The sequence below is a fragment of the Massilia pseudoviolaceinigra genome (assembly GCF_030846505.1).
GTDB lineage: Bacteria > Pseudomonadota > Gammaproteobacteria > Burkholderiales > Burkholderiaceae_D > Telluria_A > Telluria_A violaceinigra.
Window position 1 is genome coordinate 1 of the sequence record NZ_JAVCWL010000048.1, and the last position, 47,956, is coordinate 47,956.

Genomic DNA, 47,956 nt, shown 5'->3' on the forward strand with positions numbered 1-47,956 from the left:
TGACGGCGGGACGGGAACCTGCTATTACGGCGCCAGCGCCAGCAGCACCTGCCCTTTCAGGGCCTTGATCAGCGACGTCTCATCCGGCGGCACGCCCTCCGGCGCGAGCTCGGCGCGGTCGGCATAGAACAATCCCACCTGCACCTTGCTCACCACCAGCGGCAGCACGATGAAGCTTTTGGCGTCCGGCAGCAAAGCCCGGTGCCAGGCCGGCAGCAAATCGCGGATCTTGGGGCTGGTGGCGTCAGCGATCATCAGGTCGGCATCGTTTTCCATGGCCAGGTGAAACAGGTCGCGCGCCGCCCCCATCGGGAAGGCAAAACCGGCCTGGCGCCGCGCATGGTCTTCGCCGAACGCCAGGCGCGCCCGGTACTGGCCGCTGCGCGCATCCTTCAGGCACACCGTGGCGAAGCGAAAACCCATGCTCTTGTACAAGGTTTCCAGCACGGCCAGGATGACATCGTTGACCTTGGCGTCGCCCGCGGCGCGCATCTGCGTCACATCCTGCACCCCGGCCAGCAGCTGCTCGCGCGCATCGTGCGGCTTGCCGCTCGGATGGGTCCCGCCCGCCGCGCCCCCGCCGGCGTCCATGGTGGCCAGCAGCAGCACATTCGGCAGCCCGCCGCTGTCGAGCGTTTCCTCGTCGCGCGGCTGCGGCTCCATGTTCATGCTGCGCAGCAGCGCCGTCATCTCGGTCTGGACCGTCTCGAACAATTCCTTCATCTGGTCGGCGGTCAGGTTCAGCGCCACGCCGTAGCGCAGCTGCAGCGCCTGGAACTCCTTGCTCTCGGCCGGACTGGCCGAGCGTCCCAGCAGACGCGAGACTTCCATCGCGAACGACGCCACCTGGCGCATCCACTCGCCGCGGTTGATCGCCACCTTCTGCGCCCCCGCCTGCAGCGGACTGAGCGAGCGAACGATGACATCCGGAATCTTCCACTCCGCCATCACCGCCTGCGACAGGGCGTCGTAGCTCGCCCCCAGGATCATTTGCGAGGCCTGGCCCACGCTGTGGGTGCCGCCCTTGACCAGCGCGTTGATCTCGCGGTAGCGGTCATGCTCGTGCGAGGCCACCAGCAGCGGCCCCAGGTTCTTGAACAGGGCCCCGATCGACGCTTCCTCGGCGCCCTGGTAAAAGCTGTGGCGCGCCATTTCGCGCCCCACCAGGCTGGCGCACAGGGCCGCTTCGAGCTCGATCCGCACGCTGGTGGCGTGGGCGCTGTTCGACAGGGCGTCGACCAGCAGCATGGCCAGCGCCGTGGTGCGCACATTGTCGAAGCCGAGCAGCGAGATGGCGCGCGAGATCGTGGTCACCGTGGTGCCGGACTTGGTGCGGTAGGTCGGCGTGTTCGACAGGCGCAGGATGCGCTGGGTCAGGGCCACGTCCGACAACACGTAATAAGCCAGGTCGTGCGTGCCCTCGTCGTCGGAGGAAGCCATCTCGACCACGCGCGCCACCGAGGCGCCCAGGGCAAACATGTCTTCGTCGCCGCACACCTTGTGGATCAGGGCGGCGCGCACGCGCCGGGTGTCGCCATCGGCGTAGGAGGGAGAGGCGGAAGGAGGAGAAGCGCTGGACATGGATGAGGGGCAGAGGTGGCGAAAATCAGGCGGGCGCGCCGGCTTTCCTGCGCACGCCCTTGTCGTATTTGGTCAGGATCTGCTGATGCAGGCCGGCCAGGGCCGGCAATTTCGGATTGACCGGGTCGAGCCGGCGCACATTGTCGATCAGCCCCAGCGCATTCTGGGCCAGCAGCTCGTCCCAGCCGACGTTTTCCAGGCACTTGAGCACGGCGACGGCGGCATTGAACACCACTTGCGGGTTGTCCGGCAGCTTGCCGACCGCCTCGACCATCAGCTCGACCGAACCGCGGTAGTCGCCCTCGTTGGCCTTGGCCGCGCCGGCCGCCACCAGGTCGACCACGGCCTGGCGGCTCTCGTGCGCCACGCTCAAGGCCAGGTCGGTGCGCCCGGCCTGTTCGAACACCGCCATCGCCTTGGCCATCACGGCGCCATTGGCGGCGTTGCGCATCACATCGCTCATGACTTCGGCCGCGCCCTGCTCCATATTGTTTTGCAAACAATTGCGGGCCAGCTCCATCTTGACCTCGGGCGAGAGCCCGCTGGTGATGCGGCAACCTTCCAGCGCCGCCGTGAGCGACTCTTCCAGGCGCGCATCGTTGCCGGTGTACTCATGCACCATGGCGGACGAAATGGCGCTGCACACGGCCGTGTTCTTCTGCCCGCCCATCGACTTGTCGAGGTCGCGGATCACGGCCGCCGCCTGCACCGGATCGCCCTTCTTCACCAAGGTCTGGACCAGCTTGAGGTGGTCTTCCGGGTCGCGGAAGGTCGAATACTTGGCCTTGCTCACCACTTGCTTGAGCACTTTCTCGGCGGTCTCGGTGTCGCCTGTTTCCAGCGCCACCTCGCCCAGCTTGCGCAAGCGCCGCACCGCATGCGGCGACACCGCCACCGCATCGCTCAGGACCGCCTGCGACTGGTCCAGTTCGCCCACGGCGGCATGCGTGCGCGCCAGCCAGTCGTAGGCATCGACGAATTTCTTGTTGCTGTCGACCAGCGAGGTCAGGATCTCCTTGGCCTCGTCGAAGCGCTCGCGCATGAACAGGGTCTTGGCCAGGCCCAGCCGGGCCCAGGCGATCGCCTTGGCATCGTACAGTTGCTGGTAGATCGGCTCGGCCAGCTCCGGCTCGCCCAGGAACATATGCAGCTCGGCGCGCAGGCGCAGGAAATCGACCGCGTAGCGCGGGTGCAGGCGCATGCCCTCGGCGCAGGCATCGATCGCCTCGCGCTGGTTGCCCGAATCCATGAGTTGATAGACCGGCATGAACACATTGCGCTTGTCGAGCGCGCGCCCGATGCGCTCGAGCAGCAGGTCGGCGGTAAACGGCTTGAGGATGTAATCGGTGGGCGCCAGTTCGGCCGCGCTGACCACCTTGCTGTAATTGCCTTCGGCGGTGACCATGATGAACATGGTCGACATGGTCATCAGCTTATGGTGGCGCAAGTCTTCCAGCAATTGCTGGCCATCCTGGCCGCCGTCGAGGTCGTACTCGCACAGCACCACATCGAACGATTTGAGGCCCAGGTGCTTGATGGCGGCATTCGAACTGCCCGCATGGTCGATCCTGGTCAGCCCGCACAGGGTCAGCATGTTGTGGATGCTCGCGCGCATGCCCGCATGCGGCTCGACAATCAACGCGGTCAGTCCCTCAAGTTCGTTCATCTCTTGTTTTCCGATCAGCCTGTGGCGGGCAGAGTTCCGCGACGTACGTCGGCACGCTGGGTCTCAGTATATTACGGCAGAGGAACGAAATAGTTGAATTCAGCCGTGCGGAACGGCGAAGCCGATGCGGGAATGCCACACCGGCCCCCTTCCGCGCGCCGGCTCAATCGTCGTCGGCGTCGACCGGTTCAGGCGGGCTGGTCCGGATGATGTCGAGCAGCGCCGTCACCACCTCGGGGTCGAACTGGGTCCCGCTGCGCTCGGCGATATAGCTCACCACATCGGGATACGGCCACGGTTCCTTGTACGGGCGCCGGTGCAGCAGCGCATCGAACACGTCGACCACCGCCACGATGCGCGCGGCCAGCGGAATGGCGCGTCCTTGCAGGCCCTCGGGATAGCCGGCGCCGTCGAAATGCTCGTGGTGGGCGCCGGCGATCTGGGCGCCGTAGGTCAGGTAGCTGACCCCGTCGACCATGCTGGCGGCGCGCTCCAGGATCGAGCGGCCGATTTCGGCATGGCTCTGCATCACGCGCCGCTCCTCGGGCGTGTGCGCGGCCGGCTTGAGCAAGACCTGGTCGGGCGTGGACACCTTGCCCACGTCATGCAGGATGCTGGCCAGGCCGATCATTTCCAGCAGTTGCGGGCTCAGGCCCGGATCGTCCACCCCGCCCTGCTTCATGCGCTGCGCGATGCGCGACGACAGGTCCTGCACGCGCCGCACGTGGCCGCCGGTGCCGTGGTCGCGGAACTCGGCCAGGTCGGCCAGCGCCACCACGGTCGCTTCCTGCGCCTTGCGCAGCTGGCCGAACATGTACAGATTGTCGAAAGCGGCCGCGATGCGTTGGCAAAACACTTCCAGCAAGTCGCGCTGGATCGGCGCCAGCGGCCACGGCGGCGTGACCGAAATGCACAGCTGGCGCTCTTCCTGGGTGTGGATGTACAACACATTGACCGGATGCTCGAACTGGCTCTGCTTTTCGCGGAACGCCTTGACAATCGCCGGCATCAAAGGATGATCGGGCGGCAGCGCTTCGCTGTCGGCCAGGGAGGTATAGCTGCCGGTGGCGGCCACCACGGTCGGCCCGCCGGTCACGGCCGACATCACGCACAGCACGCCGTCGGCGCCCACGTCGAGGATCGCACTGACCTGGTTGAGCACGCCCGAGGCGAATTCGCGCAGCGAATGGATCTGGTACAGATTGGTGGCGCCGGCCAGGATCTTGCCCAGGCCGATGCGGCTGCGTTCGAGCATCATCAGGCTCTCGTAGGCGCGCAGCGCCGAGATCACGGTGGTGAACAGCTTTTGCGTGGTCAGCTCGGTCTTGGCCTTGTAATCGTTGATGTCGTATTCGATGATCACGCGCTGCTCGGGCGCCTGGCCCGGCTGGCCGGTGCGCAGCACCACGCGCACGATCTGGTTGTTCAATTCCTCGCGGATGCGGCGCGCCAGGATCAGGCCGGCGTCATCGGTTTCCATGACCACGTCGAGCAGCACCAGAGCGATGTCGGTCGTGTCGCGCAGGATGCGGTAGCCCTCGGCCCCGCTGTAGGCGGAAAACAGTTCGAGTTCGCGGCCCTTGAAGGCCACGTTGCGCAGCGCCAGCCGGGTGACGGCGTGCACGTCGACGTCGTCGTCGACGATCAGCACGCGCCACAGGCGCTGGTCGATCGCCGCGGCACTGGCGGTCGCGCCGCTCTCGTCGTCTTCGTCGAGCAGCCAGTTATCGTCCGATGCATCTGTGGGGTCGGTCATACAGGCTCCATAAGTGCCCCTGCCAACGGGGCGTCATACGTGATGCAATCAAAACAGCGCTTTCCTGCCCGACCGTAACTTTAAGCAAACAGTGCGACTGTGACATCGGTACCACCCGCTTTTTACCAATCAAATTATAAACAATGTTTTGTCTCAGGCGAGCACCGCTGCATTCATATTTTGCGGGCTGGCAACAGCACCGCTCGTCATTTGGCGCGCCATCTGCTACTCTTTGACAGCACAGGCGTCCGCCGCGGCGCTACTTTGACAGGGAGACACCATGCAAGTTCCTTCTTCGACTGTAGCCGGTGGCGGGCCATCCGGCAAGGATATCGCGGGCCACGAGTTTCTTGCGTTCACGCTCGGCTCGGAAGAATACGGGATCGACATCCTCAAGGTACAGGAAATCCGGGGCTATGAGGCGGTGACGCGAATTGCCAACGCACCAGAATTCATCAAGGGCGTGATCAACCTGCGCGGCATCATCATTCCCGTGGTCGACATGCGCATCAAGTTCAATCTCGGCACGCCCGTGTACGACCAGTTCACCGTGGTCATCATCCTCAATATTTCCGGGCGCGTGATGGGCATGGTGGTCGACAGCGTGAGCGACGTGACCACCTTGACCCCAGAGCAAGTCAAGCCGGCACCGGAAATGGGCACCGCGTTCGGCAGCGACTACCTGATCGGGCTGGGCACGATCGACGAGCGCATGCTGATCCTGGTCGATATCGACAAACTGATGTCGTCGAGCGACATGGGGCTGATCGAATCCTTGGCGACCTGACGGCCAGGAAATCTAGATTGGCCCGTGAACGTCTGGTGGGAGCGACCTCATTGCCCTTGCTTCGTGAATTTCATGCGCTGCCAAAACTTGATCAGAGGGGGCTAACGATGAACTCGAACAGCGAAGCCCTAGTATCATAATCATCCAGATTCCAGGGATTAGTAAGATTCCTGTACACATCGTCTGGCGATGTCATCAAATCAATGCGATCTTGCTCGGATATCGCTGCCAACCGATGCGTAAGGGTGGAAATATTTTTGACAGAGAGATTTCTGCTCTTCCAATATAGATCATGCAAATTCGACTCAGACAAGTGACCGTTCTCTCTCAGTTTCTGCAACTTCACGAGGATGCTGGTTAGCTCATAACTGATCTTCCTGTAGTCAACCAACAGGCTCCGCAATTCCAGCCGCCCCCATTCGGCAGGGGGCCGTGGAAAACTGGCAACATAATCGTCCAAGGTCGCTGCGAGAGAATGCAAGGCCTGTTCTGGCGTGGCGCCGGATTTTTGGACACCGCCGATTTGCTCGCCCGAATCGAGTCGCTCTACGGTCGCCCTGGCGAAATGAAAATTCGCCTGGACCTCCCGGACGTGCAGTACGATCCGGTGAAACCCATCACTCCACCCATCGTGATACTTGCCAATTTCCCATTTCGTTATGAGCATGCGTTGCAGTTCCAGACGTTCGAGTGGTGTTGTAAATAGGAGAATGGGGCGCGGTTCCACCGTCGCCGGCTTCAGGTTCCGTGCGGGTCGAAGTAGGCGGCCCAAGTGGTGGCCAAGGGTTGCAGTTTGGCAGCAGCCCCGAACAGCGCCAGCGCCTGCCCGCGCGTGCCGGTATTGAACACCGCCACCGCCAGGTTGAAAGTGGTGTGGCGATCAAGCGATCCCCGCGCCAGCGCTTCGCGCAGCACGGTTTCGGCCTCGCGGTACAGCGCGCGGTCGCACAGCAGCGCGCCGAGGCAGGTCAGTACTTGCGGATCATGTGGATGGCTGGCGCGGGCGTGCTCGAGCAGCGCCTGAGCGGCGGCAATGTTGCTGTCCCAGTGCTCCAGTCGCTGCCAAGCCTGATCGATCAGTTGCCGCGCTTCGATGATTTGGTTCACGATATGTCACCTTGGAAGTTGCTCGTGTGGCGGTGAACGGTCGGGATGCTCAGGCATCCAGCGTGGCGCTTGCAATCGTATGTCATTTGCGGATAATTCATCCGGTAGCAGTCACGCAAAATATGGCGTACATCATGGATATCATCGACCACACGACGCTTGCCGGCTTGGCGGGGTCGGGGGTGGTAAGCAGCGCGCGCGTAGTCGGGCAAGCGGATGGCTGGCGCATACTCGTGATGCACGGCCAGTCCGAACAAGCGCTTTCTGATCCGCCCGGCGGGCGGGTACGCATTTTTCCCAAGCTCGATACGTTGGCCGCCTACCTCAAAGATATCGGGATCGTGCATTTCGATGTGGATGCCGTCAACTTTGGTCCTGCCATGATCGCCGACACCATGCGTGCGGCACTCCCTTCCGCGACGAAGGACTCGCATTCCACCGCCTATGTCGACTGGCTCAAGGCAGAGGTGCAGGAAGCGATTGACGATACCAGCCCCAGCGTCCCCCATGACGAGGCGATGCGTCAGATCCGCGCCACAGTGAAGCTCTCGTAAGGGGAGCATATGCATGCGATCCACTGAAAAAAACAGGCGATCAAAGATTTGATCAAAATAGGCCAGTTCATCTCCAAGGACAGTCCGGCGAATGCGGGCAAAATGATCGACCTTATCGAGAGCAAGGTTCTGCCCCTCGCCACCCATCCACGTATCGGCCGCCGGGCCACAAACGCGGCACTTACGAATTGGTCGCCCACGAACACTACCTCATTATTTACCGCGTGCTATCCACGAAGGTCGAAGTCTTGCGGATCAAGCACACAGCACAGCAGTGGCACGCCGGGTGAGGGCGCCAACTCTCTCACGGAAATCTCTGATTTTTTGGGTAGAACACAGCCGTCCCAGCCGCCTTTTGTACGGATCGGATAGCTGGCCGGCGTCTTAGCGAACGCGCGCCAGTTCCTCCAGCTCGGCCGCCCGTGCCGCGCGCGCGCTGACAGCGCATTCATGGGCGGCCAGGCGCGCCGCCGTGCCGCCATCGGGATCGTCATGAAACCCGCAGTTCGCCTCGGTGTATTTCAGCCACAGCCGCTGGACTTCCTGGAGCTCTTTTTCGCGCGCGCCTTGCTGACGCGCCATCAGCGCCCGGTACGCCACATTGAGGCGCTTGTCTTCCAGTGCGTACTGGGCCGACATGCACTCCTGCATATCAACATTGCTGACCGCTTTGCCCATGCAGCGCTCGTACTGCTTGCCGCGCACGGTACCCGGCGCGGCTGCGGTAGCGGTGGAAACGGCGCCGGCGGCCAGCGCCAGCAACATCATCGTTCGTAATACGGTCATGGGGGAAATCCAGGCAAGTCCGGGCGCACCCGGGATGAAAAAAATCCGGTTCAACCCGGATCAAGAGGAAGAGAACGCGCCGCGGCGGCCTGCTTGCGCCGCCCCACGCATTCGGCCTGGCTGCCGCCCACGTCGATATTCTGGTAGCGCACTTCGTACTTGCCGGCCGCCAGGCGGTCGGCCACGAACGTGTCGCGCGCCAGCACGTACACATGGCGCACGTTCGAGCGCCGTTCGAGATCGAAAATCTTGACCAGCACCGGCGAGCCGTTGCGCGTGTTGTCGATGCTGATCTGGGTTTCCGGCCCCTGGTTCCCGATCGGGAACCCGTCCACATAGCCCGACTGCGCCGGCCACGGCTCGCCGTTGGGGGCGATCAGCGAATGCAGTTCGGTCTCGCAGTCGGCCACCCGCGCCGGCACCACCAGTTCGGTCACGCCCAGCGTGCGGATATCGGGCGGGCGCTGGCCGGCGTCAGCCACGTGCGGCTTGGCCACCGCCCAGCTGTCGACGCGCGCGTCGGGCTGCGGCCCGGCGTGCGCCAACGCCCCCGTGCGCGGCGTTCCCAGCGCCGACGCCAGCGCCACCGGCACCGGCATGGCGCGCTCCTGGTCCATGAACAAGGCGCCGGCCGCGCATCCGAGGCCGAAACACAGCATCAGCCCGAACCACCAGCGCGGGTCGCGCACGGCCCGGTACGGCGCCACCACCTCGACCGGCGCCGCATCCCACGCCGCCGCTTCATGGCGCGGCTTGTCGCGGCCGTCCTCGGTACGGGTACTTTCCAGCCATTCGATTTCCCATTCCTCGGCCGCGATCCACTCGTCGTGCTCCTTGCGCCGCACCGGGTCGGACAGGGTGCCATAGGCGCTGTTGAGGATCGCCATGATGCGTGCGGCCTTCTCGTCGCCGGGATTCTTATCAGGATGGTATTTCTGGCTCAAGGCCTTGTAGGCGGCACGAATGACTTCCTGCGGCGCCAGGCGCGCCACTTTCAGGTTGTCATAATGTGTGTGGATCTTGGCCATTGTCGTCGGGTCGGGGAAGCGTGCAGTCGTCCATGATAGCCGATGTCGTCACGCCGGCAAGGCCGCCCGGCGTAACACCTTCATCGTCATTGTAGCGGCAAGGCAAGTTGCCAGATGCTCTACAGGCGGTGGCTGCGGTCGGCCCGCGCCAGCGCCTCGGGCAGGGCCACGCCGCGTCCCACCACCAGCACCTTGAACAGTTCGCCCATTTCGGCCGGGGAAACCAGTTTTTGCAGGGCCTTGGACTGCGGCAGGTAGCGCATCGGATCGGACGGGTCGTGCCGCAGCAGCAGTTCGCCGATGCCGGCGCCGAGCAGGAACGAGGCCTGGTTCATGTAGGCCAGCACGTCCAGCCCGGCATCCTGGGCGGCCAGCGCCATGGCGGTGAAGTCGACGTGGGCGGTGATGTCCTGCAAACCGGGCAGGTAAAACGGCTCGGGATGGGCGTGGTGGCGGTAGTGGCACATCAGGGTGCCGCCGATGCGCTGGTCGAGATAGAACTCGTGCGCCGGAAAACCGTAGTCGAGCAGGATGGCGGCGCCCTTGCCGGCGCCGAACATGCGCGCCAGCGACCCCATGAAACCGCAGGCCACGGGATGGACTTCGGTCAGGTAGCCGTCCTGCAGCAAGTCGGCGTCGGGAATCTGGCGCGCGATCTGGGCCGCCAGCGCGGCGTCGGGCAGGCGCGGCAGCCAGGCGAACTCGCCCTCCTCCACCGTCACCGTCAGTTCGCGCCACAGACCCGCATCCTTGCGCACCAGCGCCACCGGCATGGCGTCGAGCACTTCGTTGGCCAGCACCACGCCGTCGAAGGCGGCCGGGAAGTCGTCCAGCCAGCGCACCTGCGGGAAGTCTTTTAGCGCTTCCTGCTGGCGCGCGCGCAGTTCGCCCGACAATTCCATGATCGCGTAGCTCGCCACCGGCACGCCGTCGGCCGCCAGCGCGGTAAGGACGTCGCGCGCCAGCTTGCCGGTGCCGGCGCCGAATTCCAGGATCGCCGGCGCGCTTTGCGCCATGAGCGGCGCGGCTACCTGCGCCAGCGCGGCCCCGAACAGGGAACTGATTTCGGGCGCGGTGACAAAGTCGCCGGCGGCGCCCAGCTTGGCGGCGCCGCCGGTGTAGTAGCCCAGCCCTGGCGCGTACAGGGCCAGTTCCATGAAACGGGCAAAGGAAATCGCGCCGTCATGCCGCGCGATCTCGGCGGCGATCAGGTTTTGCAGGGCGTGGGACGCGGCCAGCGCGTCGCTATCGGGGACAGGAAGGGACATCCCGGCATTGTAGCGACAACGGCAAGGATCAACAATTACGTCAACTATCGCGCCCACTAGCGCGTCAGCCGGCGCCCCCGGCCCCGGACGCGTTGGGCAGCACCAGCGTGGCGCAAAAGCCGCCACCCTCGGCGTTCTGCAGCAGCAGCTGGCCGCCGTGGGCCTGGGCGATGCCGCGCGCGATGCCCAGTCCCAGCCCCATGCCGCTGCTGTTTTGCTTGCGCCCATGTTCGAGGCGTACATACGGCTCGAACAACTGGGCCAGGGCGTCTTCCGGCACGCCGGGCCCGTGGTCGCGCACGGCGATGCGGATGCTCGAACCGACCGCGCGCACCGCGATCTGGGCCCGTTCGCCGTAGTGCAGCGCATTTTCGAGCAGGTTGCCGATGGCGCGCTTGAGCGCCAGCGGCTTGGCCGTCACCGACAGGCCGGTGGGGGCGAACGAGACTTCGTGCCCGGCCAGCTGGGCGCCGCGCACCATGCGCGCCAAAAACGCGTCGAGCCGGATTTCGGTCGGGGTTTCGTGGATGTCGCTGTCTTTCACGCACTGGAGCGCGCCCTTGACCATCATTTCCAGCTCGTCGATATCTTCATGGAATTCGGCGCGCAAGGTGTCGTCGTCGAGCAGTTCGGCGCGCAGCTTGAGGCGCATGATGGGCGTGCGCAGGTCGTGCGAGATCGATACGAACAGGCGTTCGCGGTCGTCGATGTAGCGCCCGATGCGCTCGCGCATGGCCCCGAAGGCGCGCGCGGTGTTGACGAATTCGCGGCTGCCGGTCTCCGGCAGGGCCGGCATGCGCTCGCCGTTGCCGAACGCGGTGGCCGCTTCCGACAGCGCCGCCAGCGGGCGCGTGGTCCAGCGCACCACGGGAATCGACAGCATCACCACCGCCAGCAGCGACAGCGCGTGCAGCAGCAGGTGGTCGCGCGTAAACAGCTTGCCGCTGTCGAGAAAATAGGGACTGGGCATCAGGGTGGCCAGATACAGCCAGTGGCCCGGTTCCATTTCCACCTGCATCAGCAGCACCGGAGCCGGCTTGGCCAGCACGATCTGGCGCACCCGGCTCTCAGGCAGAGCCGACAGGCGGGTGCCGTCGTCGGCCACCACCAGGTGCTCGGGCCACACGAAAGCGACGCGCACGTTGCGGTTGTTGGGCAGGTCGGCGTGCAGGGTGGACTGGACGGTGGCCAGCGCGATATCGGCCAGCGGCTGCGGCCCGATGCTTTCGGCCGGCACCGCGGCGCGGTTCAGGCTGACGAAAAAGCGGGTGCCGCCCATTTCGCCGAACTGCTGGATGATCAAGGGCCGGTAATTCGGCGGCAAACTGAGGAAAAAGCGCACCGCGCTGGCGGCGCTGTGGCCGAGCTGCTGGGCGGCGTTGGCGACCTCGACCTGGGACTCGGCGCGGCGCTGGCTGGCCCAGATGTAGTTGCCGGCCAGCTGGGTCAGCATCACGCCGGCCACCATCAGCAGGGTCAGCCGTCCGAGCAGCGACTGCGGCAGGCAGCGCGCCCAGCCGCGCGGACGTTTATTCATGGCTGCTGATGACGCTGGCGGCAAACACGTAGCCGGCGCCGCGCACGGTCTTGATCAGCCACGGCTGCTTGCCGCAATCGTTGAAACGCAGGCGCAAACGGCTGATCTGCACATCGAGGAAGCGGTCGAACGGCCCGGCGTCGCGCCCGCGCGTGGCTTCGCACAGCACGCTGCGGTCGAGGATTTCGCCGGCGTGGTCGATGAAATACTTGAGCAGCTGGAAATCGAGCCCCGACAGCGGCACCGGCGTGCCGATGTGGTCGACCACGCTGCGCTCGACGGTGTCGATGGTAAAGCCGCCGAAACGGTGGTAACGCGGCGGCGCCGCCGCTTCCATGCCGGTGCGGCGGTGGATCGCCTTGATGCGCGCCAGCAACTCGCGCGGGCTGTGCGGCTTGGAAATATAGTCGTCGGCCCCGAGTTCCAGCCCGACCACGCGGTCGGCTTCGTCGGAACTGGCGGTGAGCATGATGATCGGCACATTCGAGCGGCGCCGCACCGCCTGGCACAGGGCAAAGCCATCGGTGTCGGGCAGCATGACGTCGAGAATCACCAACGACAGGGTGTCCACGCTGCGGTTGAATTCCGTGAAGAAGGACGCGCCGTTGTGGGCCAGGGTGACCGAATACTGGTTCTTTTCCAGGTAAGTCTTGAGCAGGGTCCTGATCTTCTGGTCATCGTCGACGATGAGGATGTTTCGCATTATGTGTAGCTTACCTGTCTTGCGGGCGGCGGCCGATCACGCCCAGACGGCGTTGGGTATCGGCGACGCTGACGCGTTCGTTAAGAAAAAAGCGGTGCAGCTCGGCCACCATGGCGTCGCGTGCCGTTTCGTCGGTGGCCATGCGGTGCACCATGCTCGGCACCTGCCCGGCCGGGGACGTGGCGAACAAGGTCCAGGAAGCGCGCGCGCAGGCATCCATGGCGGCCAGGTCGGGCGCGCGCAGCACCGGCACCGAGCCCTTGACGCGGCTGTAATCGCGCTGCACGGCCGGCTGCATGACCATGGCCGCCAGCGTTTCCTGCGAGGCGCGCTGGGCCGGGCGCTCGGCCAGCATGCTGAGCATGTCGACGTTATACAGGTGAAAGGCGGCCGTGCCGGGCACGGCGCCGCAGCCGATATCGCGGTCGCTGTGCAATCCCAGCGCGTTGAGCTCGCCCTTGGCCCAGTCGCCCATGACCAGCATGCCGGCGCTGCCGTCGGCCACCTGGCGCACTTCCTCCGCCCAGCTCAGTTCGCGCACGGGCGTACCCATCCACTTTTTAAGGCCGCGCAGGCGCGTCAAGGCGCGGCCCAGGCGCGGATCGGCGAACGCGGCCGGCTCGCGCTGCTGGAACAGCTGGCGGAAATACGCCGCCCCGCCCTCGGCCAGCACCAGCGTCTCGAACAAGGTGGCGACCTGCCACGGTTCGCTGCTTTGCGCCAGCGGCGTCACGCCGGCGCGCGCCAGCACGGCGGCGGCGCGTTCGAAATCGGGCCAGGTGACCGGCGCATTCAAGCCGTGGCGGGCGAACAGGGCGCGGTTGTGAAACAGGATATTGATGCGGTGAATGCCGAGCGGGGCCGCCACCACATGCTGGCCGGGGCGGATCAGGGCCGCAATACCGGGCAACAACTGGCGCTCCCAGTCGCCGCGCGCGGCCACCTGGTCCAGGTCGGCCAGCAAACCGAGCCGGGCCCAGTCGCGGATCACGATCCCATTGAGCTGGGCGACTTCCGGCGCATCCTTGGCCAGCACCCGGCTACGCAGGACGATGCCGGCGCCGATGCCCGAGCCGCCCGGCACCATGGCGTCGCGCCACTGCACGTGCTGCTGGCCCAGGCGCTCGGCCAGCAGGTCGACCGCGCGCCGTTCGCTGGCCGACTGCCACCAGTGCAGCACCTGCAGCGACTCGGTCACGGGCCTGGCCTCGGCCCTGGCCTTGGCATCCGCCCTGGCGTGCGCCCTTGCTGGAACCGGCAGCGCCAGCACAGCGAGCGCCAGCGCGGCCAGCAAGCGCCTGCCGCGCGCGCCTGTCTCCCGGGGCACTTTGCCCGTTGTCGCTTTCGCCACTATCACGCCCTCCTGTTTGCGGGACAGTGTATAACGAAAAAACTGCACAAAAAATGTAATTTTACTACAGCCATTTGCAAAGTTATTTTGCGAATTGTTTCGTTTTGTTGCAGGCGGCGCCGTCCGGATTAACCGGCGTTTTCGGCGCCACGGCAGAGTGAGCAAACGTGAATTCCTGCGCACCGCGATTGTAAAGATATGTTGCAAGCTCAACAGCACGAAAACGACGCTTTCCTTACAAATCAAGCACTTGGAATGTTACAAGGGCCGATTGTTCGCCAATCGCACTTTTTTGCGAGCCGATGCTACTGTCGCCCACGTTGTCGCTTGAACACGCTTTAAGGTGGCCGGGATGTCGACGCAACAGTGCCACAAGCGTGCTGATCAAGGTAGCGCCACCTCGCCCCGCTACTTTACATACTAATAAGGAGACTAAATGAAACGCATTACTTTGAGTACTTTAGCAACCGCCTTGCTGCTCGCCTTCGCCAGCAGCGCCGCCGTCGCCGGGGACCATGAGACCGAGGGCTTCCACGGTTACCTGCGCGCTGGCGTCGGCTCGTCGAACGCCGGCGGTTCGCAAAGCTGCTACGGCCTGGGCGGCATCACCATGTCTTACCGCCTCGGCAACGAGTGCGACAGCTTCACCGAATTCGGCTACACCCACGCCCTGGCCAAGGCCAGCAACGGCGCCACCTTCGTCGGCACCTTCTGGGTCGACGCTTACAAGAACGGCTCGGACTTCGGCGACGCCAAACTGGCCGTTTCGAAAGCCTATGTCGAAGCGAAAAACCTGCCGTTCATGAACGGCGGCATTATCTGGGCCGGTAAGCGTCACTACTACCGTCCTGATATCCACATGCTGGACATGCAGTACATCAACATGAACGGCACCGGCGGCGGCGTCGACGGCTACCCGATGGGTCCCGGCAAGATCAGCTACGCCTTGTTCAAGGACAACGACGACAACGTCTACTCCACCGACCCGCTGACCGGCGTGCGCACCCTGCGCAGCACCAATTCCGCACTGCGCCAGAACATCGTGTACGAAGGCTTGCCGGTCAATCCGAACGGCACCCTGGACATCGCTGTCAGCCTGATCCATGCCCAGGACGACAACAAGAACGTCAAGACCCACGACGGCTACCAGGTCTCGCTGTTCCACCGCCAGGCCAAGATCCTCGGCGGCGGCAACACCTTCGGCGTGCAATACGGCGTCGGCCCTGGCACCGGCATCAACGGTCCTTGCTGCGCCCGTATCGGCCCTTCCGGCAGCACCCTGCTCGATTCGGACGTCACCCGCGTGCGCGTGTTCAACGATATCGTGATCCAGCCGACGCGCGACTTCAGCATGGAATTCGTGGCCCTGTACCAGCGCGACAAGTCGGACCTGGGCGGCAGCAGCACCTGGACCACCGTCGGCGCGCGCCCTGTGTACGCCCTGGCCGAAAACTTCAAGATGCAAGCGGAAGTGGGCGTAACGCGCCTGAAAGACAAGCTCAATCCTTCCGCCCAGCGCCTGACCAAGCTGACCATCGCCCCGACCATCAGCCTGGGCCGCGACTACTACGCGCGTCCGGAACTGCGCGCTTTTGTAAGCTACGGCAAATGGAACGACGCCGCCAAAGGCGCCGTGAATGCCTTCAACAACGGCGGCCCGGTGTATGGCGACAAGACCAGCGGCACGTCGTACGGCGTCCACCTGGAAGCTTGGTGGTAACAGCAGGAAATCCCGCAGCAATGGTGCGCGGCTGACGCCGCGCACCGAGATCGACGCAGTCAAACTCGCAGTCAAATCAAAAAATCGTTGGAGACGAACCAGATGAAAATCAAACAACTCAAGTTCTTCCTGGCCGCGGCCAGCCTGGCCACCCTGGCCGGCGTGGCGCAAGCCGCACCGCAAGTCGAAGTGCTGCACTACTGGACTTCCGGCGGCGAAGCCAAATCGATTGCCGAACTGAAAAAAATGATGGAAGCGAAAGGCGTGGTCTGGAAAGACTTTGCGGTCGCTGGCGGCGCTGGCGAAAACGCCACCACCGCCCTGAAAGCGCGCGTGATCGCCAGCAGCCCGCCGACCGCGGCCCAGATCAAGGGCCCGGCGATCCAGGAATGGGGCAATGAAGGCGTGCTGGCCAACATCGACAGCGCGGCCACGGCCGGCAAATGGGACAGCCTTCTGCCGCCGGTCATCTCCAACGTGATGAAATACAAGGGCCACTACGTCGCTGCGCCGGTCAATGTGCACCGCGTCAACTGGCTGTGGATCAACCCTGCGGTACTGACCAAGGCCGGCGCCAAGACCCCGACCAACTTCGACGAATTCTTCGCCGCGGCCGACAAGATCAAGAAAGCCGGCCTGGTGGCGATCGCCCACGGCGGCCAGCCATGGCAGGACACCACCATCTTTGAAACGGTGGTGCTGGGCATCGGCGGCGCCGACTTCTACAACAAGTCGCTGGTCAAGCTCGACCAGGCCAGCCTGACCAGCCCGACCATGATCAAGTCGTTCGAAACGCTGGCGAAAATCAAGACCTACATCGACAAGGATGCCGCCGGCCGCGACTGGAACCTGGCAACCGCGATGGTCATCAACGGCAAGGCCGGCATGCAGTTCATGGGCGACTGGGCCAAGGGCGAATTCACCGCCGCCGGCAAGGTCGCGGGCAAGGACTTCCTGTGCGTCGCCGCGCCTGGCACCGAGAAATCGTTCACCTTCAACATCGATTCGCTGGCCATGTTCACGGTCAAGAATCCGGAAGAGCAGAAAGCCCAGCTGACGTTGGCGTCGGCCGTGATGAGCCCGGAATTCCAGGAAGTGTTCAACCTGAACAAGGGTTCGATCCCGGCGCGCGCCAACATTGCCCGCACCAAGTTCGACAGCTGCGCCACCAAGTCGATGGATGACATGGCCACCAGCAACAAGGGCAACGCCCTGCTGCCAAGCCTGGCGCACGGCATGGCACTCGACTCGGCCAAGGCCGGCGCGATCCAGGACGTGGTGGCCAAGTTCATGAACTCCACCATGACAGCGCAGGCAGCAGTTCAAGCCCTGGCCAAGGCAGCAAAGACGCAGTAAGCCTCTCGTAGCACCCCCGCGCGCGGCTCACGGCCGCGCGCGCACCCGTCAGCCCGGCCCGCCGCATTGGCGCCGGCCTGCATCCGTCTTTTGGAGATCTATTCATGTCCGCTTCCTCCCTGACTTCCAGTCCGGGGCCGCAGGCGCGCACGCGCGCCCCCGCGGTTCCCGGCCGCTGGGCCGCCCGCGTCGACGCCTGGATGGCGCGCCTGGTGCTGGCGCCCACCATCCTGATGTCGCTGGTGTTCGTGTACGGCTTCATCGTGCTCACCGCCTTCCTGTCGCTGACCGAATCGCGCATGATGCCGCGCTTCGAGTACGCCGGCTTCGGCCAGTACACCGCCCTGTTCGGCCTGGATCGCTGGTGGACCGCGGCGGCCAACCTGGGCATCTTCGGCGGCCTGTTCATCTTGCTGTGCCTGGCCATCGGCCTGTCGATCGCCATTCTGCTCGACCAGCGCATCCGCGCCGAAGGCGCCCTGCGCGCGATCTACCTGTACCCGATGGCGCTGTCGTTCATCGTGACCGGCGCGGCGTGGAAGTGGATTCTCAATCCCGGCCTCGGGCTGGAAAAAATGCTGCACGACTGGGGTTTCGTCAACGCCCGCCTCGACTGGCTGGTCGACTCCGAGATGTCGATCTACACGGTCGTCATCGCCGGCGTCTGGCAGTCGTCGGGGTTTGTGATGGCGCTGTTCCTGGCCGGTTTGCGCGGCGTGGATGACGCCATCATCAAGGCCGCCATGGTCGATGGCGCCAGCCTGCCCACGATCTACCTGCGCATCGTCATTCCCGCGCTGCGGCCGGTGTTCTTCAGCGTGCTGCTGGTGCTGTCGCACATCGCCATCAAGAGCTTCGATCTGGTCATGGCGCTGACCGCCGGCGGACCGGGCACCTCGTCCGACGTGCCGGCCATTTTCATGTACCAGTTCTCGTTCACGCGCGGCCAGCTGGGCCTGGGCGCGGCGTCGGCCATGATGATGCTGGCCACCGTGCTGGCGGTACTGGTGCCACTCATGTACCTCGAAACCAAAGGAGCACGCCATGGGCGCTGACCAGAACCAGCTCACTGCCGGGCGGATCTTCATCTACGTGCTGCTGGCGCTCGTAGCGCTGTACTACCTGGCGCCGCTGTACGTGATGCTCACCACCTCGTTCAAGTCGCTCGAGCAGATCCGCACCGGTACCATCCTCGACCTGCCGCTGGCTCCGACCACCGAAGCCTGGACGCGTGCCTGGAGCGGCGCCTGCACCGGCGTGCGCTGCGAGGGCCTAGCGCCCTACTTCTGGAATTCGGTCAGCATGACGATACCGGCGGTGCTCATTTCGAGCCTGATCGGCTCCCTGAACGGCTACGTGCTGGCGCACTGGCGCTTTCGCGGCTCGAACGTGGTGTTTACGGCCCTGATGGTGGGCTGCTTCATCCCGTTCCAGGTAGTGATCCTGCCGATGGCGCGCCTGCTCGGCATGGCCGGCCTGGCCAACACCACCACCGGCCTGATCATCGTGCACATCATCTACGGGGTGGCGTTTACCACGCTGTTCTTCCGTAACTACTACGTCACCGTGCCGGAAGAACTGGTGAACGCGGCGCGCATCGACGGCGCCGGCTTTTTCACCATCTACCGCCGCGTGATCTTTCCGCTGTCGCTGCCGATCTTCATGGTCTGCTTCATCTGGCAGTTCACCCAGATCTGGAACGACTTCCTGTTCGGCGTGGTGTTCGGCGGCGCCGATGCGCAGCCTGTCACGGTGGCGCTCAATAACCTGGTCAACACCTCGACCGGCGTCACCGAATACAACGTCAACATGGCCGCCGCCATCATCGCCGCGTTGCCGACCCTGGGACTGTACCTGGTGGCTGGCAAATACTTCGTGCGCGGGCTGACCGCAGGCGCGGTCAAGGGCTGATTTCAACTAATTCAAGGCAGGAGAACCACAACGATGGCCAGTTTATCGATTCGCAATGTGCGCAAGGTGTACCCGAACGGCGCTGAAATCTTAAAAGGCATTAACCTCGAGATCGAGGATGGCCAGTTCCTGATCCTGGTCGGCGGTTCCGGCTGCGGCAAGTCGACCTTGCTGAACATGATCGCCGGCCTGGAAACGGTGTCCGAGGGCGAGATCCTGATCGGCGACCGCGTCGTCAACGACGTGCCGCCCAAGTCGCGCGACATCGCCATGGTGTTCCAGTCGTACGCGCTGTATCCGACCATGACGGTGCGCGAGAATATCTCGTTCGGGCTGGGCATCCGCAAGGTGCCCAAGGCGGAACAGGAAAAGATCGTGGCGCGCGTGGCCGAAACGCTGCAGATGACCCACCTGCTCGACCGCAAGCCCGCCTTGCTGTCGGGCGGCCAGCGCCAGCGCGTGGCCATGGGCCGTGCCATCGCGCGCGATCCGTCGCTTTTCCTGTTCGACGAACCGCTGTCGAACCTGGACGCCAAGCTGCGCGTGGAAATGCGCGCCGAGATCAAACTGATGCACCAGCGCCTGGGCACCACCATCGTCTACGTCACCCACGACCAGATCGAGGCGATGACCCTGGGCGACAAGATCGCCGTCATGCGCGACGGCGTGGTGCAGCAGTACGGCAGCCCGCAAGAGATCTACGACCGCCCGGACAACCTGTACGTGGCCGGTTTCATCGGCTCGCCGTCGATGAATTTCTTGAAAGGCAAACTGGTGCAGCACAACGGCGGCACCGCCTTCACGCTCGACGTCGATGGCGATATCGCCCTGCTGCCGCTGCCGGCCGGCGGCAAGGAATATGGTGCCTGGCACGGGCGCGAAGTCATTCTCGGCATCCGTCCCGAGCACGTGACCGATGCCCTGAGCGCGCGCCAGTCGAGCGCCCACGACGGCTACGAGCCGACCGAAGTGACCTGCCTGGTCGAGATGACCGAGCCGACCGGACCCGATACGCTGGTATTTACCTGGGTGGGCGGCGTGCGCGCCACCTGCCGCACGCACCCGCGCGCGCACGCCATGCCGGGTGAGCGCATCAACCTCGCCTTCGACCTGTCCAAAGCGATTCTGTTCGATCCGGCGACGGAACAACGGATGGGGGCATAAAGGAAGCATAAACGGTCCCGTTTGGGGACCTTGAGCGAACTTTAGGCGATAATAGCGGCTCGCGCCGGCACGGCGTCCGATCCGTCTGCTTTTCTGCCTATTAGTCTGCTCATTTATGCAACAACCCGCATCCACCCCTCGTCAACCGGTCGCCCTCGTGACCGGCGCCGGACGCCGCATCGGCCGCGCCATCGCGCTCGGCCTGGCGCGCGCCGGCTGGGACGTGGCGCTGCACTACCGCAGCTCGGAAGCGGACGCGCGCGAGGTGGCCGACGCCGTGCGCGCGCTCGGACGCCGGGCCGCGCTGCTGCAATGCGACCTGGCCGACGAAGCCGGCGTGCGCGCCCTGGTGCCGCGCGCAATGGCCGAACTGGGACCGCTCGGCTGCATCGTCAACAACGCATCGCAGTTCGACTACGACAGCGCGGCCGACTTTTCGCCGGCGCTGCTGGCGCGCCACATGCAGGCCAACGTGGCCGCGCCCATCCTGCTGGCCCAGGCCCTGCACGCGGCCACCCAAGCCGGCGAACAGGCGGTCGTCATCAACCTGCTCGACCAGAAGCTGTACAACCTCAATCCCGATTTTCTGTCGTACACCCTGTCCAAGGCCGCCCTGCACACCGCCACCAGCATGCTCGCGCAAGCGCTCGCGCCGACGGTACGCGTGGTCGGCGTGGCACCGGGGATCACCATGCTGTCGGGCGATCAGACCGAGGCCGGTTTCGCCCAGGCCCACCGGGCCACGCCGCTGGGACAATCGAGCAGGCCCGACGACATCGTGGCCGCGGTGTGCTACCTGGCGGGCGCGCGCGCCGTCACCGGCACCACGCTGGTGGTCGACGGCGGCCAGCACCTGATGCCGCTGGCGCGCGACGTGATGTTCCTTACCAAATAAAACAACCTGAAAGACTCCCTATGCTGTCCGCCCTGTCCCACCCCAAGCTGAGCGCCTGCCGCCGCCTGTTCCTGCGCAATTACGAAGTGATGATCAACATCGGCGTGCACGACTTCGAGAAAAAGGGCGAACAGCGCGTCCTGATCAACGTCGACCTGTACATCCCGCTGGCGCTGTCCACGCCCAAGGACGACCAGTTGCAGGAAGTGGTCGACTACGACTTCATGCGCGAAACCATCGCGCGCCGCATGGCCCAGGGCCACGTGCACCTGCAGGAGACCCTGTGCGACGACGTGGTGCGCTCGATGCTGGCGCACCCGAACGTGCGCGCGGTGCGCGTGTCGACCATGAAGCCGGACGTGTATCCGGACTGCGAAGGCGTCGGCGTGGAAGTATTCCAGATCAAGGAAGAAGCATGAGCGACGCGGCCGTGATCGAGCGCAGCGACGACAAGGTCGCCCACGAAAACCAGAAGCTGCACAAGCGCCTGTGCCGCCAGGTCGGCCAGGCCATCGGCGACTTCAACATGATCGAAGACGGCGACAAGGTGATGGTGTGCCTGTCGGGCGGCAAGGACAGCTACGCGCTGCTGGATATTTTATTGACCTTGCGCGAACGCGCGCCGATCCACTTCGAGATCATCGCCGTCAATCTGGACCAGAAGCAGCCGAACTTCCCGGCCGATATCCTGCCGGCCTATTTGACCAAGCTGGGCGTGCCGTTCCACATCGAGAACCAGGATACCTACAGCATCGTCAAGCGCCTGATCCCCGAAGGGAAGACCACCTGCTCGCTGTGCTCGCGCCTGCGGCGCGGGATTCTGTACCGGGTGGCCGATGAACTGGGATGCAACAAGATCGCGCTGGGCCACCACCGCGACGACATCCTCGAGACCTTCTTCCTGAATATGTTCTTCGGCGGGAAGCTCAAGGCCATGCCGGCCAAGCTGGTGTCCGACGACGGCAAGCACATGGTGATCCGCCCGATGGCCTATGTGAAGGAAGCCGATTCGGAGCGCTACGCCGAGGTCAAGCAGTTCCCGATCATCCCGTGCGACCTGTGCGGCTCGCAGGAGAACCTGCAGCGCAAGCAGATCAAGAACCTGATGCGCGAGTGGGAGAAAAAATATCCGGGCCGGGTCGAAAGCATCTTCTCGTCGCTGTCCACCGTCGTGCCGTCGCATCTGATGGACCAGGAGCTGTTCGGGTTCAAGGAGATCAAGGCCGATGGCGTGGCCAGCCCGCTGGGCGATATCGCGTTCGACGAGGAGCCGTGTTCGACGCCGACCATGGGGACGATTCCGCTGCAGCCGATGTGAGGCTGGCGGTTTCAACTGAAAAGCCCGCTGATGCGGGCTTTTTTACGACTGCCGCCGCCAGGGGTATGATCTATTCACGAATCTATTCACGAATCTATTCACGAATCTATTCACGAATCTATTCACTATTCTATTCATTTGGGTGGTTCTTCCCCATGACAGGGGTGCAAACGAATCTATTCACTCAGCGCCGGTACGATGGCTAAAAATGAGCATATTGACAAGTTGAGAGAGCTGTTGCTGCGCGGTCCGGCCAACCCATCGACGATCATGGATGCGTTAGCCGTCAGCCAGTCGACGCTGTCGCGCCTGTGGCAAGCCATACCGGATGGCGTGGCGCTGGGCGCAGGCAAAGCGCGCCAATACGCGCTGCAACGCCAGGTGCCCGGGGTTACAGCCCCGGTACCCGTGTTTTGCATATCCCATGAGGGCAGTGTGACGGTGATCGGCGACCTGGCCCCGCTTCAGGGAGGCTTTTACGTGCTGACCCGGCCAGACACGAGGGCTTACACCCTGTATGAAGGCATGCCATGGTTTCTCAGGGACTTGCGGCCGCACGGTTTTCTCGGCCGGTTCGAGCCGCGCAAACATCGCGACCTCGACTTCCCGGACGATATCCGCATCTGGACCGATGAGCATGTGTTCCAGTACGTTGCGCGGCGCAGCGAACACGCGGCCGGCAACCTCATTCTCGGGGACGAATCGTATGCCAGATTTGTCGGCGATCTGAAACGGATGCGGGAGTGGCTTATCCCGCAGGCCAGCCGCGCCGCCAGGTATCCGGTGATGGCGGAGCAGGTGATGCAGGGAGAGCCGCCCGGCTCCCCGGCCGTGCTGCCGCATGGCGCTCGAATTCTGGGAAGACGTCATGAGTGATCCTCGCATTTCCGAAGAATTCAAAATGGACGTCGCCCGCCCGCACTTGAACACAGTGCGTCAATTGGACCCCACGTAAACCAGAATGGGGGCCCGGATCGACCTTAGGGCGCCACCGCCGTGCGCAGCACCGGATACAGGTTCAGGCGCTCATCATACGAGGTGTGGCGCTTGGCGAAAAACTCCAGGCGCGCGTCCGGGTTCTTGGCGAACGCCGGATCGCTGTCTACCTTGGCCTTGAATGCGGCCGCCAGCGCCGGATCGGCTGCCATCATCTCGCGCGCGACCTCCTCGGCCACATAGTCTTCCATGTATTCCTTGCGCTCGAACGCGGTGTTGAACATACCCCACTGCAGCAGCGAATCCGGGGCGGCCGGCTCGAACAGGGCGATTACCAGCCGCGCCTTGGCCTGCGCCACGGGGACGAACAGCGCGCCCTTCTCCAACGCGCGCGGCTCGGCCTTCCACGCGCCCTGCAAGGTCACGCGCTGGTGCGATTCGAGCGAGCCCGGTGCGAATGTCACCTTCTCGGCGCGGAAGGTCTCGACATCGGCCTTGGCCTGCGCCGCTCCAAGGGTGCGGTAGGCGATGCCGTGCTGGCCCAGCTTGCGCGCCACCATGGCCGCATGCGCCGCCGGCACGATGTAGCCGGCCTTGGGCGCGTTGGCCATCAGGTCCGGCACAATCTCGTCGCGCAGCGGCACGGTCCAGATTTGCGGTTTGGTTTCGTCGTAACGCGTCATCAAGGCGCCCGACACGTCCGACTGCGTGCGCGCGTACGCGTAGCCACGGAAGTCGATCATGCGCACCTTGTCGGTCGCCTTGTAGGTCAGCGGCAGTTCGGTGCCGCCCAGCCGCGCCGCGCGCGCATCGGCGTCGCGCGCCGCCGTCTGCCACACCTTGCCGTGCTGCGCCACCTGTTCGAGCACCGACACCACCGAGTTGCGCGTGATGCGCACGCGGGTCGGATAATCCTTCCACGCATGGGTCTCGACCAGCACGGCGATCCGGTTACGCAACGGGAAGTAGCCGGTCGAAAAACGCGGGTCCGATACGCCGTCGGCAAAGCCCGACGCCGGATTGTCTTCCTCCGCGAACGACATGTAGAACGGCTGCGGCAGCGAGCCCTGTCTGGCGATATCGGCCAGCACACCGCTGCGCAGCGCCAGCCCGGTCTTGCGGAACTCCACGTCGGCCGAATGCACAGGTTCGACCTGGATCGAAATATCGTGCTCGAACTTGGCGCCGTTGGTCACGTGCAGGTCGACGTAGACCAGCGGATCCCAGGCGTTCACCAGCGCCAGCATGGCCTGCATTTCGATGGAGTCGGCCTTGGCGTAATCGCGGTTCAGATTGAAATTCTGGCCGGTGGTGCGCCAGCCCATTTCGACCGGGCCGCGCTGGTTGGGGCGGTTCCACTGCTTGAAGCGCTCGTGGCCATCGACGTTGAAGACCGGGACGAACAGCAGCACCTGCTTGTCCAGCGCACCGGGCGCGGCGCGGTTTTCCAGCACCTCGCGCAGCGCCAGGAAGCCGGCATCCTTGCCATCGATCTCGCCGGCGTGGATGCCGCCCTGGACCAGCACCACGGGCAGCGCGCGCGCCGCCGCAGCTTGCGCAGTCAGTGCGCCGGTGCGGGTGACCACCAGCGCCTGCATCGGCCGTCCTTCCGGCGTGCGTCCGAATTCGATGCACCTGACCTGCTTCGGATACGCTTTCTGGAACGCGGAGCAGAGCGCGATGACTTCGTCGTAGCGGCCGGTTTTCTGGAACTGCGAGCGCTCGGCGACGGTGCTCAGGTCGGGGGCGGCGTGGGAGAAGGGAATGGCGGACAGCAGGGCAAGCAGCAGCGCAGAACGAATCATCGGTAAAGCTCCGGCAAAGGTGTCAATACGGGGCGCATAGTGAGCGCGAACCGGAAATTATAGTCCGCTTTGCGCGCCCCGTATCGGCAATGTCGCCGCAGTGCTTATGCCTTGAAATACGGCCGCTCGGAGATGAACAGCAGGCGCTTGACCGTCACGCGCCATTCGGCCGGAGCCTTTTGCCCAAGCAGCACCAGCGCCGCGCTGTACGCATGTGCGCGCACCGAAGGCGGGACGGCCTCGATCAGGCGTTCAGCCGCGCGCGGGTCCTTGCCGGCGGCGATGCTGTCGAAGAAGGCCAGCATCTGCTGCTGGTATGGTCCCGACGCCGCCAGCGTCGTTTTACGGAACGGCGCGGTATCGTAGCCGTGCTTTTGCGCCAGCGCGAGTCCGACCCAGGTGGTCGCGCTGTCGGTGCCGGCCGCGAACGGCAGCGCCATGGCGCGTTTGATCATGTCCGCATCGGCGCCGTCGGAAGCTGCAGCCAGGCGCAGCACGTGCGCCGCGCGGGTTGAATCGTCTTGCGCAATCTGGTGCGCCTCGTTCAGGCGTCCGGTCGAGAGGGCGAAATAGGCGCGCAGCGGCGAGTCCGTGGACAGCGGCCCTTTCTCGATCGTCACCAGTTCCTGCAGGCGGCGTGAACCTTTCAGCAAATCGCCGAGATCGGCGTCCGGCGCGAGGAAGCGCCGTACACGCGCCAGGTCCAGGCCCGCGAAGTTGGTTCCGCCTGGCGTGGCGCGCACGATCTGTTCGAGATCGGGGGCAGCGGCGCTGAAGTCTTTCGAGTGCAGCTTGTCGTGCGCGGACCAGCGTGCCAGCCAGACGTTCTCAGGCCAGCGTGCGCGCGCCTTGAGCATCAGGCGCTTCACGTTCGGATCATCGTTGCGGCAGCGCAGCGCGAGGTAGACGGCATCGCCGTCGTCAGGCTGCGCGGCCGCTTGCGCGCCCAGTTCCGCGCACAGCACAGGCTTGCGCGCCTCGCTGGCGAGGTCCATTTCGGCGCGCCGCAGGAACACGTCGCGCGGCTCGCGCCGCAAGCGTTCCTCCAGCACGGCCGCATATTCGGGGAACGTGGCGGCATACGTGAACCAGCTTTCGCTGTACGCCAGCGTGGTAGCGTCCCAGCGCGCGTGCATCAGGCCCAGGTGTTTTTTCTGCGCCTCGTCGGGCAGCGTCCCGAGCTGGGTTTCCGGGGCTTCGTCGGCCAGGCCGTCAAGCACGCTGCGGTAGCCGCCATCGCCCTTGCTGGAGATACTCTTGGGTGGTGCCATAAAGCGGAAGTCGACATCGCTGTCGCTCCAGCGCGGCGCGCCCAGCATCTGTTCCGCTCTCGGCTTGACCTTGCCATAATTTGCCCACCAGTGCACCAGCGCCGTGGCCGAGGCCACGTTGTAGACCGGATGCCCGCCGCGCGTGGACTCGGCGTCGAACGCTTCGATCAGCCGGCCGTCGCCGCTGCGCGTCTCGACATGGTGCTTGCCCAGTGCCGGCACGCTCAGTTCCCGGTTCATATGTGCGGGTACGCTCACGGTTTTGCCATCGATGTTCACGTTCACCGGCGTACCGAGGCCGTTATACACGATGATGACCGGATCGCTGCCGAAGGCCGACACGCCGCCGCGGGTAAAGGAACCGGCGCTCAGGACCGCAAGCACGATCGACGCCGCCACCAGCAGGCGCGCGGCGCCCGGCACGAAGCCGTCGGCACGCTCGAAGCGCGCCCGCCAGCCAAGCTGCTGCTGGCGCTTGCGTTCGGCGCCCGGCAGCAGTACCGGTAGGACGGCGGCGCTTTCGATGGCGCCGGCGCGACCGACATCGCTTCGCCCCCGCGCGAGCAGCGCGCGATCATGGTTTCGGTGATCAAGAGCTCTTCAAGGGCGTCCAGACGCAGCGCGTCGAGCGCGTTGGTCAGGCTCCTGACCCAGTTCTCGGAAGCGCGCATCCATTCGTTGATGTTGTCGGAGTAGGCCAGCGGCAGGGTAAATTCGCCCAGCACCTGGCGCCAGTCGGTATTGAGCTCCATGCGCGCGGCAAGGCGCGCGTCCAGGTGCACCGCGCCGGCTTCCTTGTAGATCTGCTCTATGACGTAATGCAGTTCGTTGGCCTGGCCGACCACGCGCGACACGCCTTCGTCGGTCACGCGGTGCACCGCCGTGACCACCGCCGCCGCGTTATTGAGCATGCCTTGCGCATCCTTCAGGTCGGCCAGGCGGTGTTCGGCGTAATGCACCATCGCCAGCAAGCCGTCGAGATAGGCTTCCCAGCCGCCACCGAGCTGGCGCGCCATGTTCTGGTGCCAGCTGCGGCACATCCAGTCGTGCCGCTGCAGGCGCGCGTTGACAGCGTCGATTTCTCCGCGCACCCGCTCCAGCGCGGCGGGCAGCTGCTTCTTGCTGAATTCGTCCCCGCGCAGGCGTACCACCCCGCCCGGCGCCGTCAGCACGCCGGCGATCAGCGCGTCGAGCTGGGCGCGTTCATCCTGCAGGGTGCGCAGCAGTTGCACGTCGGCCGTCAGCGAGGCCGGGTACAGCGTTCCCAGTGCTTCCGGCGCCGCCGGGTAGTGGCCCTCGCGCAGCTGCGCCAGCGACTCCGCATGGCGGGTCAGCGGCCGGGCGAAATAAACGCCGCAGTAGCGGCGGTTGTACTGTTCGCGCTTGAACGGACGGGCCAGCAGCTTGAGCGACTCTTCCAGTTCGATCGGGGTGGACTCGCCCTCGCCCAGCAGGCGCTGGGTCATCTGCTCACGCAGCGCGGACGGCTGCTCGAAGATCGACCAGGCACTGGCCGGGTCGATCGGGGCGGCCACGTAAATGCGCTTGGCGTTCGCTTCGCGTTCGTGATTGAGCGGATGCGAGAGCCACATCTTGGATGGCTGCGCCAGTTCGGCCTTGAACACGCGGTGCTGGTCCTTGCCCTGCTCGGGCAGCGGCGGCACGTCGGCATAGCTGCGGTCGTTCAGGATGCTGCTCATACGCTGCAGCATGTGGGTCTGCACCGCGAAGGCGTCGCGCGTGGCGCGGCCGGCGGCATGTTCGTCGGTGATGAAAGCCAGCGCGCGCTCCCAGGCGTCGTCCGCGCCACGGGTGCGGTGCAGCGCGTGGATCAGGGCGTCACTGCCGGTCAGCGACACGGCCACCAGGTCGGCCTGCATTTCCATCTCGCGCGACAGGGCGCGCTGCATCACCACCACTACCCGGAACAGGCTGTCGATCAGCGAACGGATCGACCAGATAATCACCTGCAGCACGCCCACCGCCATGGTCAGGCGCAAATCGATCCTGCCCACGCCGACCAGGAACTCGTCGAACTTGTCGCGCCGCGTGACCATGTGACCGGCGATCTGCTGGGCAACGTAGACCCAGCGCCCGACCGCCATCGAGCGTTGTGCGAAATGGCCGAATTCGTGTGCCAGCACGGCGCGCAGTTCGCCGCGCGAGAGCGTGTTCACCAGCGGCAGGCCGATTTCCAGATTCTTCTTGGACGGGAAAATCAGGTTGAACAGCGACAGGTCGTAGAACACGGCGGCATTCACCCTGGCCGACAGGAATACCTTGTGCGGACGCGGCGCGCCGGCGGCATCGGCCAGCTTGAACAGATAGGCGAACAGGCGCGGCTGCTCACTGGCGGTGACCTCGTGCAAGTCCTCTAACTTGGCGTTACGCACCGAGAAAATCGCCTTGAGCATCATCACGCCAATGAACAGCGAACAGGCAGCCATGATGTAGGCGAAAATGCCGATGTCGCTGCCGGCGCCGTCGACGAAGACCTGCCAGGGGGTGTACAGGAACCAGCCGGCCAGGCCGCAGTACAGCGCCACGAACAGCAGCAGGCCGGCGACCGCGATGCGCGCGCTGTTTTTGTAGGCGCGGCTCGGGGCGGTCAGGCGGGCTGCCAGTTCCGGGGACGGGGCGTTGGTCGGGGCGTTGATGGCGGTCTCCTGGCGTTGAGGAAGGTGCAAAGATGCAAAACGTTCAATTTTAAGGGACAAACGCTGGAGGGATTTACCTAAACGCAATATATATACACAAAAAGCAACGCCAAGCGTGCACGGCCTTGCGGATTACTTTGTTAATCTGACTACATTGCCGGCGACCGCCGGTGTACACAGGGAAACACGCGATGACGACCGAATTGATGATCCTGGGATGGACCCTGGTGCTGGCGCTGGTGCAGATCATGGTGACCGGAGCGTTCCGGACCAAGGAAACCGGGACCGAATACAACATGGGGCCGCGCGACGGTGGGGCGCCGCCGCCGCGGCCCGTGACGGCGCGCCTGCAGCGGGCGCAGGCCAATCTGTTCGAGACGCTGCCGCTGTTTGCGGCGGCCGTGCTCATTGCGCATGTGGGCGGGCGCGAGGGCGACCTGACCTTGTGGGGCGCCTGGGCTTATCTGATCGCGCGCGTGGTGTACGTGCCGCTGTACGCGGCCGGCATTCCGGTGGTGCGCTCGATTGTGTGGATGGTGTCGCTGGTGGGGCTGGGGATGATTCTGGCAGCGATTTTACTTCCGTAGTGCCCCTGTGTCGCCAGCCCCCGGCTTTACACCAGATCCATCGTGTACTCAAGTTCGTAGTAATGCTTGCTGTCGACGATATCGAGCTTGAATTTTCCCTGGATGCCGGCCAGGCCCTCGGTCCCCGAACCGGGCACGATGCTGATCGACAGATGGCTGGCGCCGGCATGCATGGTGCCGGCGTGCTGCAGCGCGAAGCTGCCGCTCATGCCGTCCAGCGTGCCGGTCACGTGTTCGATGGCCACGTACCCTGCCGAACCGGCGGCGGGATTGCCGGCCGAGAGCATCTCGCCCTGGCCGATGCCGATCAAATCGCCGCTGTAGTATTTATCGATCAGCATGCGGCCGAGCGAAACGCGGCCCGCGCCCTCTCCCGATGGCGGTGCCTGCATGGTGATCTCGAAGGTTCCCTTGGCGGTGATGAACATGGTGGTCTGGCCTCGTCAATTGCGAAGCCCCCATGATACCCCGGATAAAAAATGGCCCGCTGCAAGGCGGGCCATTCATCTTACGCTGCGCGGTCTTACGCGACCCGGTCTTACGCGACCCGGTCTTACGCGACCCGATGAATCTGGATCACGCCGTCCGGCGACGCAGGCTTGCCGAAGGCCGCCAGCAGCGCGGCTTCCTTCTCCTTGGCCGCCTTCAGGTGGCGCTCCTTCACGTGCCCGTACCCGCGAATATCCTCAGGGATGCTGGCAATGGCCACCGCTTGCGACAGGGTCTCCGCGTTCAGCTTGGGCAACAGGCCGCCGACCGTGTTGCGGTACTCGGTAATGAGCGCGCGCTCCATCTTGCGCTCCGCCGTATAGCCGAAGATATCGAGCGCGCCGCCACGCAGGCCCTTCATCTTGGCCATCAGGCCGAACGCCTTCATCATCCACGGACCGAATTCCTGCTTGATCAGCTGGCCCTTGGAGTCGTGCTTGGCGAACAGCGGCGGCGCCAGGTGGAACTTGAGCTTGATGTCGCCCTCGAACATGCCCGCGATCTTTTCCTGGAAGGCGCCGTTGGTGTACAGGCGCGCGACTTCATACTCGTCCTTGTACGCCATCAGCTTGTAGTAGTAGCGCGCGACCGCTTCGGCCAGGCGCGTGCCCTTGCCCAGCTTCGCTTCCTCGGCCCGCACCTGGTCGACGAAGGTCTTGTACTGGTTGGCGTAAGCGGCATCCTGGTAAGCGGTCAGCAGTTCCACGCGCCTGTTGATGATCTCGTCCAGGCTTTGCGTGCGCTTGAACTCGATCACCTTGGCCGGCGTGGTCATCTTCACCAGCGACTGCAAATCGTGCGCCGCAGTGCGGCCCCAGGTAAAGGCGCTCTTGTTAAAGCCCACCGATACGTTGTTCAGTTCAATCGCCTTCATGATCGACGCTTCGGTCAACGGCACCTGGCCTTTTTGCCACGCGTAGCCGAGCATGAACATATTGGTGGCGATCGAGTCGCCCATCAGCGCGGTGGCGATCTGGCCGGCGTCGACAAAGTCCACGCGCTCGGTGCCGCAGGCCTTGACGATCTCGGCCTGCGACGACGCGCCTGGGAACTGCCAGTCCGGATTCTTGACGAATGCGGCCGTCGAGGAACCGGTCGAATTGATCGCAGCATACGTGCGGCCTTCGCCCATGCGCGACAAAGCGTCGCGGCTGGCCGTGACGATCAGGTCGCAGCCGATCACGAGGTCGGCGCTGCCGGTGCCCACGCGGGTCGAATGCAAATCGGCCTGCTTGTCGGCCAGGCGCACGTGCGACATCACCGGGCCGCCCTTCTGGGCCAGTCCGCTCATGTCGAGCACAATGGCGCCCTTGCCTTCGACGTGGGCCGCCATCGCCAGGATCTGGCCGACGGTGACCACGCCGGTGCCGCCAATCCCGGTGATCAGGATGCCGTACGGCGCGGCCGTGCCCTTGAGCACAGGCGTCGGCAGCTGCGGCGGGGCCGCTTCGCCGGTGGCGGCTTTTTTAGGCTTTTTGAGCGAACCACCTTCGACCGTGACAAAACTCGGGCAGAAGCCCGTCACGCACGAGAAGTCCTTGTTACAGGACGACTGGTTGATCTGGCGCTTGCGGCCCAGTTCCGTTTCCAGCGGTTCGACCGACAGGCAGTTCGACTGCACCGAGCAATCGCCGCAGCCTTCGCACACAGCCTCGTTGATGACGGCGCGCTTGGCTGGATCCGGATACTCGTTGCGCTTCCGGCGGCGGCGCTTTTCGGACGCACAGGTCTGGTCGTAGATCATGGCCGACACGCCCGGCTTGTCGCGCAGTTCGCGCTGTACGTCCATCAATTCGCTGCGGTGGCGCACGGTGACGCCTTCGGCCCACTTGTAGTCGGACGGGTATTTTTCCGGTTCGTCGGTGACCACGATGATCGGGCCCACGCCTTCGGCCGCGATCTGGCGGCTGATCATGCCCGGGTCGAGCGGACCGTCGAATTCCTGGCCGCCGGTCATGGCAACCGCATCGTTGAACAGGATTTTATAGGTGATGTTGACCTTGGCCGCCACCGCCGCGCGGATCGCCAGGATCCCCGAGTGGAAGTACGTGCCGTCGCCGAGGTTGGTGAAGACGTGCTTCTCGTTGGTGAACGGCGCTTGGCCGACCCAGGTCACGCCTTCGGCGCCCATGTGGGTGAAGGTCGACGTTTCACGGTCCATCCACAGCACCATGTAGTGGCAGCCGATGCCAGCCAGCGCGCGCGAGCCTTCGGGCACCTTGGTCGACGAGTTGTGCGGGCAGCCGGAGCAGAAATACGGGGTGCGATCGGTGTCGGGATTGGGTTTCAGGCCCGCGCTCTTGAGCACCAGCTCTTTCGCTTCGAGGTAGGCGATGCGCTCCTTGACGCGCTGCTCGACCGGATGGCCGGCGCAGTAGTGCGAAATGCGGCTGGCGATCGCACGCGCGATCTGGGCCGGGTTGAGCTCATAGGTGGCCGGCAGCAGCCAGTCGCCGTGGCCGGTGCCGCCCTTGTTCGACCATTCGCCGGTGTCGTCGAATTTGCCGACCACGCGCGGACGCTGGCCGTCCGGCAGGTTGTACAGTTCTTCCTTGAGCGCGTATTCGAGGATCTGGCGCTTCTCTTCGACCACCAGGATTTCGTCCAACCCCTTGGCGAATTCGTGCACGCCTTCCGCTTCGAGCGGCCAGGTCATGCCGATCTTATACAGGCGGATGCCGATGTCGCTGGCGGCCTGCTCGTCGATGCCCAGGTCGGCCAGCGCCTGGCGCGTGTCGAGGTAGGATTTGCCGGCGGTGATGATGCCGATCTTCGGCTTCGGGCTGTCCCAGATGATTTTATTGAGCTTGTTGGCGCGCGCGTAAGCCAGCGCGGCGTACCACTTGAAGCTGTTCATCCGCACTTCCATATCGAGCACGGTGTCGGGCCAGCGGATATTGAGGCCACCCTCGGGCAGCACGAAGTCGGTCGGCAGTTCGATCTGGACGCGGTCCGGGTCGAAGTCGACCACGGCGCCGGACTCGATGATGTCGGTGACGCACTTCATCGATACCCACAGGCCGGTGTAGCGGCTCATGGCCCAGGCGTGCAGGCCGTAGTCGATGTATTCCTGCACCGAGGCCGGGTACAGCACCGGAATGCCGCAGGCGTTCAGGATATGGTCCGACTGGTGCGCGGTGGACGACGATTTGGCCGCGTGATCGTCGCCGGCCAGTACCAGTACGCCGCCATGCTTGGCGCTGCCGGCATTGTTGGCGTGCTTGAAAACGTCGCCGCAGCGGTCCACGCCGGGGCCTTTGCCGTACCACATCGAGAACACGCCGTCGTACTTGGCGTCCTTGAACAGGTTCGTTTGCTGGGTGCCCCAGACCGCGGTGGCGGCCAGGTCTTCGTTCATCCCGGGATGGAACTTGACGTGGTGGGCGTCGAGGTGCTTCTTGGCCTTCACCGCGGTCATGTCGACCGAGGTCACGGGCGAGCCGCGGTAGCCGGTGATGTAGCCGGCGGTGTTCAGGCCGGCCTTGAGGTCGCGTTCGCGCTGCATCATCGGCAGGCGGATCAGCGCCTGGGTGCCGGTCATGAAGGCGCGGCCGCGCTCCAGCGTCCATTTGTCGTCGAGCGAAATCTCGTGCGACGGCTCAGCGTCGAGGTGAGCCCGGTCTAGCGGTGCGTTCATTGTCTTTGTCTCCGTATGTTCTTGTGCGTCGCTGCGCCGGGCTTAAGCCGCGGTCGTGTCCTGCAGCACGCCGCGCTTGATCTGGTCGAGTTCAATCGACTCGAACAGCGCGCGGAAATTGCCTTCGCCGAAACCCTGGTCGCCCTTGCGCTGGATGATCTCGAAGAAGATCGGGCCGATCACCGTCTGCGTGAAAATCTGCAGCAGCAGTTCGCGCTCGGTCTCGTTGCTGTGGCCATCGATCAAAATGCGCAGGCGGCGCAGTTCCTCGAGGTTCTCGCCGTGGCCCGGCAGGCGGCGGTTGATCAGCTCATAGTAGGTTTCGATCGTGTCCTGGAACACGATGCCGCTGTTGCGCATGCCCTGGACCGAGGTATAGATATGGTCGGTGCCGAGCGCGATGTGCTGGATGCCTTCGCCGTGGTACTGGTCGAGGTATTCGGCGATCTGCGATTTGTCGTCCGAGGATTCATTGATCGGAATGCGGATCTTGCCGCACGGGGAAGTCATGGCTTTCGACTTCAGGCCCGTCAATTTGCCTTCGATGTCGAAGTAGCGCACTTCGCGGAAGTTGAACAGGTTCTCGTAGAACTCGGCCCATTCCTTCATGCGGCCGCGGTGCACGTTGTGGGTCAGGTGGTCGATATAGGTCAGGCCGTTGCCGATCGGGTTGGCGATGGCGCCCGGGATAGCCACGAAGTCGACGTCATAGATGCTGATGTCGCCGATGGTGCCTGGCGCCGAACCGGCGTTGGCGCCCTTGCCGCGCCAGCGGTCGACGAAATACAGGAGCGAATCGCCCACGCCCTTGATGGCGGGGATGTTCAGTTCCATCGGGCCGGTCTTGTTGTCGAAACCCCAGGCGCCCAGTTCGAGCGCGCGGCGGTAGGCCATGGCGGCGTCGTCGACGCGGATCGCGATGGCGCACACGGACGGGCCGTGGGTGCGCGCGAAGCGCTGCGCGAACGAGTCTTTTTCGGCGTTGATGATGAAGTTGATGTCGCCCTGGCGGTACAAGGTCACGTCCTTGTGGCGGTGGCGCGCGATGGCGGTGAAGCCCATCTGCTCGAACAGGGCGCCGAGCGCTTTCGGATCGGGCGCGGCGTACTCCACGAACTCGAATCCATCGGTCCCCATCGGGTTTTCCCAAGGCGTAAATTGCATGACAGTCTCCTATTTTAATAGGGCACAGTATAGTCCTGCGACACCAGCATTAAATTTCAAACACTGCCCCACGCACGACGATTTGAGCAATAATATTGCGTTGGAATGTGGCTTTCGGAGAAAATATGCCAAAAATTGTGCTCGATAAAACAGATCGGAAGATTCTGGCGATTCTGCAGGCGGATGGGCGCCTGTCGAACCAGGACGTGGCCGACCGGGTCAGCCTGTCGCCGTCGCCCTGCCTGCGCCGTATCAAGCGGCTGGAAGAAGCGGGCGTGATCCGCCAGTACGTGGCGCTGCTCGACCCGGCCCAGATCGGCCTCGGTTTGCTGGCGTATGTGAACGTGCGCCTGGAAAAGCACAGCGAGGCGTCCAGCAACGCGGCCGGGGCGCGCCGCGCCACCAGTTCGCCCCATGCGGACTTTGCGCTGTCGGTCGAGCACTGGCCGGAAGTGGTGGCCTGCTATGCGATGACGGGGGAAATGGATTACCTGCTGCGCGTGCACGTGGAAGACATGGACCACTTCTCGCGCTTCATGATGCAGACCCTGCTCAGCCACCCGGCGGTGGCCGACGTGAAGTCGAGCTTCGCGCTGCAGCGGATCAAGGATACGACCGCGCTGCCGCTGGTGTAAGGCCGGCCTACTTCTTCGGCACGAAAAACTTGACGGCGGCGCGGGTGTTGGCCTTGAGGGTGTAGTCGATGGTGGCAAACTGCTCGTCGATGGCTTCCCTGAGCATGCTGGCCGGGTCGGGCGGCAGCAGGCGCAGGTAGGCGTCCGCTTCGCCGTAATCGCGCTGGATTTCCATGCCGGCCTTTTTCGCGATGTGCATCATGGTCTGGTTGGACGAGAGGCAGTGCATATACAAAGTGTCGACATCGAGGTTGCGGCAGCGGATGGCGGCGCGCTCGAACAGCCTGGAGCCGATACCCAGTCCGCGCGCCGACGCCGACACCGACACGCCGAATTCGGCCACGATGTCCTTGGTGGTGCTGCTCAGCGCGTGGGTCGAGGCTTCCCTGGGCCCGAACGCCAGGTGGCCGACGGCGACCAGCTTGAAGACCGGGTTATAGACGCCGTAGACGGTGTCGCGGGAAAAGTCGATCTTGGCGACGTAGGCTTCCACCAGCTCGTCGGGCAGCCTGGTGCCGAAACGAAGTAAGCGGTCACTGTCGTCGAGCGCGAGGAAATGCTTGAGCACACGGCGGCGATCGCGTTCGTGGAGCTGCTTGACCATCACCTTGCGCCGCGTTTTGCTGCTCTTGCGATCGCCGAGCCAGCTGCTGAATGGGTTTGTGAACATGATTGCGGCCGTTATCCGTTACCTCGATTGTGCAGTGCACCAATTTGCTCATTGTAGCGCATCAAGCCACGCTAACCTCAAAACCGTCGTTCCTGGCATTGCCAGAAACGAGTTCCCGCGCCAAGGCGGCACTCTGCGGGAAGTCGGTTCCGGCAATGCCGGAGACGACGAGGGCTAGGCCATCGTAGCGGCAGCTGGCGCCTCATTCCACTGCGCCTGCGGACTGAATGAAATCCCGTTCTTGCCGCCCTGCTTGGCCTGGTACATGGCCTGGTCGGCATCGGCCAGCAGCGCCGGCGCGCCGCGCATGAAGCCTTCCTTGCCCTTGGCGCTGGCCACGCCAATGCTGGCCGAAATGCGCACCGGACAGCCGCCCGCGTCGGTGATCGAGCGGATCGCTTCGAGGGTCTGCTGCGCCACCCGCAGGGCGCCGTCGCGGCCACTGACCTCTTCCAGCAAGATCACGAATTCGTCTCCGCCCAGGCGCGCCAGCGCGTCTTCCTTGCGCAGCTTCTCCTGCACCCGCCTGGCCACTTCGCACAGCACCAGGTCCCCGGTCGCGTGTCCGTAGGTGTCGTTGACCGCCTTGAAGCCATCGAGGTCGATGAACATGGCCACCACCACGTCGCCGCGCCGGCCGGCGCGCACCAGCGCGTGCGCCAGCAGGCGCGTGAGCTCCCCGTAATTGATCAGGCCCGTCAGACTGTCATGCTGGGCCAATTGCTTCAGGCGTTCCGACTGCGCTTCCAGCGCCGCCGTGCGCTCGGCCACGCGATGCTCAAGCGTCTCGTTCGCGGCCTGCAAACTGCGATTGACCTCGCCGATGATGCTGTAGCTGCGCAGCAGGCGCCGCGCCACGTACATCAACAGCAGCAGCAGCAAGCCCGAATAGGCGAACAAATAAGTCCGGTAGCGCTGCTTTTCGATCAGCACCTGGTCGAACGAGGTGTCGAACAGGTTGCCCAGATTTTCCATCGCTTCGGCCGTGCGGCTGTTCGCGATATGCATTTCGAGTTCGTTTTCCTTCTGGCGGTAGCGCAGGATGGCGTGCGCGTGGCGACCCAGTTCGTCGATGGTGTCGCTCACGCTGTCCGAAAAATCGCCGCGCAGCGGCTGCATCGAGGCGATCGTGCGTTCGATCTGCGCCGCCAGCGCCGGCGACGGCGCCAGGTTATAGCGCAGGATGTCGCTCAGGAGGTTATTGAGGGCGCTGTCGAGCGCCAACACCGTGCGCGCCTGCACGATCGCGCCTTCGATGCCATTCAGCTCGGTCTTCAGATCGGTGATCGCGGGCGGAAAAAAGATCAGCGAATTGCGCAGGATCGCGTTCTGGGTCTTGAACTGCTCGACCAGTTCTTCCTTCTTTACCAGCGCGCGCTTGACCTGCTCAAGCGCATCCTCCGCCTTGGGATTGCCGGTCATGGGCAGCGCGCCGGCCAGGCGCAGCTGCAGTTCGCGCATGCGCGGCAGCGGCGCCGACAGCGGATCGTAATTGGTGTTCAAGCCGATGTGCGAGCGCAGGATGTTGACGTTCCACTCCGAATCGAGCTTTTCGAGCTCGCGCAGGTTGAGCATGACCCGGTTCTGCGCTTCGATGTCGACGGCCTGGGTGCGTTTGAACAGCACGCCGAGCACCACCATCAGCCCGATCAGCAGCAGCAGCGCGACGACCCGGCGCCAGGTGCCCAGGGCGCCGCTCACGGCGTCACTCCCGGCGCCACTGCCGGCACCAGCTTCTCGCCGCTCAGGGTGTGCAGGAAGCGCACGATCAGTTCCTTGTCCTGCTGCGAGGCGGTGCGTCCCAGCTGGTATTTGAACATCAGCTCCACCGCCTGATCGAGCGTGCTGACCGAGCCGTCATGGAAGTACGGCGCCGTCAGCGCGACATTGCGCAGGCCCGGCACACGGAACACGTGGCGGTCGACGTTGCGCTTGGTGTCCTGATAGCGGCCCAGGTCCGCGCCGCTCGTTTCCAGCCCCGGCATCTCGCGCATGGCGCCCATTTTCTGGAACAGATTACCGCCCACGTTGATGCCCTGGTGGCAAGCCGCGCAGCCAAAGCTCTTGAAGCGCAGGTAGCCGCGTTCTTCCTCGGCCGTGATGGCGCCGGCCTCGCCGCGCAGGTAGCGGTCGAAGCGTGACGGCGTCACCAGCGAGCGAAGAAACTGGTCGAGCGCGTCGCGCACGTAGGCCGGGCGCAGGGCGTCGCCGTAGACTTCCATGAACTGGGCCGACAGCGCCTCGTCCTTGGCCAAGCGCTCGGCCATCAGGTCCCAGCTGTCGGCAAACGCCTTGGGCTTGATGATAACGTGGTCGAGCAGTTGATCGACGCCGCTGTAGCGCCCCGTCCAGGTCTGGCGGAAATTGAAACTGCTGTTGTAGACAGTGGGGGTGTTGAAAAGCGCCGGTTTGCCGTCCGGCCCGGTGGAAATCGCCTTGCCGTCGGTGCCGCCGCGGCGCAACTGGTGGCAGGTGGCGCAGCTGTGCGTGCTGTCGCGCGAAAAACGCAGGTCCTGGAACAAGCGCGCGCCCAGCGCGATGCGCGCGGGATCGCCCACCGCCTTCATGGGCAGCGGACGGATTGGCTCATTGACCAGCGCCTGGGCCGCAGCGACGCCTGCCCAGCAGAAGGCGAGCGCGGCAAGGCCCCGACCCAGTGACCGGCGCAAGGTGGACAGCATCCCGTTTCTCCGTGTCAATGCCAATATCGGATCAAAGAATAGCAGGATTCGCACCAAGCCTGTCGTCCGCCTGACCGGGATCGTCGCCGAGGCGCAGCGCCGCCTTGACCGCCGAGACACGCGCCGTATGCACTGCGTGGGGAATTTGCTGCTTGTTCTCGCCGCAGCGCAGCGCCACTTCACCGGCGTTGATCGAGCGCGCGGCGGCCAGGGCGCCGAGCAGGTACGGGCCTTGCGGATACGGCCGGGTGCGGAAATCGTCGCCCTCGCCGCCGCGCCCGCGCGCGTCGCATTCGGCGGCCAGCAGCATCTGTTCGAAACGCACCGGCTTGCGGAAGGCGTCGCAGCGCTCGAACAGGGTGACCAGGGTATTGGCGCGCAGTTCCCGGGCGCGGCTGACGTTACCGTGCTCGCGCGCGGTCATGACGGCCAGGTCGCGGCACTCGCTTGGCACCTTCAGGCGCGCGCAGACGGCGTCGATCAGCGCCAGGCCGAGCTGCTCGTGGCCGTGGTGGCGCGGCCAGTGCTCGGCCGGCGTGGTGCCCTTGCCCAGGTCGTGCATCAGGGCCGCAAAACGCACCGGCAAATCGAACCTGCGTTCGGCCGCGTAGTCGATCACCAGCATTATGTGGGCGCCGGTATCGATTTCGGGGTGGTGCAGCGGCGGCTGCGGCACGCCCCACAGGGCGTCCAGTTCCGGCATGATGCGCGCCAGCGCGCCGCACGCGCGCAGCACGGCCAGCATGCGCGACGGTTTTTGCTCCATCAGGCCGCGCGCCACTTCCTGCCAGACCCGCTCGGCCACCAGCGCATCGACTTCGCCCGCCGCCACCATGCTGCGCATCAGCGCCAGCGTTTCGGGCGCCACCGTAAAGTCGGGAAAGCGCGCGGCAAAGCGCGCCAGGCGCAGGATGCGCACCGGGTCTTCGGCAAAGGCATCGGAGACGTGGCGGAAGATTTTCGCTTCCAGGTCGCGCTGGCCTCCGAACGGATCGGTGATGCCGCCGTCGGCGTCGCGCGCGATGGCGTTGATGGTCAGGTCGCGCCGCACCAGGTCTTCTTCGAGCGTGACGTCGGGCGAGGTGTGGAGCACGAAGCCGCGGTAGCCGGGCGCGGTCTTGCGCTCGGTGCGGGCGAGCGCGTACTCTTCCTGCGTCGCGGGATGCAGGAAGACGGGGAAGTCCTTGCCGACCGGGCGAAAGCCTTCGGCCAGCATGTCTTCGGGCGTGGCGCCGACCACGATCCAGTCGCGGTCCTGCACCGGCAGGCCCAGTAGGCCGTCGCGCACGGCGCCGCCAACGATGTATGTTTTCATGCTGAAGATGGTGTTGACTGAAACGCTATTATGGCTTGCCGCGGATTTCTTCGTCGTGGTGGGAGGCGATTTCGGTTTCGGCCAGCGCTTCGCGCACCCAGCGCGCCACGGCCGGGTGGGCCTGGACACGCTCGCAGTACGCTTGCAGGGCCGGCGCCAGCGCCACGCCGTAAATCTTAAAGCGCATCACCACCGGCGCGAAAAACGCGTCGGCGATCGAAAAGTCGCCGAACAAAAACTGGTGGTGGCCGAAACGCGACAGGCACTCTTCCCAGATCTCGCTGATGCGGCCGATGTCGCCCTGCGCGCCCGGGGTGCGCCCGCGTCCCGGAAGGCTCATGCGGATATTCATCGACATGGCGCTGCGCAGGTCGGCAAAGCCGCTATGCATTTCGGCAGTGACCGAGCGCGCCATCGCGCGCGCCGCCACGTCCCGCGGCCACATGTGCTTTTCCGGGAACTGCTCGGCCAGATACTCGCAGATCGACAGGCTGTCCCAGATCGTCATCTCGCCGGCAACGAGCACCGGCACCCGCCCGGCGCCCGAATACTCGGCGATGCGCGCCGACGTGTCGGGCTGGTCGAGCAGCACCCGCACTTCGTTGAACGGAACGCCGAAGGCGGTGGCCGCCACCCACGGGCGCATCGACCAGGACGAATAATTCTTGTTGCCGATGATGAGCGTCAGGCCGGCCTTGCGGGCGTCGTCCAGGGTCTGCGAGAGGGTCGGATCGAGTTCGGTGGTTTGCATTGTTACGGTCCCGGAGAAAAATAAAAAATAAGCGCCCGGCGCGAGCGCCTCGTCAGCGTCCCGCGCGTGCGCGGTAATCGTCGAAGCGCTCGTGCGGCGCCAGGTAGCGCGGCGCCACCGCTTCCAGCGAGCGCAGTTGCAGGCCGAGGGCGGCGGTGGTGGTGGCCTGGATGGCCGGATCGACCACGTTATCGACCTTCATCGAATCGAGGTTGTCGCGGCTGATGACCGGGTCGCCCGGCAGCAGCTCGAACAGCAAGGCTTGAAGACGCGCCAGCCCATCGGGAATGCCGAACACCGGGCGCCGGTGGCCTGCGTAGCGGCCGGCCAGGCGCACCAGTTCGGCCAGCGAATAGATTTGCGGCCCGCCCAGGGAGTACACCTGGTGGCGCGTTTTCAGCTCGCCCAGCGCGTGATTGATAGCGTCGGCCACGTCGCCCACGTAGATCGGCTGGAAGTCGCTGGCGGCGCCGGCCAGCGGAATGAACGGCAGCCACTTCTGCATGCGCGCGAAGGTGTTCAGAAAGCTGTCGCCCGGGCCGAACACCACCGACGGGCGGAAGATCGTGGCCGCCACCGACGCTTCGGCGCGCGCGGCCACTTCGCCGTCGGCCTTGGAGCGCTGGTACATGGACGGGCCGTCGGCGGCCGCGCCCAGGGCGCTCATATGCAGGTAGCGCGTCACGCCCGTGGCGGCGCACGCGGCGACGATACGGCGCGGCAGTTCGACGTGGGCGCGCTTGAAGTCAAGCCCGTACGGCTGGCCGCGGCGCGAATGCAGCACGCCCACCAGGTTGATGGCGGCGTCGGCACCGGCCAGCAGGCGGCGCAGGGTGGCGTCGTCGCCGACATTGGCGCCGACCACGTCCACGCGCGGCAAAAAGATCAGGTGCCGGGCGCGTTCGGCGCGCCGGGCCGGCACGATCACACGCGCGCCTTCCTGCGACAGGCGCGCCACCAGGTGGCTGCCGATGAAGCCGGAACCGCCGAACACCACTACAGTCATGTCTTTCATCGTGCACGCTCCTCAATGATGGCGCCGCGGCCGGCGCATCAGGGCAGGTCGTTGCCCTGGGCGCGCGGTGAAACCTTGCCAAGGCGCGCCTTGAGCGACTGCGGCTTGTTCTCGAACAGCGCGGCATAGTTGGTCGCGTTGGACATCACATTCTTCACATAGATCCGGGTTTCCATGTACGGGATCGACTCGGCGAAGATGGCCCCTTCCATCGGTTCGTCGAGCTTGGAGCGCCAGTTGCGCATGCGTCCCGGTCCGGCGTTGTAGGCGGCCGTGGCCAGGGTCTGCGAGCCGTCGGCATTGCCCAGCACCATGCTCATGTAGTTCGCGCCGAGCAGGATGTTGGTGCGCACGTCGGTCAGCTTGTTCTTGACGTAGTCGCCCAGGCCGATCTTGCGCGCCACGTAGGTGCCGGTGGTGGGCATGACCTGCATCAGGCCGGAGGCGCCCACGGTCGAGCGCGCATCCATGATGAAGCGCGATTCCTGGCGGATCAGGCCATACACCCAGGCCCGGTCCAGGCCGAGCTGCTGCGCGGTCGGGTGCAGGATGTCGTTGTGCGGCGTCGGGAAGCGCTGGGTATAGTCGAACTGGGTGCGGGTGCGGTCCGACGTATTGACCATGCGGTCGAGAATCTGGTTCACGCGCGCGAATTCGGCAGCGGCCAGCAGCTCGCGTTCGCTGAACTTGCGCAGTTCCCAGTTCCACTCGCGCGTGCCTTCGGGACGCAGGCGCAGGCTGAAGAACTTGAGTGCGCGGCGCAGGCCCGGGTTGCTGGCCATGGGCGCCATTTCCTCGGGCGTGAGGGCGGGACCGGGAGGCGGGATCGAAATGAGCTGGCCCAGTTCTTCCAGCGCCAGCTGGCCGTAGAAACTGTTCTGGTCGGCGATGCGCTGGTACAGCGCGACGGCAGCTTCGTGCGCGCCGTGTTCGGCCTGCAGCGCGCGCCCCAGCCAGTAGGTCCACCCGGGTTGGGCGCGCAGCGGGGCCGGCATCGATTCGATGGTGGCCTTGACGGTTTTCCAGTCGGCGCGGCGCAGGGCGATGCGGGTTTTCCACTGAATCTGTTCGGCCGTGAGCGGCGCCCCGGCGCTCTTGCGCCAGTAGTCGTAGGCTTCGGGAGCGAGCGTGAGGGAGGCGGCGTGCGCAATGCCGGCCCAGCCGATGGCTTGCTCCTGGGGCGACAGGTTGGGCGCATTCTTTTCCAGGGCGACCACGGCCAGCTTCTGGGTGGTGCGCGCCATGCGGCTCACCGCCATCAGATAGACTTCGTGGTCGGCGCGCGTGGCGCCGATGCCGCGCGCCATGGCCAGCGCCGGCAGGTCGACCGCTTGCGAGGCGTGCAGTTCGGACACGCCGAGCAGCGCGCCGATGCGGCGCGCCGGGCCGGTGGCCTTGAACTCGCCCGCCAGGCGCAGCTGGGCCAGCAGGTCGTTGGCATCGAACTGGCCGGACTGGGCCAGGGTGGAAATGAGGGCGCCGCACGCGTCGCCGTAGCCGGGCGGATTGGTCAGCAGCGCCCGGGCGTCGTCCGCCACTTTTTCGCCGCGCGCCACGCGCGACATGAGGGCGTAGCACTTGACCTGGGTATCGTCGTTGAGCACGAACAGGGGCAGTTGCTGGTCGAAATTGGCCCAGTCGCGCGCGCGGCCCAGTTCCAGCAGCCAGTCGTTGCGCAGGCGGTCGGCGATGGCCAGGCCCTGGTAGCGGGTGAGGAAATTGCGGAATTCGTCGCTCGATGCGACCCGCATCCGGGTTTTGAGCCGATAATAATCGACATACGACGGGATCGGATAATTCTGCAGGCGCGAGGCGTAGGCGTTGGCCTTGGCCGCGTCGTCCTGGCGCGCGGCCTCGCGCAGCAGCAGGAAGGTCTCGTCGTCGGCACTCGGGTCGTACGGGGGCGCTGGCGCCTGGGCATAGGCGGGAATCAGGCAGGCTCCGGCGACAATCGCGACGGCAAACAATTTCGGCAGAAACATTAGTATGCGACTCTCCATGGATACTTCATTTAACACATGACCGGCGAACCTAGAATACCATGCGGGCATGCCGCCCTGCCAGCATCGGCCAACTCACATGCTGCATTCGCACATGGGGCGGACAAGGCGGCGCTGCGTGCCATGCTGAAGGCGGCCCGGCGTGCGCTCGATCCCTTGCAAAAGGCGCAGCGCGATGCGGCGATCGCGGCGCGGGTGCTGGCGTGGTGGCAGGGTCGCATGGCCGGCGGCGCGGCCGCGGTGCTGGGGGTGTACTGGCCGCTGCGGGGCGAACCCGATCTGCAGCCAGTCTACGCCGAACTGGCAGGCGCGGGCGTGCGGCTGGCGCTGCCGCTGGTGGTGGCGCCCGACACCGCGCTGGCGTTCGTGGAGTGGGTTCCGGGCGAGGACATGCTGAGCGACAGGATGGGGGTGGCGGTACCGGCGGCGCAGCGGGTGCTGGACCGGCCGCCGGTGCTGCTGGTGCCCTGCCTGGGGTTTACCGCCGAGCGCTACCGGCTGGGATATGGCGGGGGGTACTACGACCGGACCCTGGAGGCGCTGCCGCGGCCGTACACGGTAGGAATTGCGTATGCGGGGGATCAGGTGGAGTTTGCCGGCGCGCAGCATGATGTGGCGCTCGATGTGGTGATCACTGAACGGTGATTGCTATTTTTTACCACTAACATGCGCACTGTCGTTTCTGCCACTGGCAGAAACGACTCCCCGCACCAAGGCGACGCTTTATCGCGCGCCAGTCAAGCGCTCCCACAAGGCCGTCGTCGCCACCGCCTGGTTCATGCTGTAAAAATGCAAGCCCGGTGCGCCGCCGGCCAGCAAACGCTCGCACAACTGGCTCACCACATCGAGCCCGAACGCCTTGATCGAAGCACTGTCATCCCCGAAACTGGCCAGTTTCAAGCGCACCCAGCGCGGAATTTCCGCCCCGCACATGTCCGAAAACCGCATCAACTGCGTGTAATTGGTAATCGGCATGATGCCGGCCACCACCGGGATATCGATTCCCAGCTTGCGGGTCTGGTCCATGAACGCAAAATACGCGTCGGCGTTGTAAAAATACTGGGTGATCGCGGAATTCGCGCCGGCCTGCACCTTGCGCGCGAAATTTTGCAAATCATCCTGCGGCGACCTGGCCTGCGGATGCACCTCGGGATAAGCCGCCACTTCGATATGAAACCAGTCGCCCGTCTCTGCCCGGATGAACTCGATCAGCTCGCTGGCATAGCGCAGCTCGCCCGCGCCGCCGTAACCGCTCGGCAAGTCGCCGCGCAAGGCGACCAGACGCCGGATCCCGTGCGACTGGAATTGTTTCAAAATCGTGCGGATCGATTCGCGCGATGCGCCCACGCATGACAGGTGGGGTGCGGCATCGTGGCCCTCGCCGAGGATCTCGACGACCGTGTCGAGCGTGCCCTGCTGCGTGCTGCCGCCGGCGCCGAAGGTTACCGAGAAATATTTAGGTTGCAGCAGCGCCAGTTTGGCGCGCGCCACGCGTAGCTTGTCCGCCCCGTCAGGAGTCTTGGGCGGATAGAATTCAATGCTGAAGTCAGGAGTTGCCATCTTTTTTGAGGAGTAAGGTAGACAGCGCCCACGAAATGATGCTGTACAGGATGGCGGCAATAAAAGCCGACCAGAAGCCTGCCACTTGGAATCCACCGACCAGGTTCGCGACTGCCCAGAACAGCAGCGCATTGATCACGAGGATGAACAACCCCATGGATAGCAGGGTTACGGGCAGGGTCAGCAGCACCAGCACCGGACGGATCAGGGTATTGACCAGTCCGAGCACGAGCGCGGCAACCAGGGCCGTCCCCATGTTCGTGACTTCAACTGAACTCATCAGGAATGGCAGCGCGAATAGCGCCGCTGCGTTAATCAACCACGTCAAAAGTAAGCGCATAAGGGAAGCGAAAGTCCGATTGAGAAGAAATAGACAACATCAGGCACGCAAACCGGCGCGCGGGCCGCGCGCCGGTGCTACTGATTAATAGCGGTAGTGGTCAGGCTTGTAAGGGCCTTCCTTGCTGACGGTGATGTACGCCGCTTGCTCGTCGGTCAGCACGGTCAGTTGCGCGTTGAGCTTTTTGAGCTGCAGGCGCGCCACTTTCTCGTCCAGATGCTTGGGCAGCACGTACACGCCGACCGGGTACTTGTCGGTGTTGGCGAACAGTTCGATCTGGGCGATGGTCTGGTTCGCGAACGAGGAGCTCATCACGTACGACGGGTGACCGGTACCGCAACCGAGGTTGACCAGGCGGCCTTCCGCCAGCAGGATGATGCGCTTGCCGCTCGGGAAGATGATGTGATCGACCTGCGGCTTGATGTTATCCCACTCGTATTTCTTGATCGATGCGACATCGATTTCGTTATCGAAGTGGCCGATGTTGCAGACGATGGCCTGGTCCTTCATGGCCAGCATGTGCTGTTCGGTCAGGATATGGTAATTGCCGGTGCAGGTGACGAAGATATCGCCGTGTTCGGCGGCGTAATCCATGGTCACGACGCGGTAGCCTTCCATGGCCGCCTGCAGTGCGCAGATCGGATCGATTTCGGTGACCCACACCTGGGCCGACAGTGCGCGCATGGCCTGGGCCGAGCCCTTGCCCACGTCGCCGTAGCCGGCGATGACGGCTACTTTGCCGGCGATCATCACATCGGTGGCGCGCTTGATGCCATCGACCAGCGATTCGCGGCAACCGTACAGATTGTCGAACTTCGACTTGGTGACCGAATCGTTGACGTTAATTGCCGGGAAGGCCAGCTTGCCCTCCTTGTGCATCTGGTACAGGCGATGCACGCCGGTGGTGGTTTCCTCGGTCACGCCGAGGATCTGCGGCAAGCGCTTGGAGTACCAGGTGGCATCCTTGGCCAGATGCGCCTTGATCGAGTTGAACAGGCAGATTTCCTCTTCCGAACCCGGGTTGGCCAGCACCGACGGATCGGTTTCAGCGCGCGTGCCCAGGTGCAGCAGCAGGGTGGCATCGCCGCCATCGTCGAGGATCATGTTCGAGTACACCGGCTGGCCGGCTTCGCTTGGCCACTCGAAGATGCGGTGGGTGTAATCCCAGTATTCGTCCAGGGTTTCGCCCTTGACGGCGAACACCGGCGTGCCGGCGGCGGCGATGGCGGCGGCGGCGTGGTCCTGGGTCGAGTAGATGTTGCACGACGCCCAACGAACCTTGGCGCCGAGGGCTTCCAGGGTCTGGATCAGCACGGCGGTCTGGATGGTCATGTGCAGCGAACCGGTGATACGCGCGCCCTTGAGGGGCTGGGCCGCGGCGAATTCCTCGCGGATAGCCATCAGGCCCGGCATTTCGGTTTCAGCGATCTTGATTTCCTTGTTGCCCCAGGCAGCGAGGGAAATATCGGCGATGTGGAAGTCTTGCGAAGATTTGAGTACGGCGTTCATCACGCCCTCCTTTCAGTTAGAAAAAAGTAACGTGAGCGCGGTTGCGGTGGATTTCCGAGCCTGGCGAAATGGGAATTTCGTCGCAACGCTCCTCGGAACAGAGAAGTTTAGCCGCTAACGCCAAGTTGCGCCAGCCAAATTTCGCACGTGCGGCAAAAACGCCGCAGCACAAAAATCCCCACCAGTTCCCACGAGCGGCCTCCGACTTTCCTACAACCGGGGTCAGAGCTTTAATTAGAAATGTTTCAAGTCAGAGCTCTGACCCCGGTTGTGAAATCTTACGTGAGGCTAACGATGTTCCCTGGACGAATGGCAGAAATGGGATAGCGGCTGCGGTTTCACCGAAGTTGATAGCGATGTTGACGCATGAAACCAGACTAGCATTGCCGCGAAAGAAAATCTCGGCCAAACGGAAACCGGGGTCAGAGCTCTGACTCGAAATCTTT

At 64.5% G+C, this 47,956-nt stretch carries 42 protein-coding genes, 1 pseudogene and 1 riboswitch; of the genes and pseudogenes, 15 read left to right on the forward strand and 28 right to left on the reverse strand.

Annotated features, from left to right (window positions below):
- Window positions 1-24 precede the first annotated feature (24 nt).
- From RBA40_RS30790 to RBA40_RS30800, 3 genes are all read right to left on the reverse strand, one after another.
- Entirely contained in the window at window positions 25-1,581 is a 1,557-nt protein-coding gene (locus RBA40_RS30790) for an HDOD domain-containing protein (RefSeq protein WP_306652481.1), read from the reverse strand.
- Window positions 1,582-1,606: 25 nt separating this feature from the next.
- A complete protein-coding gene (locus RBA40_RS30795; RefSeq protein ID WP_306652483.1) occupies window positions 1,607-3,247 on the reverse strand; it encodes a response regulator in 1,641 nt (546 codons plus the stop codon).
- A gap of 163 nt (window positions 3,248-3,410) precedes the next feature.
- Window positions 3,411-5,003, reverse strand: a complete 1,593-nt coding sequence (locus RBA40_RS30800; protein WP_306652485.1) for a DUF3369 domain-containing protein — start codon at window positions 5,001-5,003, stop codon at window positions 3,411-3,413.
- Between the two features lie 280 nt (window positions 5,004-5,283).
- Between RBA40_RS30800 and RBA40_RS30805 the strand changes: the two genes are divergently transcribed.
- The gene (locus RBA40_RS30805) at window positions 5,284-5,790 is read left to right on the forward strand and encodes a chemotaxis protein CheW (protein WP_306652487.1); all 507 of its coding nucleotides are present in this window, start codon (window positions 5,284-5,286) and stop codon (window positions 5,788-5,790) included.
- Window positions 5,791-5,881: 91 nt separating this feature from the next.
- Here RBA40_RS30805 and RBA40_RS30810 read toward each other — a convergent pair whose 3' ends face one another.
- Window positions 5,882-6,457: a hypothetical protein gene (locus RBA40_RS30810; RefSeq protein ID WP_306652489.1), complete on the reverse strand. Its 576-nt coding sequence runs from the start codon at window positions 6,455-6,457 to the stop codon at window positions 5,882-5,884.
- A 71-nt stretch (window positions 6,458-6,528) separates the two neighbouring features.
- Window positions 6,529-6,897, reverse strand: coding sequence for a hypothetical protein (locus RBA40_RS30815; protein WP_306652491.1), 369 nt, complete (start codon window positions 6,895-6,897; stop codon window positions 6,529-6,531).
- 134 nt (window positions 6,898-7,031) lie between these two features.
- Between RBA40_RS30815 and RBA40_RS30820 the strand changes: the two genes are divergently transcribed.
- Both RBA40_RS30820 and RBA40_RS33660 read left to right on the forward strand, forming a co-directional pair.
- The gene (locus RBA40_RS30820; RefSeq protein ID WP_306652493.1) at window positions 7,032-7,451 is read left to right on the forward strand and encodes an antitoxin PaaA2 family protein; all 420 of its coding nucleotides are present in this window, start codon (window positions 7,032-7,034) and stop codon (window positions 7,449-7,451) included.
- A gap of 39 nt (window positions 7,452-7,490) precedes the next feature.
- A pseudogene (locus tag RBA40_RS33660) lies at window positions 7,491-7,741 on the forward strand (type II toxin-antitoxin system RelE/ParE family toxin).
- A gap of 94 nt (window positions 7,742-7,835) precedes the next feature.
- Here RBA40_RS33660 and RBA40_RS30825 read toward each other — a convergent pair.
- The 6 genes from RBA40_RS30825 to RBA40_RS30850 all read right to left on the reverse strand — a co-directional run bounded on the left by RBA40_RS30825 (window position 7,836) and on the right by RBA40_RS30850 (window position 14,100).
- Window positions 7,836-8,237 carry a lysozyme inhibitor LprI family protein gene (locus tag RBA40_RS30825; RefSeq protein ID WP_306652495.1) on the reverse strand — a complete coding sequence of 134 codons (402 nt, stop codon included), beginning with the start codon at window positions 8,235-8,237 and terminating at the stop codon, window positions 7,836-7,838.
- Between the two features lie 50 nt (window positions 8,238-8,287).
- Window positions 8,288-9,265, reverse strand: coding sequence for a J domain-containing protein (locus RBA40_RS30830; protein WP_306652497.1), 978 nt, complete (start codon window positions 9,263-9,265; stop codon window positions 8,288-8,290).
- A gap of 119 nt (window positions 9,266-9,384) precedes the next feature.
- Window positions 9,385-10,533, reverse strand: coding sequence for a class I SAM-dependent methyltransferase (locus tag RBA40_RS30835; RefSeq protein WP_306652498.1), 1,149 nt, complete (start codon window positions 10,531-10,533; stop codon window positions 9,385-9,387).
- Between the two features lie 64 nt (window positions 10,534-10,597).
- On the reverse strand, window positions 10,598-12,070 hold the full coding sequence (locus RBA40_RS30840) for an ATP-binding protein (protein WP_099873730.1): 1,473 nt from the start codon (window positions 12,068-12,070) through the stop codon (window positions 10,598-10,600).
- Window positions 12,063-12,776 (reverse strand): response regulator, encoded by a 714-nt coding sequence (locus tag RBA40_RS30845; protein ID WP_306625219.1) that lies wholly within the window; start codon window positions 12,774-12,776, stop codon window positions 12,063-12,065. Before RBA40_RS30845 ends, RBA40_RS30840 begins: the two co-directional genes overlap by 8 nt.
- Window positions 12,777-12,783: 7 nt before the next feature.
- Window positions 12,784-14,100 (reverse strand): ABC transporter substrate-binding protein, encoded by a 1,317-nt coding sequence (locus tag RBA40_RS30850; RefSeq protein WP_306652500.1) that lies wholly within the window; start codon window positions 14,098-14,100, stop codon window positions 12,784-12,786.
- A gap of 460 nt (window positions 14,101-14,560) precedes the next feature.
- Here RBA40_RS30850 and RBA40_RS30855 point away from each other — a divergent pair, with 460 nt between their 5' ends.
- The 9 genes from RBA40_RS30855 to RBA40_RS30895 all read left to right on the forward strand — a co-directional run bounded on the left by RBA40_RS30855 (window position 14,561) and on the right by RBA40_RS30895 (window position 23,364).
- Entirely contained in the window at window positions 14,561-15,844 is a 1,284-nt protein-coding gene (locus RBA40_RS30855; RefSeq protein WP_306652502.1) for a maltoporin, read from the forward strand.
- A 102-nt stretch (window positions 15,845-15,946) separates the two neighbouring features.
- Window positions 15,947-17,200, forward strand: coding sequence for an ABC transporter substrate-binding protein (locus tag RBA40_RS30860; RefSeq protein WP_306652504.1), 1,254 nt, complete (start codon window positions 15,947-15,949; stop codon window positions 17,198-17,200).
- A 200-nt stretch (window positions 17,201-17,400) separates the two neighbouring features.
- Window positions 17,401-18,255, forward strand: a complete 855-nt coding sequence (locus RBA40_RS30865; protein WP_229413767.1) for a carbohydrate ABC transporter permease — start codon at window positions 17,401-17,403, stop codon at window positions 18,253-18,255.
- On the forward strand, window positions 18,245-19,111 hold the full coding sequence (locus tag RBA40_RS30870; RefSeq protein WP_306652505.1) for a carbohydrate ABC transporter permease: 867 nt from the start codon (window positions 18,245-18,247) through the stop codon (window positions 19,109-19,111). The genes RBA40_RS30865 and RBA40_RS30870 overlap by 11 nt, the downstream gene beginning before the upstream one ends.
- A 33-nt stretch (window positions 19,112-19,144) precedes the next feature.
- Window positions 19,145-20,275: an ABC transporter ATP-binding protein gene (locus tag RBA40_RS30875; RefSeq protein WP_306652507.1), complete on the forward strand. Its 1,131-nt coding sequence runs from the start codon at window positions 19,145-19,147 to the stop codon at window positions 20,273-20,275.
- A 115-nt stretch (window positions 20,276-20,390) separates the two neighbouring features.
- Complete coding sequence (locus tag RBA40_RS30880; protein ID WP_306652509.1) at window positions 20,391-21,170, forward strand: SDR family oxidoreductase; 780 nt, start codon at window positions 20,391-20,393, stop codon at window positions 21,168-21,170.
- 20 nt (window positions 21,171-21,190) lie between these two features.
- The gene (locus RBA40_RS30885) at window positions 21,191-21,589 is read left to right on the forward strand and encodes a dihydroneopterin aldolase (RefSeq protein WP_099873723.1); all 399 of its coding nucleotides are present in this window, start codon (window positions 21,191-21,193) and stop codon (window positions 21,587-21,589) included.
- Window positions 21,586-22,488 (forward strand): tRNA 2-thiocytidine(32) synthetase TtcA, encoded by a 903-nt coding sequence (gene ttcA, locus RBA40_RS30890; RefSeq protein ID WP_099873722.1) that lies wholly within the window; start codon window positions 21,586-21,588, stop codon window positions 22,486-22,488. The genes RBA40_RS30885 and ttcA overlap by 4 nt, the downstream gene beginning before the upstream one ends.
- A 198-nt stretch (window positions 22,489-22,686) precedes the next feature.
- The gene (locus tag RBA40_RS30895) at window positions 22,687-23,364 is read left to right on the forward strand and encodes a hypothetical protein (protein WP_306652511.1); all 678 of its coding nucleotides are present in this window, start codon (window positions 22,687-22,689) and stop codon (window positions 23,362-23,364) included.
- Between the two features lie 104 nt (window positions 23,365-23,468).
- On the opposite strand, the gene RBA40_RS30900 is transcribed toward RBA40_RS30895, so the two are convergent.
- The 3 genes from RBA40_RS30900 to RBA40_RS30910 all read right to left on the reverse strand — a co-directional run bounded on the left by RBA40_RS30900 (window position 23,469) and on the right by RBA40_RS30910 (window position 29,187).
- The gene (locus RBA40_RS30900) at window positions 23,469-25,229 is read right to left on the reverse strand and encodes a M14 family metallopeptidase (RefSeq protein WP_306652513.1); all 1,761 of its coding nucleotides are present in this window, start codon (window positions 25,227-25,229) and stop codon (window positions 23,469-23,471) included.
- Window positions 25,230-25,333: 104 nt separating this feature from the next.
- Window positions 25,334-26,923 carry a hypothetical protein gene (locus RBA40_RS30905; RefSeq protein WP_306652514.1) on the reverse strand — a complete coding sequence of 530 codons (1,590 nt, stop codon included), beginning with the start codon at window positions 26,921-26,923 and terminating at the stop codon, window positions 25,334-25,336.
- Window positions 26,869-29,187, reverse strand: coding sequence for a M48 family metallopeptidase (locus RBA40_RS30910; protein ID WP_306652516.1), 2,319 nt, complete (start codon window positions 29,185-29,187; stop codon window positions 26,869-26,871). Before RBA40_RS30910 ends, RBA40_RS30905 begins: the two co-directional genes overlap by 55 nt.
- Window positions 29,188-29,348: 161 nt before the next feature.
- Between RBA40_RS30910 and RBA40_RS30915 the strand changes: the two genes are divergently transcribed.
- Window positions 29,349-29,744, forward strand: coding sequence for an MAPEG family protein (locus tag RBA40_RS30915; RefSeq protein WP_306652517.1), 396 nt, complete (start codon window positions 29,349-29,351; stop codon window positions 29,742-29,744).
- 26 nt (window positions 29,745-29,770) lie between these two features.
- Here RBA40_RS30915 and RBA40_RS30920 read toward each other — a convergent pair whose 3' ends face one another.
- The 3 genes from RBA40_RS30920 to hppD all read right to left on the reverse strand — a co-directional run bounded on the left by RBA40_RS30920 (window position 29,771) and on the right by hppD (window position 35,034).
- Window positions 29,771-30,172 (reverse strand): DUF3224 domain-containing protein, encoded by a 402-nt coding sequence (locus RBA40_RS30920; protein ID WP_099873718.1) that lies wholly within the window; start codon window positions 30,170-30,172, stop codon window positions 29,771-29,773.
- A 125-nt stretch (window positions 30,173-30,297) separates the two neighbouring features.
- Entirely contained in the window at window positions 30,298-33,870 is a 3,573-nt protein-coding gene (locus RBA40_RS30925; protein ID WP_306652519.1) for an indolepyruvate ferredoxin oxidoreductase family protein, read from the reverse strand.
- Window positions 33,871-33,912: 42 nt separating this feature from the next.
- Window positions 33,913-35,034, reverse strand: coding sequence for a 4-hydroxyphenylpyruvate dioxygenase (gene hppD / locus RBA40_RS30930; RefSeq protein ID WP_099873716.1), 1,122 nt, complete (start codon window positions 35,032-35,034; stop codon window positions 33,913-33,915).
- 125 nt (window positions 35,035-35,159) lie between these two features.
- Here hppD and RBA40_RS30935 point away from each other — a divergent pair, with 125 nt between their 5' ends.
- Window positions 35,160-35,669: an Lrp/AsnC family transcriptional regulator gene (locus RBA40_RS30935; protein ID WP_099873715.1), complete on the forward strand. Its 510-nt coding sequence runs from the start codon at window positions 35,160-35,162 to the stop codon at window positions 35,667-35,669.
- A 7-nt stretch (window positions 35,670-35,676) separates the two neighbouring features.
- Here the strand turns inward: RBA40_RS30935 and RBA40_RS30940 are convergent, their stop codons facing one another.
- The 7 genes from RBA40_RS30940 to RBA40_RS30970 form a co-directional block, all read right to left on the reverse strand.
- Window positions 35,677-36,339 carry a GNAT family N-acetyltransferase gene (locus tag RBA40_RS30940; protein ID WP_374710570.1) on the reverse strand — a complete coding sequence of 221 codons (663 nt, stop codon included), beginning with the start codon at window positions 36,337-36,339 and terminating at the stop codon, window positions 35,677-35,679.
- Between the two features lie 174 nt (window positions 36,340-36,513).
- Window positions 36,514-38,040 carry a DAHL domain-containing protein gene (locus tag RBA40_RS30945; RefSeq protein ID WP_306652521.1) on the reverse strand — a complete coding sequence of 509 codons (1,527 nt, stop codon included), beginning with the start codon at window positions 38,038-38,040 and terminating at the stop codon, window positions 36,514-36,516.
- Complete coding sequence (locus tag RBA40_RS30950; protein WP_306652522.1) at window positions 38,037-39,020, reverse strand: cytochrome-c peroxidase; 984 nt, start codon at window positions 39,018-39,020, stop codon at window positions 38,037-38,039. Before RBA40_RS30950 ends, RBA40_RS30945 begins: the two co-directional genes overlap by 4 nt.
- Before the next feature lie 31 nt (window positions 39,021-39,051).
- Window positions 39,052-40,335: a multifunctional CCA addition/repair protein gene (locus RBA40_RS30955; RefSeq protein ID WP_306652523.1), complete on the reverse strand. Its 1,284-nt coding sequence runs from the start codon at window positions 40,333-40,335 to the stop codon at window positions 39,052-39,054.
- Between the two features lie 28 nt (window positions 40,336-40,363).
- Window positions 40,364-41,086, reverse strand: coding sequence for a glutathione S-transferase family protein (locus RBA40_RS30960; protein WP_306652525.1), 723 nt, complete (start codon window positions 41,084-41,086; stop codon window positions 40,364-40,366).
- Between the two features lie 52 nt (window positions 41,087-41,138).
- Complete coding sequence (locus RBA40_RS30965) at window positions 41,139-42,101, reverse strand: complex I NDUFA9 subunit family protein (protein WP_306652526.1); 963 nt, start codon at window positions 42,099-42,101, stop codon at window positions 41,139-41,141.
- A gap of 38 nt (window positions 42,102-42,139) precedes the next feature.
- Window positions 42,140-44,083, reverse strand: a complete 1,944-nt coding sequence (locus RBA40_RS30970) for a lytic transglycosylase domain-containing protein (RefSeq protein WP_306652528.1) — start codon at window positions 44,081-44,083, stop codon at window positions 42,140-42,142.
- Window positions 44,084-44,119: 36 nt separating this feature from the next.
- Between RBA40_RS30970 and RBA40_RS30975 the strand changes: the two genes are divergently transcribed.
- Complete coding sequence (locus RBA40_RS30975; protein WP_306652529.1) at window positions 44,120-44,746, forward strand: 5-formyltetrahydrofolate cyclo-ligase; 627 nt, start codon at window positions 44,120-44,122, stop codon at window positions 44,744-44,746.
- Between the two features lie 78 nt (window positions 44,747-44,824).
- On the opposite strand, the gene metF is transcribed toward RBA40_RS30975, so the two are convergent.
- From metF to RBA40_RS30995, 4 genes are all read right to left on the reverse strand, one after another.
- Window positions 44,825-45,661: a methylenetetrahydrofolate reductase [NAD(P)H] gene (gene metF, locus RBA40_RS30980; protein ID WP_306652531.1), complete on the reverse strand. Its 837-nt coding sequence runs from the start codon at window positions 45,659-45,661 to the stop codon at window positions 44,825-44,827.
- Window positions 45,648-46,001, reverse strand: coding sequence for a phage holin family protein (locus RBA40_RS30985; protein WP_099873704.1), 354 nt, complete (start codon window positions 45,999-46,001; stop codon window positions 45,648-45,650). The genes metF and RBA40_RS30985 overlap by 14 nt, the downstream gene beginning before the upstream one ends.
- Before the next feature lie 84 nt (window positions 46,002-46,085).
- Window positions 46,086-47,510 carry an adenosylhomocysteinase gene (ahcY, locus tag RBA40_RS30990; protein WP_306652533.1) on the reverse strand — a complete coding sequence of 475 codons (1,425 nt, stop codon included), beginning with the start codon at window positions 47,508-47,510 and terminating at the stop codon, window positions 46,086-46,088.
- A 26-nt stretch (window positions 47,511-47,536) separates the two neighbouring features.
- A riboswitch (S-adenosyl-L-homocysteine riboswitch) is annotated at window positions 47,537-47,610 on the reverse strand.
- A 150-nt stretch (window positions 47,611-47,760) separates the two neighbouring features.
- Window positions 47,761-47,956: hypothetical protein (locus RBA40_RS30995; protein ID WP_306652535.1), on the reverse strand; the 196-nt coding region annotated here is incomplete at its 5' end.

Coding starts and splice junctions, on each gene's coding strand:
- RBA40_RS30790 (WP_306652481.1), bottom strand. CDS start 1,581: ATGTCCAGCGCTTCTCCTCCTTCCGCCTCTCCCTCCTACGCCGATGGC.
- RBA40_RS30795 (WP_306652483.1), bottom strand. CDS start 3,247: ATGAACGAACTTGAGGGACTGACCGCGTTGATTGTCGAGCCGCATGCG.
- RBA40_RS30800 (WP_306652485.1), bottom strand. CDS start 5,003: ATGACCGACCCCACAGATGCATCGGACGATAACTGGCTGCTCGACGAA.
- RBA40_RS30805 (WP_306652487.1), top strand. CDS start 5,284: ATGCAAGTTCCTTCTTCGACTGTAGCCGGTGGCGGGCCATCCGGCAAG.
- RBA40_RS30810 (WP_306652489.1), bottom strand. CDS start 6,457: ATGCTCATAACGAAATGGGAAATTGGCAAGTATCACGATGGGTGGAGT.
- RBA40_RS30820 (WP_306652493.1), top strand. CDS start 7,032: ATGGATATCATCGACCACACGACGCTTGCCGGCTTGGCGGGGTCGGGG.
- RBA40_RS30825 (WP_306652495.1), bottom strand. CDS start 8,237: ATGACCGTATTACGAACGATGATGTTGCTGGCGCTGGCCGCCGGCGCC.
- RBA40_RS30830 (WP_306652497.1), bottom strand. CDS start 9,265: ATGGCCAAGATCCACACACATTATGACAACCTGAAAGTGGCGCGCCTG.
- RBA40_RS30835 (WP_306652498.1), bottom strand. CDS start 10,533: ATGTCCCTTCCTGTCCCCGATAGCGACGCGCTGGCCGCGTCCCACGCC.
- RBA40_RS30840 (WP_099873730.1), bottom strand. CDS start 12,070: ATGAATAAACGTCCGCGCGGCTGGGCGCGCTGCCTGCCGCAGTCGCTG.
- RBA40_RS30855 (WP_306652502.1), top strand. CDS start 14,561: ATGAAACGCATTACTTTGAGTACTTTAGCAACCGCCTTGCTGCTCGCC.
- RBA40_RS30860 (WP_306652504.1), top strand. CDS start 15,947: ATGAAAATCAAACAACTCAAGTTCTTCCTGGCCGCGGCCAGCCTGGCC.
- RBA40_RS30865 (WP_229413767.1), top strand. CDS start 17,401: ATGGCGCGCCTGGTGCTGGCGCCCACCATCCTGATGTCGCTGGTGTTC.
- RBA40_RS30870 (WP_306652505.1), top strand. CDS start 18,245: ATGGGCGCTGACCAGAACCAGCTCACTGCCGGGCGGATCTTCATCTAC.
- RBA40_RS30875 (WP_306652507.1), top strand. CDS start 19,145: ATGGCCAGTTTATCGATTCGCAATGTGCGCAAGGTGTACCCGAACGGC.
- RBA40_RS30880 (WP_306652509.1), top strand. CDS start 20,391: ATGCAACAACCCGCATCCACCCCTCGTCAACCGGTCGCCCTCGTGACC.
- RBA40_RS30885 (WP_099873723.1), top strand. CDS start 21,191: ATGCTGTCCGCCCTGTCCCACCCCAAGCTGAGCGCCTGCCGCCGCCTG.
- ttcA (WP_099873722.1), top strand. CDS start 21,586: ATGAGCGACGCGGCCGTGATCGAGCGCAGCGACGACAAGGTCGCCCAC.
- RBA40_RS30895 (WP_306652511.1), top strand. CDS start 22,687: ATGGCTAAAAATGAGCATATTGACAAGTTGAGAGAGCTGTTGCTGCGC.
- RBA40_RS30900 (WP_306652513.1), bottom strand. CDS start 25,229: ATGATTCGTTCTGCGCTGCTGCTTGCCCTGCTGTCCGCCATTCCCTTC.
- RBA40_RS30915 (WP_306652517.1), top strand. CDS start 29,349: ATGACGACCGAATTGATGATCCTGGGATGGACCCTGGTGCTGGCGCTG.
- RBA40_RS30920 (WP_099873718.1), bottom strand. CDS start 30,172: ATGTTCATCACCGCCAAGGGAACCTTCGAGATCACCATGCAGGCACCG.
- RBA40_RS30925 (WP_306652519.1), bottom strand. CDS start 33,870: ATGAACGCACCGCTAGACCGGGCTCACCTCGACGCTGAGCCGTCGCAC.
- hppD (WP_099873716.1), bottom strand. CDS start 35,034: ATGCAATTTACGCCTTGGGAAAACCCGATGGGGACCGATGGATTCGAG.
- RBA40_RS30935 (WP_099873715.1), top strand. CDS start 35,160: ATGCCAAAAATTGTGCTCGATAAAACAGATCGGAAGATTCTGGCGATT.
- RBA40_RS30940 (WP_374710570.1), bottom strand. CDS start 36,339: ATGTTCACAAACCCATTCAGCAGCTGGCTCGGCGATCGCAAGAGCAGC.
- RBA40_RS30950 (WP_306652522.1), bottom strand. CDS start 39,020: ATGCTGTCCACCTTGCGCCGGTCACTGGGTCGGGGCCTTGCCGCGCTC.
- RBA40_RS30955 (WP_306652523.1), bottom strand. CDS start 40,335: ATGAAAACATACATCGTTGGCGGCGCCGTGCGCGACGGCCTACTGGGC.
- RBA40_RS30960 (WP_306652525.1), bottom strand. CDS start 41,086: ATGCAAACCACCGAACTCGATCCGACCCTCTCGCAGACCCTGGACGAC.
- RBA40_RS30965 (WP_306652526.1), bottom strand. CDS start 42,101: ATGAAAGACATGACTGTAGTGGTGTTCGGCGGTTCCGGCTTCATCGGC.
- RBA40_RS30970 (WP_306652528.1), bottom strand. CDS start 44,083: ATGTTTCTGCCGAAATTGTTTGCCGTCGCGATTGTCGCCGGAGCCTGC.
- RBA40_RS30975 (WP_306652529.1), top strand. CDS start 44,120: ATGACCGGCGAACCTAGAATACCATGCGGGCATGCCGCCCTGCCAGCA.
- metF (WP_306652531.1), bottom strand. CDS start 45,661: ATGGCAACTCCTGACTTCAGCATTGAATTCTATCCGCCCAAGACTCCT.
- RBA40_RS30985 (WP_099873704.1), bottom strand. CDS start 46,001: ATGCGCTTACTTTTGACGTGGTTGATTAACGCAGCGGCGCTATTCGCG.
- ahcY (WP_306652533.1), bottom strand. CDS start 47,510: ATGAACGCCGTACTCAAATCTTCGCAAGACTTCCACATCGCCGATATT.